The organism is Streptomyces sp. NPDC051020 (assembly GCF_040683105.1).
Classification (GTDB): Bacteria; Actinomycetota; Actinomycetes; order Streptomycetales; family Streptomycetaceae; genus Streptomyces.
Genome location: NZ_JBFBCG010000002.1, coordinates 168,816 through 226,486, shown reverse-complemented (window position 1 = coordinate 226,486; position 57,671 = coordinate 168,816). Strand labels below are relative to the sequence as shown.

Sequence of the window (57,671 nt, the reverse complement as noted above, 5' to 3'; positions counted from 1 at the left end):
GGGGCCTTGAGTGTGCGGGGGCGGCTGTGCGTACCGTTCCCGCATGGGGATGCGGTCCGTCAGCCGCCGGCCACCGGTCGGGCCGGGCTTGTGCCGCCTCGCGGCGTTCGGTCCGCGTGCGGTGGGCGCCGGCTGCCGGCCGGGGTGACCGGCGTCCGCTCCGAGCGCACCGTGTGTGGCGTGTGGGCCCGCTGCCGGGTCCCCGCCGCCAGAGCGGCAGGAGCCGAGGCGGCCGGGCGACCGCCTGTGGCGACCGGTTCGAGCACCGGGCTCTCGCCCGCGCTGCCACCGCTGTCCGGTTGCGGTAGTGGCACGCCCTGGGACGCACCGGCCGCGACGGGCACCGGGGGAGCGGTCCGGCGACGCGCACGCACCTGCTCGCGCACCGCGAAGATCCATTCCTCGGTACGGGTGATCAACGGCTCGACCCACGGCAGGCCCAGCAGGATCAGCAGCCCCGCGGCCCAGCCGAGCAGCACATCGCTCAGCCAGTGCGTACCGAGATAGACGGTCGTGAGCCCGACCCCGAGCGAGACCACGGCCGATACGGCCGACAGGTAGCGTCTGGCCCGCGGCGTAGTGGCCAGGTAGGCGAGGATTCCCCAGGTCACCACGGCGTTGGCGGTGTGGCCGGACGGAAATATATCGCCGCCGGCGAAGAGCTCCGCGGAGCCGATCTGGGTCGCGTAGTGCGGGCCGAGCCGGCCCAGGCCGAGCTTGACGGCGCCCACGGTCAGATTGAGCAGCAGCAGCGAGGCGCCCAGGGTCAGCAGGGGCCGCAGGGTGTGCTGCCGCCAGGAGCGCCAGCCGAGCCAGCAGGCGACCATCACGGCTGTCGGGCCTCGCTGGCCGAGGACGACGTAGTAGTCGAGGAACGCATGGATTCCGGGCCACTGCTGGTAGGGCCGGAAGAGCATGACCTTCCAGTCCAGGGTCACCAGCCAGGAGCCCATCAGCACGGCAACGACGATGGCGAGATAGAACGCCAACGTTCCGCCGAAGAGAGCGATGCGGTGACGGCTCATCCGCGGTGGCTCTATCTTCGGCGGTTCCGGCTCCCGGTCCAGCCGGGCAAAGATGTCGGTACGCACCCAATCGACGTTACAGCGAGTGAGTGCGTGATCCGGCCGTCCCGGCCGCTTTGTGATGACGATGTGATGTGGACTATGTCTCAGTCGGGTCAATATTCCTGACCCATCAGTGAACCCCGGTGACCTCGCGCTTTATTTATTCTGCGCTTATTTCGGAAGAGTGTTTGAGTATCTCTCAATAAACGGGGAGCGGTGCAGGTATCCATTTCTCCGGCCGCGATGGGCGGGTGGACGGACGGTGCCCGGCCGGTCACGGAACGGTCACGCGCCGTCGGCGGGGCCGGTCCGGCGTGGCGTACGCCACACCTCGTGACCTGTCGGGGTATGAGATCGACCACGTGTGGCCACGCCGATCTCGCGTACGCTGACGGATCACTCGCCCGTCGATGCCGGGCCTGGAGGGGCAGTGCACACTGCCTCCCCGGTTGGCCTGCCGAGCGCGAGGGACCTTTGGGAGGTACATGCATGTCCGGGACGACCACAGCCCGATTCCGGCTGCGCGCAGCCGCCGGCGGCGCCAATCGATGGGTCGTCCTGGTCGTCCTCTGCTTCAGTCTGCTGCTTGTGGCGCTCGACGCGACGGTGCTCCACGTCGCCATACCCGCCGTCACCGAGGATCTGCGGCCCAGCGCCGCCGGTCTGCTGTGGATCGTGGATGCCTATCCACTGGTCTGCGCCTCGCTGCTGATTCTCTTCGGCACCCTCGGTGACCGGGTCGGCCGCCGCCGCGTCCTGCTGATCGGCTACGCGCTCTTCGGTGCCGCCTCCGCGATCGCCGCGATGGCGGACAGTCCCGGCGTGCTCATAGCGGCGCGCGCCCTGCTGGGCGTCGGCGGCGCGATGATCATGCCCGCGACGCTGTCCATCCTCCGCCAGGTTTTCCCCGACCGGCGAGAGCGGGCCGTCGCGATCGGGGTATGGACCGCGGTCGCCGCCGTCGGTGCGGCCACCGGACCGGTCATCGGCGGCTTCCTCGTGGAGCACTTCTGGTGGGGCTCGGTCTTTCTGATCAACATCCCGCTGATGGCGCTGATGCTGCCGGTCGGCCGGCTGCTGCTCCCCGAATCGCGGGGCAGCGACGACGGCCCCTGGGACGTGCTCGGCGCACTGATGGCCGCGGCCGGAGTGCTCGGTGTGGTCCTCGGCGTGAAGCACGCGGGCACCGGCGAGGGCGCCTTCGGCCCCGCCACCCTCGTGCCGCTGCTGCTCGGGGCGGCGCTGCTCGTCGCGTTCGTCCGTCGGCAGAAACGGCGTACGCATCCACTGATCGACATCGCGATGTTCGCGCGGCCCGCGTTCTCCACCGCGGTCGGCTGCATCGTCCTCGCCATGCTGGCCCTGGTCGGTCTGGAACTGATCGCCGTCCAGTACCTGCAGCTGGTCCTGGACCTCAGCCCGCTGGAGACCGGCCTGCGGCTGCTGCCGCTCACCTTCGCCGCGATGGCCGCGGGTGCGACCGGCTCGTACACCCTGCGCCGGATCGGACCGCGCCGGATGGTCGGCTGGGGCTTCGTGCTCACCGCCGCCTCGGTGCTGATCCTGACCCTGATGGGGCAGCACGACCGGCCCGCCCTGCTGACCGTGGCGTTCGTCGTGCTCGGCTTCGGGCTCCAGTCCACGCTCTTCGGGGCGTACGAATCGATGCTCAGCGAGGCCCCGGCGGACCGGGCGGGTGGTGCGGCGGCCATCGGTGAGACCTCGTACCAGCTGGGTGCGGGCATGGGGATCGCTCTGCTGGGCAGTGTCATGAACGCCGCCTACGCGCCCGGACTGGCCAAGCTCTCCGGAGCGGGAGTCCCCGCTGAGGCCTCCGCCGCCGCCTCCCACTCCCTGGGCGAGGCGTATCAGGTCGCCTCACAGCTGGGCGGCCCGCTGGGCGGGGTGCTGCGGAGCACGGCCCGGCATGCCTTCATCGACGGGCTGCATGTCACGCTGCTGGTCAGTGCCGGTCTGCTGCTGCTGGGCGCGCTCGCCGCGCTGCGACTGCCGCGGGTGATGGAGTGCACGCCGGTGGAGATCTGCGAGCCCCGCGAGGCCGCCGAGGCGACCGCCGCCGTGGAGACGCGAGGGCCCCGTGCGTTCCCTGCTCCCCAGGGCGTGCCGGTCCAGGGCCTGCCGAAAGGGACCCGTTCGGTGCCTGCCCAACGGCAACCCGCCGAGGCCACCGGCTCTGGACGCGCGGCACACTGAGCCGTAACGTCAGCACGACGCCGTAACTAACACTGCTAGTTTTAGCACCGTGCGAGCCGACGGAGGCACCCTCATGTCCACCCCATCTCCCGCGAAGCCGTCGAAGCTCCCGCCCTTCGACCCCGGCGACCCGATCGGCATCGACGATCTGCTCGGCCCCGAGGACCTCGCGATCCGGTCCACCGTCCGCGCCTGGGCGGCCGACCGGATCCTGCCGCATATTGCCGAGTGGTACGAGAACGGCGAGCTGCCCGGCATCCGCGAGCTCGCCCGCGAGCTCGGTTCGATCGGCGCCCTCGGCATGTCCCTGCAGGGATACGGCTGCGCGGGCGCCACCGCCGTCCAGTACGGACTGGCCTGCCTGGAGCTCGAAGCAGCGGACTCCGGGATCCGCTCCCTCGTCTCCGTGCAGGGCTCTCTCGCGATGTACGCCATCCATCGCTTCGGCTCCGAGGAGCAGAAGCAGCAGTGGCTGCCGGGCATGGCAGCCGGCGAGATCATCGGCTGCTTCGGGCTCACCGAGCCGGACCACGGCTCCGACCCGGCCGGGATGCGGACGCATGCCAAGCGCGACGGCCGGGGAGACTGGGTGCTCAGCGGCCGCAAGATGTGGATCACCAACGGCTCGGTGGCCGGGGTCGCCGTCGTCTGGGCGCAGACGGACGAGGGCAGCAACGGCAGCGGCATCCGCGGATTCGTCGTGCCGACGGACACCCCCGGCTTCTCCGCGCCCGAGATCAAGCACAAGTGGTCGCTGCGTGCCTCGGTCACCAGCGAGCTGGTCCTCGACGAGGTACGGCTGCCTGCCGACGCCGTACTCCCCGGAGTCACCGGCCTGCGCGGACCGCTCAGCTGTCTCAGCCATGCCCGCTACGGCATCGTCTGGGGAGCCATGGGCGCGGCGCGGGCCAGTTTCGAGGCAGCGGTCGACTACGCGAAGACCCGGGAACAGTTCGGCAAGCCGATCGGTGGTTTCCAGCTCACTCAGGCCAAGCTCGCGGACATGGCTGTCGAACTGCACAAGGGCATCCTGCTCGCCCACCATCTGGGCCGCCGGCTGGACGCGGGCAGGCTCCGCCCGGAACAGGTCAGTTTCGGAAAGCTCAACAATGTGCGGGAGGCCATCGAGATCTGCCGCACCTCGCGCACGATCCTCGGCGCCAACGGGATCTCGCTCGAATACCCGGTGATGCGGCATGCCACGAATCTGGAGTCGGTGCTCACGTACGAGGGCACCGTGGAAATGCACCAGCTGGTGCTGGGCAAGGCACTCACCGGTCTGGACGCATTCCGGTAGAACGGGACGCCGGCCGGACCGATCCGGCGAGCGCCCTGCTCAGCTCTGGTTGAAGAAGCCGTCGGCCGGCCGGCCGACGGCTTCGCCGTTGAGCACCCGGGTGTCGGCCGGGGTCAGCAGGAAGACCCGGGTGGCCACGCGGTCGATCGAACCGCGCAGACCGAAGATCAGCCCCGCGGCGAAGTCCACGACACGCTTTGCGTCGGCAGGGTCCATGGCCGTGAGGTTGATGATCACCGGGACGCCGTCCCGGAAGAGCTCGCCGATGGCGCGCGCGTCCCGGAAGCTGTCCGGGGTGACGGTGGCGATCCGGCGGCCCGTCTCCTCGGTCGCCTCGGAGACCACCTGTACCCGTGGGTCGGTCACCCAGGCATTGCCGGTCCCGGTCCGTGCACCCTCGGCGTACTCGTCGTCGTAATAACGCTCGTCGTTGTCCTCTACGAGGCCCAGCCAGGCACTCGCCTTGCGCACCGATCCCATGGACGCCTCCTCTCACCGCGGTTCCTTGGTGTTCCGCATCTCTTTCGTATCCCTATGGTCGACCATGATGCGGATCGTGCGCCAAGTGGATAGTCGGCATGCAGACGATTCGTGACGCTACTGGTGCAAAAGATGTGGCGATTCGTCACGGTTCCTCCCGCATGGGGCCCCTGGGAAAAGAAAATATGATGCGCCGCTCCGTACGGGTGACATGGGGGACGTACGGGTGAACGGGGCACTCGATACGATGCCTGTCGCGCACCCGCACGAGCGCTGCGCATGGCTGAACGGCTCTCGGGGGATTGTCGTGTTCGGAATAGTCAGGCCCTGCACCCACCGGTTGTCGGAGGGGCTCAAGACCGCGTGGATGGCCCATCTCTGCGGGCTCTGTCTCGCACTTCGCTCGGACCACGGCCAGTTCGCCCGGGTCGTCACGAACTACGACGGCCTGATCGTCTCGGTCCTGACGGAGGCTCAGGCGGAGCGCACCACGGGCCGGTGGCGCACCGCGGGTCCCTGCCCGCTGCGCGCCATGCGGACCGCGCCGGTCGCCCGCGGCGAAGGGGCCAGGCTCGCCGCCGCCGTCTCGCTGGTGCTGGCCTCGGCGAAGGTGCGGGACCACGTCGCCGACCGGGACGGGCTGTTGAAGCGCCGCCCGGTCGCCGCGGCCGCCCGCCGGGTCGCCGCGGGCTGGGACAGGGCCGGGGCGCGCACCGGTGCTCAGCTGGGCTTCGACACCGCGGTCCTCGTCGACGCCGTCGACCGGCAGACCGGCATCGAGCGACTCGCGGGGCTCGGCACCCCGCTGCTGACGGTCACCGAGCCCACCGAGACGGCCACCGCGGCGGCCTTCGCCCACACCGCCGTACTCGCGGGCAAGCCGCAGAACGCCGAGCCGCTCGCCGAGGCCGGCCGGCTCTTCGGGCGGCTGGCCCATCTGCTGGATGCCGTGGAGGACCAGGAAGCTGACGCGGCGTCGGGCGCCTGGAACCCGCTCACCGCCACTGGTACCTCGCGCGCCGAGGCCCGGCGGCTGTGCGACGACGCGCTGCGCGGCGTGCGGTTGGCGCTGCGCGACGCCGAATTCACCGACGACAAGCTGGCGCATGTGCTGCTCGTGCATGAACTGCGCCGATCGGTGGACCGCGCGTTCGCCACGGAGACGTGCTCCCACCAGGCGGATGCGCACCGGGCCGGTGGACACGGCGTCACCGGGTCCTTCGGGGCGCCGCCCGGCAATCCGTACGCACCGAACACCCCCGGCAGTCCGTTCGGCCCGCCGTCGCCCCCGCCGGAACCGCCGCGCGACCGGCGCGGGCTGATCATGGGCTGCCTGGTGTGGGCAGGACTCGCCTGCACCTGCCAGATGTGCTGCGGGACCTTCGAGGACCCGTGGAGCCGTCAGCGCCGCGAGGGGCTGTGTAGCCAGTGCGACTGCTGCGATGCCTGCGACTGCTGCAGCAACTGCGGTGACTGCTGCAGCAACTGCGACTGCTGCGACTGCGACTGCGGGTGCGACTGCTGAGCCGTGCTTCGGACGCGGCTCAGCAGCCCCGGGGTCATGTGAACGCACCGCACTGACCAGCCGGTTCGACCTCATCCGTGGCCCAGCACCCCGATGAGCTGCGGAACCCGGGAGTGACGGTCTGTTCCTCCGCACGGAGGGGGCCCCGATGCGAACTTGATCTGCAAGCGGCGGGTTCAGTCGGTGCCCACCGGCAGCGGTTCACCCAGGAGGAAGGCTCGCAGCAACGCGGTGTAGAGGCGTGGCTGCCCGCGTGAGATGGAGTGACCGGCTCCCTTGACGGTCACGAACGTGGAGTCCGGGAGGGTGCGCCGGTACTCAGCGGTCACGACGGGTTTGATGAAGTCGCATTCCCCTCGCATGATCAGAGAGGGGACGTGCGCGGTGCGCAGACCAGGCCGAGGGTCGGGGAGCTGCTCGAAGTCCTTGCGGGTCATCTGGTTGCTGTAGAAGCCCTGGGGATTGTTGTGCGCCTCGGTGGGCGGCGCGCCCGTGCACGAGGTGCTGTCCTTTCCCTGCAGGGCGACTTCGTGCAGCCAGTGGTCGACCTCGCGGTCGCCGACCAGCGCATGCGCGGCGCCGGGGTTGACCTGAAGCAGCAGGCTCGCCGCGAGCAGCCGGGGTGTGCTGTTCAGCCGGTCGAGCCGTGCCTTTTGAGCGGGGGCGAGCCGGTTCCAGGGTTCCCCGGCGGTGGAGCCGGGGTATTCGCGACCCCACAGCGCGCCTGGCGAGGTGAACACTGCTTTGGCCACGTGCTTGCTGTGGGCCGCCAGGTACTGGGCGGCAAGTGACCCTCCCCATGACTGGCCGACGAGGATGATCCGGTCAGCGCCGAGCGTGCGCCGGATTGCTTCGAGATCGGCAATCTGGCGGGCGACGGTGTACCCGGTGATGTCCCGCAGTCTGGTGGACCGGCCGGCGCCGAGCTGGTCGTAGGAGTAGACGTCGAAGCCGTCCGCCGCGAGTTCACGGCCGCCGGTGGGGATGCCCTCGCCGGGCGTGCCCGGCCCGCCGTGCAGGAAGATCACCGGTGTCGGCCTGGCCTTACCGGCGGCGGAGGCGTGGACATAGGCGATGCGCGATCCAGTCGGCAGATTCCAGAATGTGACGCCAGGTGGGGCGGGGGCTGTCGTGGTGGTGGGCATCGGACGGAAAATGGTGACACTGGCGAGGACAGCGACGGCCACGGTCAGGCCGATCGCGAGGAACGCGGCTGCCCGCCGGCCAGGGCGGCGTTCGAGGCCGAGCAGGGCGAACGCCGCGCGGCCCAGCAGCCCGCCGGCCAGAGCGCCGGAGGCGAGAGCGGCGAGGGCCAGGGCCGGCACGCTCGCGGTGACGAACGCTGTGGCGAGGAAACCGGCCGTGGCGACGACAGGGGCCAGTGGTATCGCCAGGAGCAGAAGGGCACCGCCGGTGATACGGCGGGGAAGGGTGTGTGACATGCCTTCGAGGCTAGGGAGACGGCGCGGGCAATCCGTCCAGCTCCGGGACGGTCTGGCAGCATGCGCCGACCGCCCTACGGCGGGGTGACACCCCCGCCCCGCGGCGGGGGTGTCAGACGGCTGCCGGGGCGGATCAGACCCGTCTCATATGCGGCGATCGTCGCCTGCACCCGGTCGCGCACACCGAGCTTGCCGAGGAGGACGGAGACGTGGTCCTTCACGGTGGGCGGGCTCACCCCCAGCACTGCCGCGATTTCCGAATTGGACAGCCCACGCGCGACCTGCCGGAGTACCTCGGTCTCGCGCGGAGTGAGCCGGTCGAGCCGTGCCGTGTCGAGTGGGCCGGGCGCGTCGGTGAACCGGTCGATCAGTCTGCGGGTCACCGCCGGATCCAGCAGCGCGGCGCCCCCGTAGATCACCCGCACCGCGTCGATGACCCGCTCCGGTTCGGCGTCCTTGAGCAGGAAACCGGCGGCTCCGGCGCGCAGTGCGGCGAACAGATACTCGTCGAGATCGAAGGTGGTGAGCACCAGTACACGGGTTGCAGGGTTCCGTTCGGTGATCCTTGCGGTCGCCGCGAGGCCCCCGATTCCCGGCATCCGGATGTCCATCAACGCGACGTCCGGCCGCGACGACAGAGCGAGTTCGACCGCCGTGTCGCCGTCTGTGGCCTGCCCGACAACGCATAGGTCGGGTTCTGCGTCGAGAATCGCCGCGATCCCGGCCCGTACGACGGCCTGGTCGTCCGCGACGGTCACTCTGATCACCATGGGAAGACCTCCGGCAGCGTCCGCAATGGCGCGCAGCTGCCGCTCCACCCCCGGAACGGCGGGTGCTGGACCGGAGACCTCTACCCCGTCGTGGACTCTGCGCACGGTGAGAGTCACGCCCACGGCCATGAGCGTGGAGGCGATCCGGTATGCGAAGACCTCCACGACAGCGGGCAGCGGACGGCGCGGGCCGATGTATTGGACAGCGCCGCCGTACCGCCTGGCCAGTGCGGCGATCCCGGAAGTAGTAGGGGGCGGGGCGTCTTCCCCGTCCCTCCCGTCACTCACGTCGTTGCTGTCCCGTCCGCGTAGCCCGGACAGCAGCCCCCGCAGAGCGCTGAGACCAGCACGGGCTTCCTCCTGTACAGTCCGCAGGTTCCCCGCCTCGGCTGCAGCGACCACCGCCTGCGCGTGCCGAGAACCTGGCCCCGCTGCCGGCCTCGGGTGCCGCGCCGACGGCCACGCAGTGCGCCGAGAGCGTCCGGACCAACGGCACCTACACCACGGAGGTCAAGCCAGGCGACCGGTTCTGCCTGCTGACAGGCAAGGGTCGTACGGCCTATCTCCGCGTCCTCACTGCGCCGGTCCAGGGCACGGGACGTCTGGAGATCACCGTCTGGGACACGCCTGCCGCCTGACCCCCGGGGTACTGCGGCAGCATGGACACCATGCCGAACCGACTGGCCCAATCCCCTCGTCGACGCTGAGAGATCAGGCCGCGGTCGGCCAGGGCCTGGGCAAGGCTCGCCTTCCTGGAGCCGGTGATCCCGAAGAGGAGGATGGCGGTCGGCTCCCCCACCAGGACGAGAAGGGCCCGGTCGGACTCGACCACTACCAGGTCAGGCACCCGACCTTGGCACCGGCACATTACGCTGGCCGTGCTCGCCCTGACCTTCCTGAGCACCCTCGGCCCCGACGCGGCCTCAGAACGGCCCGCCGATGCACACCACCTCGCCCGCAGCCGCGAACCGATCACGCTGATTCTCCGGGTCGTCGACCGTTAACGGGGGCATGAGGTTCTCCGGGTCGTCGACCGTGAACAGGCAGTCGGGCAGCGCGAAAGCACACGTCACGGCAGCGCGGCCAGGTCGGGGCGAAGGACGAGCGGATGGCGTTCGGAACATCGAGGGCGAGTTCACCGTCCCGCGCTCCCCGCAGGGCCACCCCGCATCTCACGCCGGGCGGCCTCGACGACTTCGTCGACCGGGTGGTCCCGCTCCTCCAAGAACTCGGAGCTTTCCGCTCCGAATGCACCGGTTCCACTCTGCGGTCGCATGTCGGGCCGGCCGAGCCGGTGTGGAAAGGTAGGCCGGCCCTTCCTCCGAGATCAGGCCAAAGGGCGCTCTTGCGCGAGGAGTTGACACCTTGAATACTCCCGAGCAGCGCTTGTCAGGAGCACGTCGCATCCCGAACGGACACGCGGCCGCGCCCCCGACTGCGCCTCACGGGTCCGACCACCCCACTGGCGGACCCCCGTTTCCCCTCGGGAGGAATGACAAGTGAGGAACAAGCGCACCACCCCCCTCAGTGCCACAGCAAGACGCAGCCGGATCGTCGCGGTCGCCGCGGGCCTGGTGGCCGTCGCCGCAATCGCCGTCCCCAGCGCCCACGCCAACTCCACCACGACATTCAGCGCCGACCAGCTCTCCGCCGCCAGTGATGCGGTGCTCGGCGCCGACATCGGCGGTACCGCCTGGAACATAGATCCGGCGACCAAGACCCTCGTCGTCACTGCCGACAGCACGGTCACCCAGGCCGAGATCAAGCAGATCAAGAAGTCCGCCGGCGCCAACGCGGGCGCTCTGCGCATCGAGCGCACATCCGGCACCTTCAGCAAGCTGCTCTCCGGCGGCGACGCCATCTACGCCCCCGGCTGGCGCTGCTCCCTCGGCTTCAACGTCCGCAGCGGCAGCACCTACTACTTCCTGACCGCCGGTCACTGCACCGACGGCAACCCACCCTGGTACACGAACTCGTCGAACTCGACGTACATCGGCCCGACGGTCGGATCCAGCTTCCCGACCAATGACTACGGCCTGGTGCGGTACGACAACGCCTCCGTCGCCCACGCGGGCACCGTCGGCAGCCAGGACATCACCAGCGCGGCCAACGCGACGGTAGGCATGTCAGTCACCCGTCGCGGCTCCACCACCGGCATCCACAGCGGATCCGTCACCGGTCTCAACGCCACGGTCAACTACGGCGGTGGAGACATCGTCTACGGCATGATCAAGACGAATGTCTGTGCGGAGCCAGGCGATTCCGGCGGTCCGCTCTACTCCGGCACCAAGGCGATCGGGCTCACGTCGGGCGGCAGCGGCAACTGCAGCTCCGGCGGTACGACGTACTTCCAGCCGGTCACCGAGGCGCTCAGCGCATACGGCGTCAGCGTCTACTGACGCACCGGCGCCCGATCGCACACATGACGGAGCCCTCGCCCGAATTCCGGGCGGGGGCTCCCGCACACCCCGCGGCTTTTGAGAGGATGTGGGACAGGTCGGTCGCGCAGGAACAACGGGGGCGGATGCTGTGCCTCCCGGAGGGATGTCCTCCGGGAACCCCCGGAGACACTCCAGGGGGTTCAGTCCGTGAAACGCATCGGAGTGACCGGCCATCGCAGCATTCCCGAGGAGGCGCACGTCCATGTGCTGGCCGGGATCCGGGCGGCGCTCTGCGAGCTCGACGGCTCCCTGGAAGCCCTCTCCAGCCTGGCCGTGGGAGCGGATCAGCTCTTCGCCGATCTGGCACTCGCCCACGGGGCCGAACTGACCGTCGTCATCCCCAGCGGGGACTACGAGACATCGTTCGCCGCCGGCGCCGAACTGGCCCGCTACCGGAGACTCAAGGACCGGGCGGCCCGGGAGGTGCTGCTGGACTTCCCGCACTCCACCGACGAGGCGTACTACGCGGCGGGTGCCTATATCGCCGATCACTGCGACCGGCTGCTCGCGGTGTGGGACGGCCGGCCGGCCCGCGGCTTCGGCGGCACGGGCGACATCGTGACGTACGCGCGGACGCTCGGCCGCCCGGTCACGGTGATCTGGCGCGACGGGGTCGAGCGCACCTGATCCGACGTCACCTCACCGGCCTCGTCTCACATGCGGTGCCGGGCCAGCCAGTCGGTGTGTTCGGGGGAGACGATCCGCTCGGTCTCGAAGACCGCGACCGGCCACTGCCGTTCGGTCAGGCTGGTCTCCATGGCGGCCTGCATCGACTCCAGGTCCTTCTCGACCAGCGAGTGCGCGGATATCAGCGGGTGATGGCGGCGCATCTCGTTCCAGGCGAGGCAGGCGGCCGCTGCCGCCGAGAGCGCCCCCGTCAGGGCGAAGGACCGGGCGGCTCCGAACGTCTGGAGCAGGCTGAGCGTCAGCGCCGGCGTGGTCAGTGCGGCGATGGCGCTCGACCAGACGAGCGCGCCGCGCCGCGAAACCTGCTGGCGCCTGCGGTACCAGCGCCGCTGTTCGATCAGCCGGTCCCGTACGTAGGTTTCCTTGCGCACCGTGAACGCCCTGCTCCGTAGCTCCCGCATGGAGTCCGTGATGAGCCCGCTGCCGGCATCGTTCATCTCGTCCCGGGGGTCCACCCAGCCGACCTTTCTGAGCTCCTGCAGACCCTCTTCGAGCCGGTTGGCGAACACCGCTTCCGGGTGCTGGGTACCGGTGTCGAACGGGGAGCCGTGGACGGCGTAGCGCCAGCACATCGACTTGATGAACTCGGCGGCGGAGCGGTTCAGTTGCCAATGCGACTTTGCCTTGCGCCGGGAAGCGGCATACGTCGTGACCAGAACCCCGAGGTAGGCCAACGCACCGACCGCGTCAAGGAGTTGAAATGAGCCACTGATCCCGCCGTGCCAGGGCAGGGCCGCCGGTACGGCACCCGCCACCAGCAGGATCAGCTGGCCACGGGTCGTATTGACCGCCTCCCGCTGGCGTGCGATGGCGATGGCGTCCGTGTGGTGGAAGAGCGCCGGGAGGTCCTCGCTCCTGAAGACCATGGACTGAAGCGGTCCGGGAATCGCCGTCATGTTCACCCCGTCTGCAGTTTTGGACATGCTCGTTCAGCCAGGCAGATGGCCCGTCCGGTCCGGCCGAAGGTCTGGAAGGCCCCTGCGCGGTGCCCGGGGCGCACGCGTGCGTGGGCGGAGGCCGACCGGGTGCACGAGAGTAAGGTCGCCCGCCCGGACACTGCAATGGTGCCCTGGATGCGGGCTGCTTCCGCGGATCCGGATCCGGTCGCTCTCGTGCTATCCGAAAAGCTGTGGCATGGTTGGTCAACTTACTTTTGTTTGCAGGCGAGTTACCGCATCGGGTGAGTCGGGGCTCGCCTCTCGCCGGGGGAGCGAACGTGCGGGAAACGAACGAGGACGACGTTGAGTCGCCGGCCGGTGCCCAACGAAGGATCCGGCGGAGCCCACTGCTGTTCACCACACCCCTCGTACTGCTCGCACTGCTCACCGCGATCCTTCTCTGGGAAGTGATCCGGTCCAACATCGCAGCTGAGGCGCAGACCGAATGGCCGTGGCGCCTGCACCTGCTCGACATGGACGCCCTGGGCAGTCTGCTGGCCGTTGCCGGTGGCGCGGTTTTGGCCAGGGCGCAGTACGCCCGCACGGTGCGTCCGTACCTGGGCTGGCGCGGATCCTGGCAGAAGGGGCATCTGAGGGAGGACGCGTCCGCGTGGCGCGTCGGTGTGCTCAACGGTGGGCAGCACCTTGCCGTGATCGAGTCCTGGGACTGCCGCCTGGTCCTGACCGGGCAGGTCGACTCCGGCGGCGCGCGGTGGGTCGATCTCGACGAGGCTGTGACCGAACTGGCAGCTGCCGGGCTCGTCGTCGCGCAGGACTTCCAGATCATCCGCTTCGGGGCGGGCTTCCCCCTGGCGGGCACCGGGGGATACGAGACGATGCTGGTGGGCGCTTTCTCGAAGCGATTCGTCCGTGACGTCGAGGCGCTGTACCTGCGGTTCAGGGTCACCGATGTCGTCGGTGACACCCACGAGCGCGTCCTGAACTGCATGAAGGGGGCGAGGACGGATCTCAACGCCCCGCTCGAATGAGAGGCTCGGCAGGACCCGCCCGTCCTCTCGACGGAGGCAGCCGAGGGGAGGCGTTCGCGGACGGAACCGGCAGAACATGGCGCCGGGCGGGTGAACGGAGTGGAAGTGAACACGCGGCATCGCGCATCTGTCCTGAAGTCAAATCCACGTACCTTTCGCCGAAATCGGGGTGGCGCATCACCCGGCCTTGGTGCAGGGGCACCCCGCCGGCCCGCGCACAGGCCGGCGGAGGGGAGAGTCCGACCTTCCGGAACTGGCTCGTGTCATCCGCTCCTGCCTGCGCTTTCTCTCCTCACTCCGACGGAGGAATGTCGAGTCGCGTGCCGTCTGGCGTAATGCTGTGCGGCAGCTGCGTTTCGTGCGACGTCAGCATTTGCCAAGCGCTGTCAGCGGAGTAAAGTCGTGCCGCCGGATACTGCATTTGTGCAGTAGCCGGAAGCGTTTCAGTGTCCGGAACAATCCCATCAAGGACGGCCGTGAAGACCAACGAATCCACCTCATCCTTCGCCAATGCGAAGAGCCGTGTGCCGCTCGCTGAGATCGACATCCGTGGCGCCGAAGCCACCAGGAAGCTCGATCGGGTATTCAGCACGTCGACCGGCCGTTCCACCAAGGCGTCAACCTTCAGCTCGGCTCTCTGAGTCGCGCCGTAAGGTGGCTAGACTGACGGAATGACAGGACCCCTGGTCCCCTTCCGTGAAATTGTGCTCAAAGTGCACAGCAGGTGTGACCTTGCCTGCGACCACTGTTACGTCTATGAACATGCTGATCAGAGCTGGCGTACCCGCCCTAAGGCAATCTCTGATGAGGCTATTTCCTGGACCGCTCAACGCTTGGCCGAGCATGCCCTGACGCATGCGCTGCCCTCCGTGTCAGTGATCCTGCACGGAGGGGAGCCTCTCCTGGCGGGCCCCGCGCGTCTGCGCCGCGTCTGCGAGGAACTCACCTCGGCGCTGAACGGCATCGCCGATCTCGATCTACGGATCCATACCAACGGCCTGCAGCTCAGCCCGCGCTATCTCGACCTCTTCGACGAGTTCGGCGTCAAGGTCGGCATCTCGCTCGACGGCGACCGGGCCGCCAACGACCGGCACCGCCGTTTCGCCGACGGACGCACCAGCCACCCCCTGGTCCTGCGAGCCGTCGAACTCCTCCGTCAGGAGCGCTACCGGCATCTCAATCTCGGCCTGCTGTGCACCGTCGACATCCGGAACGATCCGCACGCGGTGTTCGACGCCCTGGCCGAACTCGATCCGCCGCTCATCGACTTCCTCCTTCCGCACGCCACCTGGGACCAGCCGCCGCCGCGTCCGGACGGATCGCCCACGGCCTATGCCGACTGGCTCCTCGCGATCTTCGACCGGTGGAGGGAACAGGGCAGGCCGGTGCCGGTGCGGTTCTTCTCCTCGGTCCTGTCCAGCCTCAGCGGCGGACCCAGTCTCACCGAGTCCCTGGGCCTGGCCCCCACCGACCTCGTCGTCGTCGAGACCGACGGGCAGCTGGAACAGGTGGACTCGCTCAAGAGCGCCTATGAAGGCGCGGCCTCCACCGGGTTCGACGTCTTCACCCACGCCTTCGACGAGGTCGCGGCGCACCCCGGGGTCCGGGCGCGGCAGCTCGGACTGGCCGGGGTCAGCGAGACCTGTCGCCGTTGCCCTGTCGTACGTTCGTGCGGCGGGGGGCTCTACACGCACCGCTACCGTTCGGACAGCGGATTCGACAACCCCTCGGTGTACTGCGCGGATCTAGAAGCGCTGGTGCGTGGCATCGAGGTGCGGACGGCCGCGGAAACCGAGTCGGCCGCGGTCGCGGAGCCGCGCGAGCTGATCGCCGCGCACCAGGACCTGACGCGGACTCTGCTCGCCCGGCTCCACGCGGACCTCGACGGCCGGGGCGGAGAGCGCTGGGACGAGGCCTGGGAGCTGGTGCAGGCCTTGGACCGGACGGAAGCGGGCGCCGGCGGCCTGGACGGTGTACTGGCCCATCCCTACACCCGCACCTGGCTGCTCGACGCGCTGGACACCGTGTACGACGACCGGCCGGGTGCCGACCGGACGGCGGCGCTGCGGCTGTCGTCGTCCGTGGCAGCCGCCGCCGTACGCGCCGGACTCGAACGGGATGTCCCCGTCGCCTACCGGGACGGCAGCATCTTCCTCCCCGCCCTCGGGGAGGTGCGGATCGGTGGGCCGGGGGAGCACGGCACCGCCCTCGTGCGCGCCACCGACGACGGATTCCTGATCCGGCGGGACGGGCGCGCCGCCGAACGGCGGATCGTGCGGACGTCGACGGAAGACCCCGGCTGGCTTCCGGTGCGCCACGTGGGTGTCGGCGGGGCGGTCGGCTTCGTACTCGACGACCTCGACCCGTACCGGGACTGCTTCGACACGCCCGTCGCTCCCCGGCTCGGGCAGTCCGAGGCCGATGCGTGGAGCGCGGCACTCGCCGGGGCCTGGGAACGGCTGACGGCGGTCGTACCGGGGCAGGCGGCCGAAGCGGCGGGCAGCCTGATCGCGCTGACGCCGCTCACCACCGGACGCCCCGCTGTGGGACGGCACGGCTACGGGGCGTTGGGGATCGGCGTGTACACGGATACCGAGGAACTGGCGCTCGGCCTGCTCCGCGGATTCCGGCGGGCCAAGCTGAGGGCCCTCGTGGATGTCACGGATCTGTACGCATCGGACGGAGCCTGGGACCATCGGACGCCCTGGCAGGAAAAGTCCGTTCCCTTCTCCCGCCTGCTGTCCATGACCTATGAGCGGGTGGGGCTGGGTCTCTTCGACCCCCGGTTCCTGGACGGGGTGCCGCAGGCACTCGACACGCTCGAAGCGGCGGCCGAACTGACCATCGACGGAAAGCAGCTGCTGACCGCAGTCCGGAAGGAGATCAGCGGTACACACGGGACATCCGGGAAGAACAGTTGCAAGACTGCTTTTGATCAAGAATCTGATTGACCGGGCGTGAGGATGGATGACTGAAAAGCAGCGTTGAATGACCGAACGCCATGGGGGTGGAGCAAGTCCGCTCCGGAATGATGAATTCGCTCGCATTCTTCCTACACTCCTCGGATGCGAGTGCTCACACAGGACGGGGGTCGTGTGCACGCATCAACGCAACCGCGAGCGGCGGACCATCGGCCGTACTTCTTCTTGAGCTATGCGCATACACCGGGGTACGGCGGTGGAACGGACCCGGATATGTGGGTCGAGCGGCTGTTTCAGGATCTCTGCGGCCATGTGATGGCCATGACCGACCTCCCGGCGGGTGCCTCCGCCGGGTTCATGGACCGGGAGATACGGTCCGGCGAGGGGTGGTCGGAACGGCTCGGCAGCGTGCTGGCCACCTGCCGGGTGTTCGTTCCGCTCTTCTCGCCGCGCTACTTCGCCAGCGAGATGTGCGGAAAGGAGTGGCACGCTTTCGAACAGCGCGCCATCGCCCACCGGGCCCGCAGCAATCAGCCCGCCGAAGCGATCGTGCCCGCGCTCTGGGTGCCGGTTCCACCGAACCAGCTGCCCGGGCCGGCGGAGCGACTGCAGTTCAATCACCGTGATTTCGGGGACCGTTACGTCAGTGACGGGCTCTACGGACTGATCAAACTCAGACTCTTCGCCCAGGAGTACGAACGGGCTGTCTACGAACTCGCCAAACGCATCGTCAGCGTCGCGGCCACCGCCCGGATCGAAGTGGGTCGCCCCGTCGACTACCGGCTGGCCCCCAGCGCCTTCGGCTCGCAGAGCAGCGGTGCCGGTGCGCCCCGCCCGATGAAGGTGACCATCGCGGCTCCCACCCGGCACGACCTGCCCGAGGGACGCAACGCCGACTACTACGGCGACAACCCGCACGACTGGAACCCCTACCACCCGGCCTCCGCGCGGCCCCTGGCCTATGTCGCCGAGGACCTGGTGCGCTCCCTCAACTACCAAGCCACCATTACCTCCTTCGACGAGGAATCCGGCCACGCGGAGAGCAAGGGGCCACCGAACAGACCGGAAATCCTGGTCGTCGACCGCTGGGCGCTGATGGACGAGGACCGACGTCGCAGGCTCGCGGCCTTCGACGCCGAGAACCGCCCGTGGGTGACCATGGTGGTGCCCTGGAACCGCGAGGACCCCCAGAGCAGAGCCGTCGAGGCGGAGCTGACCGAGAAGCTCGAACAGACCATGCCGTCCAAGATTCGACAGGGGCGCGCATATTGCCGCGCCGCGGCAAGGGGAGTGCCCAGCATGGATGCCTTCGGACAGGTGCTGCCCCAGGTGGTGGAGGCGGCGGCCCAGCAGTATCTGCGCCACGCGGCGGTCTATCCGCCGGCGACGGGCGGCGGTCACACTGAACGAACACGACTGATGGGGCCCATGGGCAACACACAGTTCATACCGGACATGCACGACCCTGCGACGGATGCGGAGGACGTATGACGGCCGGGCGTGACGGACGCATCGTCACTTTCTACTCGTACAAAGGCGGTACCGGGCGCACGATGGCCCTGGCCAACACCGCCTGGATCCTGGCTGCCAACGGCAAACGGGTACTGGCCGTCGACTGGGACCTGGAGGCGCCCGGACTCCACCGGTTCTTCCATCCCTTCCTCGACCCGTCGACACTCGGCGCCACCACCGGCGTCATCGATCTGATCACCGAGTACGCCTGGGCCGCCACCAGCCCGGTCCCGCGCGCCGACGACTGGCACCGCGACTACGCCCGCATCCAGCCGCACGCCGTCTCACTCGCCCCGGAGACGCTCGGCTGGGAGTTCCCGCAGGGGGGCACCCTCGACTTCGTTTCCGCCGGGCGTCAGAACCGCGAATACTCCGCGACCGTCTCCACCTTCGACTGGGACAACTTCTACGACCGGCTCGGTGGCGGGCACTTCTTCGACGCCCTGCGCGACGACATGAAGGCCAACTACGACTACGTCCTCATCGACAGCCGGACCGGTCTCAGCGACATCGCCGACATCTGCACCGTCCACCTTCCGGACCTGCTCGTCGACTGCTTCACCCTCAGCGACCAGTCCATCGACGGCGCGGCATCCGTCGCCCGGCAGATCTCCGAGCGCTACACCGGCCGCCCCATCTCGATCTTCCCCGTCCCGATGCGCATCGACGAGGGCGAGAAGGAGAAGGCCGACGCGGGCCGCGCCCTGGCCCGGCTGAAGTTCGACCGGCTGCCCCGGGACCTGTCCGGTGACGAACTCACCGCCTACTGGGGAGCGGTGGAGATTCCGTACCGCCCCTACTACGCGTACGAGGAGACGCTGGCCACCTTCGGCGACGAGGCAGGTCTGACCAACTCGCTGCTCTCCGCATTCGAGCGGCTCACCGCCGTCATCACCGACCGGCAGATCACCTCGATGCCCCCCGTGGGGGAAGAGGTACGGCTCCGCATCCGCGACGCCTTCACCCGGCGCAGGCCCGCGCTGCCCGCCGATCTCTTCCTCAACTATGTGGCGGAGAACCGGATGTGGGCCGACTGGATCGAATCGGTCCTCACCCGGGCCGGATTCCGCGTCGTCCCGCGCGATGTCTCCGCCGAGCCCGGCGAGGCCGACCCGGCGCAACTCGCGGCCGAGACCGCCGCCCGTACCGTCGTCCTGCTCTCCAGCGCCTATCTCAAGTCCCAGCGGGCCGTGAGCCTGTGGGAAAGGGCAGTCGCCGAGGACCCGGGCGGCGGCAGGCGTCAGCTGCTGCCTGTCAGGGTCGGGGACGTACGCCTCTCCGCGCCCTACATCGACCGCAACCCCGTCGACCTCTTCCGGCTCGACGAGGTACACGCCACCGCGGCGCTGATGCGTGCCCTGGACCGCCCGGTGCAGCTCGTCGACGGGGTCGCGCCCGGGCCCCGCTTCCCCGGCACCGTGCCGAAGATCTGGAACGCACCACCCCGCAACCCCGGCTTCACCGGGCGCTCCCTGGTCCTGGAACGGATGCGTGACCAGCTCGGCGGCGGCATGGCCGTCGTGCTTCCCCAGCCGCAGACCCTGTACGGGCTCGGCGGCGTCGGCAAGACCCAGGTCGCTCTCGAGTACGTGCACCGCTTCATGGCCGACTACGACCTGGTGTGGTGGATATCGTCCGAGCAGACCGACGACGTGGTGGCCAGCCTCGCCGAACTCGGCGTCCGGCTCGGCGCCCAGGGCGGCGACGACATGGCCGCGGCCTCACAGGAGGCCATCGACCTGCTGCGTCGCGGAGTTCCGTCGGATCGCTGGCTGCTGGTCTTCGACAATGCCGACGACCCCGAACGGCTCCGGCGCTACTTCCCGCAGGGCGGCTCCGGTCACATCCTGGTCACCTCCAGGAACCAGACCTGGTCCCAGCACGGCGACGCGCTGCCCGTCGACGTCTTCCTGCGGGAGGAGTCCATCGAGCACCTCCAGCGCCGCGCCCCGGGGCTGAGCGTCGAGGACGCCGCACAGGTGGCCACCGCTGTCGGTGACCTGCCGCTCGCGGTGGAACAGGCGGCGGCCTGGATCGCGGAGACCGCCACGCCCATCGACGCCTATCTGGAACAGCTCGCCCAGCAGGCCCCTCAGGTCCTGGCCCTCAACCAGCCCGCGGGCTACCCGGAACCCGTCGCCGCCACCTGGAACATCTCCATCCAGCGCCTCAAGGAGCGCTCGCCCGCCGCCGTGCGGCTGCTGCAGCTCTGCGCCTTCTTCGCCCCCGAGCCGATCAACGCCAACCTCCTGTACAGCAAGGAGATGATCGAGGCGCTGAAGCCGTACGACCCCTCGCTCCAGGAGAAGCTGGTGCTCGGCCGGGTCATCCGGGAGATCGGCCGGTTCGCCCTCGCCAAGGTCGACCAGGTCTCCAACTCCATCCAGGTGCACCGCCTCGTCCAGGCCGTCATCCGGGCACAGCTCAGCGAGGAGGAGCAGCGTGACGCCCGGCATGTCGTCCACCGCATTCTGGCGGGTGCCCGGCCCGATGACGACGAGCCGATCGACAACCCGGCGACCTGGCCGCGGTTCGCGACCATATGGCCGCACCTCGGCCCGTCCGACGCGCGCAACTGCAGGGAACCCGAGACCCGCAGGCTCCTGATCGACCGGGTGCGCTACCTGTGGAAGCGTGGTGACTTCAGAACGGCCGGCACCCTCGGCGCCGAATTGCGCGAGACATGGGAGGAGATGCTCGGCGAGCGGGATCTCCAGTACCTCTACCTCTGCTTCCACCTCTCCAACATCTACCGCTCGCGCGGTCGTTATGTGGAGGCGAAGGAACTCGACGAGATCACCCTCGCCCGGCAGCGGGAGGTACTGGGTTCGGAGCACCCGCACACGTACATGACCACCAGTAGCCTCGCGACGGACCTCGGCACCCTCGGCGACTACACCCGGGCGATCGAGCTGGCGACCGAAGCCACCGAAGGGTTCAGCCAGATCTTCCACGACTCACACCCCAGGACCCTTGCGGCGGCCAACAACCTGGCTCTGAACCTGCGCCTCGTCGGGCAGTACGCCAGGGCCAGGGAGATCGATCAGGACGTCTACGACCGGCGCACCGAGGTGCTCGGCGCGAACCACCCGTACAGCCTGTCGTCCGCCATGAACCTGGCCCGCGATCTGCGGGACGTGGGACGGTACGAGGACTCCGTCGGTCTGCTCAGCCGCACCTACGACAGCTACAAGTCACACCTCGGGCCAACCTTCCCCGGCACGCTGAGTGCGGCGAAGAGCCTCGCGGTCTCGCTGCGCAGGGCGGGCCGGCTGGAGGACGCCCGCAGACTGACGGTGGCCACCCGTGCCAGGTACCGGGCCAAGTACACCTCGGCCAACCCCGAGTCGCTGGCCTGTGATCTCAACATGGCGGCCGACCTGTTCGCGGCCGGTGAGGCGGTCGAGGCGAGGGACACCGCACAGGAGGTCGTCGACGAGTACATGAAGGTCCCGGGGGAGAAACACCCGTACACCCTGGCCGCCCAGAACAACCTCGGCGTCTATCTCTCGGGGGCCGGTGCGGCGGAGGAGGCGGAGAAACTGCTGAAACGGGTGGTCGCCTCGATGCGCGAGGTGTTCGGACGCGAGCATCCGCACACCCTGTTCTGCGTCATGAACCTGGCCAACGCAACCGTGGGCCTCGGCGACCTCGACATCGTGCTGTCGACGGAGCGGCAGGTGTCCGCGCAGCTTCGGGAGGCCATCGGGGCGCACCATCCGGAGACGTTGGCCATGACGTCGAACATGGCTGTCACGCTCGATGCGATGGGGCGCAAGGACGAGGCGTTGCAGGTGCGGGCGGAAGTGGTCGAAGAGCTGACCCGACAGCTCGGCGACGAGCATCCGCTGACCCGGATCGCCCGGGAGGACAGCCGGTTCCAGCGCGAACTGGAACCGATCACGATCTGAGCCGACCGGGCCCGCCGATGGCGGGCCCGGCCTGGGTCAGCCCTTCGAGGGGGCGGCGGTGGCCTGCTCCTCCAGCAGCCAGTTGAGGATGCCAGGGAGCACGGAAAACGCATCGAAGTGCGCCGCCGCCGGCTCCAGCACTGCGGTGGCGCCCGGGATCTGCCCGGCCAGCCAGCGGGAGTGCCCGACCGGTGAGAAGACGTCCTTCTCGCCGTGCCACAGCATCACGGGTCCGGTGATGTCCGCCGGGTCGAAGCCCCATGGGGTGCAGAGCGCGATCGCGTCGTCGATCCACCCGTACGCCGAAGTGCGCAGCCCCTCACTGTAGTTGCGCAGCAGCATGGAACGGATTCCGGCGTCGTTGACGACGACCCGGTCGGAGTCGGTCAGCTCCCGGCGGAGATCGTCGAGGAGCTTGACCGGATCCTGCCTGATCACTGCCGACCGGGAGATGAAAGACTCCGCGAGCCCGTCCGGGTCGGCCACCGCCGTGGTGTACGCCAGCACATTGGAGGCGGCCATCCCGTCGAACCAGTCCAGTCCGTCCGCGCCCCAGGGGGCGAGCCCGACCAGAGCGGCGGTACGGGTGACCCGGTCCGGCATCAGTGCGGCGCAGGCCAGGGCATGCGGGGCGCCGCCGGAGCGGCCCACCACGGCGAACCGTTCCAGCCCGAGCGAGTCCGCGATGGCCCGCACATCCTCCACGACGTCCGCCACGCAGCGGCCCGCCAGCCGGTCGGAGTCGCCGTAGCCCGGCCGGTCATAGGTGATGAGCTGTGTCTTGCGCTGGTACAGCACCATGCCGCGTGGCGCCGGACCGAGCCGACTGCCGGGCATTCCGTGGAGCAGGAAGACCGGTCTCCCCCGCGGGTCGCCCAGACGCTCCACCATCAGATGCCGCCCGTCCCTTGCGCGCACCCGATTGCGCATTCCGCGCCTCCTCCACTCCGTGCGGGCACCGAGTGCCCGACTTTCTCCACCAATTCGATGATGACCCATCAAAGTCCCTGGAGGGAATGGCAATTGAGGTAAATCAACAGTGAATACCGGACAGGCCCAGCCCTGGTCCATTGCCGGACGCCCGGTCGCACGGTGTGTTCGCAGGCGGAACCGGCGCGATGCGGTTCCAGGCAGGTGTGCAGGGGTGAGGACGAAACGGTGCGCTCGTGTGTGCATCCTGAAGTCGACCTTGTGTGCTGTCTGCCCGGTCGGAATAGTGGCTGGCTCCATCCTCCGCACTCAGGCACTTCACTTGCCTGTGCGCGGCCCCGCAGGAGGTCGGCGTTGAAGCATCGGCGCATATCCAGGAAGTGCGCGGTGATGGCCGGTTCGGCCGTTGTCGCCCTGGACGCAGCGGGAATCACATTCCAGAATGCGAACGCCATTGACGACGTACCGCAGTGCACCGTACGGACGCTGATGGCGAACGCGGCCGGAAGGCTCGCCACCGCCCTCGGCGACAACCTCGGCGGTGACGCCGCCCCCCTTGCCGGTCGGTCTGAGTCGGCCCGTCCGGCGGGTCCGTCAGTTGTGCGCCCGGGCCGACGCCGACGACCCGCCGCGGGCAGCTGCGAGACCGCCGGCAGCGAGCCCGTTGTTCCGTTCAGGAGTCCGGCTCGGCGCTATCCCGCCATGAGCGCCACGAATGCCGACCACTCGCGCCGCCCGACCCGCAGCACGGGACCGTCGCCCGCCACCTTCGAGTCGCGTACGTACACGGCCTCGTTACCGGCAGCCACCTCCACGCAGTCGCCGCCGTCCGATCCGCTGTAGCTGCTCTTGAACCAGCGCAGCTCGTCCACGTTCTCGGTTACCTGCTCCACGCTCATGTCTCTCCCATCAGCCGTTCGATGAGCCGCGCAGACTCCTCGACATTCAGGGCCTGCGATCGCAGCTTGCCATATCGCAGGCCGAAGGCGCTGACGTCGGCGGGATTGTGAACCACACACCCGACGCCCTGTGACTCGAAGTACCCGAGGTGCCGCAGTTCACTGGATTCCGCGACCACGAACGGCCCGTTCTTTCCCGGGTGGAACCCTTGCCCGGCGGGCATGACCTGGATCTCCACGTTTCTCATCGCGCCCACTTCCAGCAGCCGTTGCCACTGTTCCCGCATGACTTCTGGCCCGTCCACAGGATCACGCAACGCCTCCTCGCTCACGATGAGCGACAGCTCCGCCAGCGGTACCCGCGTAAGCAACTTCTGCCTGCCCAGCCGCCCCTCCGTGTGCTGGTCGACGACCTCCTCGCTGAACGGCGGGCAGTGCCCGGCGAACACCGCCCGCGCGTACGCCTCCGTCTGCAACAGCCCCGGCATCAGCAGCGGATCGTACGAGAAGCGGCTCACCACCTCCGCCTCGATGAGGGCGAAGTGGCGGAAGAACTGCGGCAGCTTCGCCCGGTCCACGTCGTCCTGCAACACCTCCAGCACGCCCCCCGCACCCAGCACGCGTTCCGCCGCCTCGGTGAACGTGGACTTCGCCGGCCGTCGTCCCTGCTCGACCGACGCAACCTGCTCCAGCGAGTAGCCGATGGCCTCAGCCAATGCCTGCTGGGTCAACTTCGCCCGCAAACGCAGGTGCTGGAGGAGTCTGCCGTACGCGACCCATACGCCCGGCAGATCGTTCTCCTCTTTCGGCTTCACCTTCACCGCGCGCCCGTTCCGCGTATCCCGCACTGCACTCACGCCCTTCCGGCCACCCCACTGCGACTGGACCTGGTTCAACAGGAAGGCGCATTTCCGGGACACGGCTCCGGACCCGTACAACGCCCGTACAAGCCCCGTACAACCAAGGCCGGCACCCATACCCAACCTCGTACGACCACCACCGCGTACAGTCATCACACCTGGTCAGCACCACATGCACCCACCCACGATGGCACGGTGAAGCACCAGGCAATCACTCCCGAACCCCGCCCGACCGTGCCAGAGTTCAGCCTCCGCCTCAGCAGCACAAGACGAGGCGCCCGACTGGCCCGCACTCTCGCCGTGCAGCAGCTCACCGATTGGTGCGACATCCCGTACGACTCCGACTCGGCCCGGACCGTCGCCCTGGTCACGGCCGAGCTGGCCTCCAACGCGATCACCCACGGCCACCTACCCGGCCGTGACTTCCGGCTGACGCTGCTGCTCCTGTCCCATGCCCTGCGTATCGAGGTGACGGACACCCGCCCCGACCGAATTCTGCCGAACCCGTCCCCCCACCCCCACCGGTGCCACTTCTGGCCGCGGCCTACTGCTCATTGACGCTACGCGAACCGCTGGGGCCACGTGGGGCGAGGCATAGGCTGCCACCGCGTCCGTCTTCCTGGATGACATCTCCACAGTTCCCGCCGTTCAGTCGGTCTCCTCGGGGAAGTACTGGAAGATGCACCTGACGGCTGGGGACGTCGGCACCGAGGGCCTGGCAGAGGAGCAGACCTCGCTGGTGCTGGTCGTCGCCCCGGGACCACCACCAGCCGGCCGCGTACCGGCCGCAGGCCTACGCCCGGCCGGGAGTGAACTGCCCGCGGTGATGGTGGTCAGATCACGGTTACCGGGTGACGCACCACTGCGTCGAACAGAAAGCCCTGCGTGTTGGCCACGGCGGTGTCCGGCTGGGTGCGGCCGGCCGTGTCGGTGGCGCGGGCCAGGAGGTGAGTGTCGCCGGCCGTGTCGGGCTTCCAGGTCAGGGACCAGCGGGTCCAGGTGCCGGCACGGGGCCGGTCGTGGAGGCGGGCGGGCCGCCAGCTCGCCCCGCCGTCAGTGCTGACATCGACCCGCGCGATGGCCCCCGCGCCCGACCAGGACCGGCCGTGCAGCACCTGCCCCTTCCCCCTGGCGAACCTCGCCCCGCTCGCGAGCTCGAAGGCGCTCCTGACCACCTGCCGGGTCAGCGGCGCGCTGCCCTCCTCCGGGTATGCGGAGCCGAACAGACGGTAGAAGATGGTGTTCCAGGGCGAGTAGAGCGGCTGCGTGGACACCTCGATGTCGCCGACCCACTTGATCGACGAGATCCCCACCCACCCCGGCACCAGCACCCGCACCGGATACCCGTGGTCGTACGGAAGCGACTCGCCGTTCATCTCGTACGCCAGCAGCACATCGTCCAGCGCCTTGGCCAGCGGCAGCGGACGGCGTACCCGCCCGAGGTTCTCGCCGCCGCTGAAGAACTCGGCGTCCAGACCGCGCGGCTGCACATCCACGGCGTACGAGGACAGCCCGGCCTTGCGCAGGACGTCGGCCAGGCGCACCCCGCGCCAGTGCGCGACGCCGATCGCCCCCAGCGTCCACGGAGTGCCGGTGACCGTCTCGCCCTGCTGCGTCCTGAAGTAGCTGCGGCCGTTTCCGGCGCACTCGACGAACGCTGTACGGGTCACGGCGGGCAGGGCGCGCAGATCGTCGTACCCGAACTCCACCGGCCTGTCCTCACCGGGCGAGCCGCGTAACCCGCTGCCCCACAGCCTCAGCCGCCAGTCGGCGGCATCCAGGACAGGGGTGGCGGTGTGGTTGCGTACGAAGAACAGTTCGTTGGGGGTGCGGTGGCCGGTTCCGCGCAGCGCTTCCCAGCGGGTCTCGGCGTTGGTGTCGCGCCGGATGAACCACTCCGGCGGCAGCGGCTTGACAATCGTGGGATCGGCGGCGTGGGCGAGGTGCGGCACGGGGAGCGCGGCCCCGGCGGCGGTCGCGGCGAGCAGGGTCAGCAGCCGGCGGCGGGTGACCCCGTCCGCCCTGGCGTCCCCGGAGAGCCACTGGCTCAGCCTGTGGCGGTCGTACGCGGATTCGTCGTGGCGGGCGGCGGAGACGGGTGAAGGCATGACAGTTCCTCATCGTTGAGACGACAGGCCGACATGGGAGAGGACAGCGCGAGCCGGCGCACAGGGCGGCGCGCCGCGAAGGCGGCCGCGGTCCACAGCGCGGCGGCGCGTCAGAGGCTCCAGCGGCGGCATGACGGGATGCAAGCATGCGGCGCCAAAAGGCGTCAACGGGGCGATCTTGCCACTGGGTTGGGCCTTCTGCGCCAGACCGCGGCTGGAGGGGCGTCCACGTGCCCGGCCGGCAACTGGCCGAGTACGCCGGCTGGGGGCGCCCCGGCGGGCAGCAGCACCTGCTGGACCGGGCGAAGTGGGACGTCGATGAGCTGCGTGACCGCGCAGGGCACGCGAACGCGAGCCCTGTTCGTGATCAAAGGCTTCGACAACCTTGATCATCAAGGGTCGCATCTCTCGTTGGTGAACCGGACAAACCCTCCATGGCAGCGCGTAGTGGGCGATCAGCTCATCTCGCCGACTGAGAACGCATCAGCATCGCGAGCTCTCCCTCACCGCGATCGGGCTTGACGCGCACATCCAGTCGCTGCTCGCCGGAGCCAAGATCGGCATCAGGTTGCTTGCCGACCGCTTCCCGGGGGAGCGAGGTCCGTATCGCCGCGGCTCTGCGCGAACTTGAGGCCCACGGATACTTGGAGCGAACCCGGGAACGGGACCAGCCCAGCACCTCGCAGAGATCTCCTCGCCGTGCTCGGCGAAGAGCCGAGTCGGGAACCGACGGCCGCAGCCCCGACTTGGCCCGTGCTCACCGCTGACTCAGCCTCGGTCAGTGCTTCCGCAGTTGACTACGGAAGCGCTCGGCCGCCTCGGGGCCCCGCCGTCCGGCAGCGGCTCCGGCCGGACGGCGTGATCCGACCGGGTCAGTCGGCCCAGACCTCGGCTTCGTCGGCCGGGACGGTGGTGGCGAGCTTCAGCTCCTTGCGGGCGGCGACCGTCTTGCCCGGGTTGATGCCGGCGAAGGCCTGGTCGTAGGCGAGGTAGAAGGCGTCCGTGTCACCGGCCGAAGCGGCCTTCTCCCACGCACCGGCGGTCTCCTCCAGCCGTGCGCGGAGCTTGACGGTCTCCGGCTGCTGAATGCTCTTCAGCGCCGTGAGATGAGTGCTGAGCGCGGCGGCAACGGCTTTGGCCTGCTTCTTGTAGCCGGCCAAGTCGTCCTCGACCTGATCTGCTTCGGGCTGGTTCGTCCACAGGGCCTCGTAGACGGCGTTCGAGCCCTTCAGGTACGCGAGCTGGTCGGCGTTCAGGGACTTGCTCTTCAACGAACCAGAGAACTTGCCCGCTGCCTTGGTGTACGTGCAGCTCACGGCCCGATCGCCGGTCGCCCAGCTCTCCTTGGTGGGGGAGTAGTGGTAGACGTCGACGCCCTTGGGCAGGGCCCAGGCGTCGGGGGTGAACTTCTGAGCCTCGGCCGGGCACCGTTCGTCGGCGATCTGTGTGGTTTTGTCCTCACCGGGGTACGCCGACTGCCCGTCGATCTTGAAGTCGCCGATGACCTGGCCCTCGTGCGGTTCCTTGCACGGCACGACCTCGACGCTGAACTCCTCGCCCTCGGGTGCCCCGCTGTTCGGGTTGTAGCAGTCGCCGGTCGAGAGCGAGAAGACCGATCGCTGGCGAACCGCTTTCTCGGCACCGGCCTTTGCGCTGTCGAGGGCTTCGGAGCATCCCACTGCTCCGATCGAGATCAGGGCTACGACAGCGGATATACCGCGCAGGGACCGGGACGTGACACCGAGAGACATGACGTAAGCATCCTCAAGCGGAAGAGGTGTGAACAGGTGCGCGCATCGTATGGCATGTCAGTGACAGTGCCGTGTGCAGGCGCTTCGCTGCACCGGCAGTGGTTGTGTAAGTGATATCCGGACGAGTTGTCGTCCGGCGCTTACTGGATGTCCGAGAAGTGCCGGAACGTCTTGTGAAGTCGAGGACTACTTCGACGACATCGCCTCGGCGGCTCCGGCAGCCGAAGTCCGACTCCTCGGTCGCCGACGTCGAGTGCGTGACGGAGGACGGTCACCTACTGTACGAAGTGCTCGGTGCCGGTCTTGCCACGTACGCCGACCTCCGCGCGGGAGCGGTCCGCCTCATCGAGATCAACCACACGCTGCCCAAGCCTGCCGACCGCCTTTGCCTCGTTCTGGCCGGCCCTCCGGCCGAGGACTGGTCGGCGGCCACCGTCCACGACGTCTTCGGCATCCAGGTCCTGTGGCGCACCCAGCAGGGCTGGGAGGGCGAGGACGTCGAAATCGCCCTGACCGAAGGGGTGTCGGCCCGGACGGAGGAATTGGCCGGGGAGTGAGGCAGGCGCTCAACCGGGGCGGCGAGATGGGGATGAAGGAGGTGCCGAGTTGCCGGGGACCGTCTCCGTGCGCGTCGCGTCCGCATCGTCCTGCCTGCGGCGCAGGGCGAGCAGCAGGGTGAGCGCTGTGCCGATGACCGCCCACGCGGACAGCACCAGCAGTGGTCCGGCCACCGCGTTGCCCTTGAAGTACGCGATCGAGCGCGCCACCCAGGTCCCCGCACCCGGTGGCAGCGCGGGGCCGATCGCCCGCCAGAAGTCCGGCAGCATCGGCAGCGGGAAGGCGCCGCCCGCGCTCGGGTTGCCCGCGATCACGATGATCAGGACGGCCAGGCCGATGCCGATGATGCCGGTGAGCGCCTGCAGGGCGAGTGTGATCATGCCGACCGCGAAGACGACCAGGGCGCCCAGCCCGGACAGGGCCCAGAAGCTTCCGGGCAGGGCGCCGAGGATCGGTCCGACGATGATCGCGCCGCCGATCCCGCCCGCGATCGAGTACAGCGCCATGGCGCCGGTCCGGATCAGTGCCCGTTCGAGGTTGGCCGGCCGGGAGCCCGCGCTGATCGCGAGGATCGAGGCACAGAGATAGCCGCCAACGCACCAGCCGACGACCAGATAGAAGGACGAGAGCCCGTCGAAGTCCTGGTCGGAAGCCGGTGCCACGTCGATGGATCTGACCGTGCGCTGTTGGGTCAGACCGACCTTCTTCATGATCGAGGTCAGTGAGCTTGCCAGCGCTGTTCCGCCGCCGGAGGCGACCAGGACGGTATCGGTCGAGCCGGCCGGGTTGACGATCAGGGCCCCGTCGATGTCGCGGTTCAGGATCTGCTCGCGGGCCGTGGCCGCGTCGGTGATCGCGCGCGGGTCCAGCGGGCCGCCGGGGAGGTTTTTCAGCTCGGTGACGAGTCGCGCGGACATCTGCCGGGGTGCGACCACCCCGAAGGGGACGTCCGTCGGCTTCGGGGCGTGCAGTGCCCCGATGTAGGACGCGATGAACAGCAGTTGCAGCGCGAGCACGCCGATGACGAGCAGTGCGGCCCGTGGAGTGACGGCCTTCTTCACCTCGTCGGCGAAAGTCATGCGCCCATGGTCCGGAGTGTCCCCTGTCTGCGCAGGTGGGGCTGGGCCGAATGGCTGCCCGGCCCGCCCGCCGGATGACCCGTGCCTGGCGCGCGTCGCTGCGCAGCGCGCTGCTGGGTTTCCTGCCGGCCCCTTGCGTGCGAAGAGTTCCTTCGTGGTGACGGTGAGTCCCGGCGGAGTTGTGGTGAGTCGCTGTGTGGAATGCCACGGAATAGGTCACACGTTCGAACCGCATCATCGTCCGAAGTTGATGGGGGTTAGAGTAATCGAACGAGCGTACGATGAATGTATCGGGTGAAAGGCTCAAATGGGGTGAAGTGATGGAGGTGCGGCATGGCGGGTTACGCCCATCTGCACGTCGCGTCCGGATACTCCGCCCGCTACGGTGCCGCCCATCCCGAACACCTCGTCCGGCGAGCGGCTGAGCGCGGCACGACGGCGCTCGCGCTCACCGACCGGGACACGGTCACCGGTGCCGTACGGTTCGCGAAGGCCTGCGCCGGAGCCGGGATCCGGCCGATCTTCGGCATCGATCTGGCTGTGGAGGCCATCGCACCCCCTCCTCCGGTGCAGCGCCGCCGCACCCCGGCGCGCGGTGGCGCCCACGTCGTCGAGCCGCCCCTGCGCGTGGTGCTGCTCGCGCAGAACCGGACGGGATGGGCACGGCTGTGCCGCATCACGTCGGCAGCGCACGCGGGCACGGCAGGCGGCGCGGCCCCGGTGGTGGTGCCGTGGGAGGCGCTGCGCGAGTACGGCGGTCCCGGCCTGATCGTGCTGCTCGGACCGCTCTCGGAGCCGGTACGGGCACTGACGGCAGGCCGGGAGGACGTCGCGGCGAAGCTGCTGGTGCCGTGGCGGGAGATCTTCGGCAGTGGCGTACGGCTGGAGGCTGTCCTGCACAGGCGAGCCGGTACGGGCCCGGGATCGCTCCGGCTGGCCGCCCGCACCCTGGCGCTGGGGGACCGTACCGACACCACCGTCGTGCTCTCCAATGCCGTCCGCTATGCCGACCCGGAACAGCACCGGCTCGCCGACGTCCTTGATGCCGCGCGGCTGCTGCGCCCCATCGACCGGCGCCGCCTGGACAGCGGGCAGCGCTGGCTCAAGGACGAAGGAGCGATGGCACGCATCGCGCAGTTGATCGCCGAGTGTGCCGGAGCGGACGCCCGGCGGGCAGACCGTTTGCTGGCGGACACCGCTGCCACGGCGGCCGAGTGCTCCGTCGATCCCAAGGCAGACCTGGGGCTGGGCACACCGCACTTCCCGGAACCGGCAGTGCTCGGAGTCGAGCCGGGAACGGGCGGCGCGGCACAGTTTCTGCGTCGCCAGTGCGAGGCCGGCATGGTCCGGCGCGGCCTGGACCATGACCGGGCGGCGCTCGACCGGCTGGACGAAGAGCTCGGCGTGATCTCCGAGCTGAACTACGACTCGTACTTCCTCGCCGTCGGTCAGGTCGTGGCCGACATCCGGGAACTGGGCATCCGGGTCGCTGCCCGAGGCTCGGGCGCCGGTTCGATGGTCTGCCACGCGCTGGGCATCGCCGCGGCCAATCCGCTCGATCACCACCTGCTGTTCGAACGCTTCCTGAGCGTGCGACGGGCGTCGCTGCCCGACATCGACATCGACGTGGAGTCCGCCAGAAGGCTGGAATGCTACGACGCGATCTTCGCCCGGTTCGGCACCGAGCGGGTGGCGGTCACTGCGATGCCCGAGACCTACCGGGCCCGCCGGGCGCTGAGGGACACCGGCCTCGCGCTGGGGATCGCACCGGCGGACGTCGACCGGATCGCCAAGAGCTTCCCGCACCTGCGGGCGTCGGACATCACCAGCGCACTCGCCGAACTGCCCGAACTGCGTCAACTGGCGGCCGAAGCGAAGCGGTACGGGCCGTTGTGGGAGCTCGCCGAGGGTCTCGACTCCCTGGTTCACGGCATGGCCATGCACCCCTGCGGGGTGATCATCAGCGACGCGACGCTCCTGGACCGGCTGCCCGTGCAGCCCACCCCCCAGGGCAACTATCCGATGGCGATGGCGGCCAAGGAGGAGATCGAGGCGCTGGGCAACATCAAACTGGACGTTCTGGGCGTGCGGATGCAGTCCGCGATGGCCCACGCCGTCGCCGATATCGAACGGGCGACCGGCAAGCGTATCGATCTGGACGATCCACGGCAGGTGCCGCTCGACGACGTCTTCGCGTTCAAACTCATTCAGGAGAGCCAGACCATAGGGCTGTTCCAGCTCGAATCGCCCGGCCAGCAGGATCTGCTCTCGCGCTTGCAGCCCCGTGACCCGCAGGACGTCATCGCCGACATCAGTCTCTTCCGCCCCGGACCGGTTGCCGGGGGGATGCCCGAGCGGTACATCGCCGCACGTCATGGCGGTGCACCGGCCTACGCCCACCCGGACCTCGAACCCGTGCTCGCCGACACCTACGGCGTGACCATCTGGCACGAGCAGATCATTGAGACGCTGTCGGTGCTGACCGGCTGCGATCGCGCTCTGGCCGAGGTCGCCCGGCGGGCTCTCGGTGACAAGACGCGACTGCCCAGAATCAAGGACTGGTTCCACCGCCGGGCGGCCGCCCGCGGTTACAGCCCTGCGGTCCGGGACGAGGTGTGGAAGACCGTCGAGGCCTTCGGTGCCTACGGCTTCTGCCGGGCGCACGCGGTCGCCTTCGCCGTACCCGCCCTGCAGAGCGCCTGGCTCAAGGCGCACTATCCGGCGTTCCTGCTGGCCGGCCTCCTCGAACACGACCCCGGTATGTGGCCCAAGCGCGTCATCGTCGCCGACGCCCGCCGACGCGGCGTCCCGGTCCTGCCCGTCGACGTCAACCACTCCAGGACGAAGCACACCGTGGAGCGGGCCGACGGGGAGCAGTGGGGCGTGCGGCTCGCGCTGTCCGCGGTGCGCGGTATCAGCGAGGAGGAGTGCGCGCGGATCGAGGAGGCCCAGCCGTACGGATCGCTGTCGGACTTCTGGCAGCGGGCCCGGCCCAGCAGGCCGGTCGCCGAACGCCTCGCGGAGATCGGCGCCCTGGACTCCCTGCACGACGGGCGCCTCACGCGGCGGGATCTGCTGCTGCAGATCGCCGAACTCCACCGGCAGTCCCGCGCCCGGTCCGCGAGCAAGGGCCAGTTGCCCATCGACGTGGAGGCGGTCGGCGGAGCGGAGCCGAGCGGTCTGCCGGAGATGACCGGACGCGAAGCCCTCAGCGCGGAGCTGAACACGCTCGGCATCGACGTCTCCAGGCATCTGATGGAGCACCATCACCGGCTGCTGCGGGAGATCGGTGCCACCGACGCGGCGCATCTGGCCGGAGCCCGTCCAGGCGGGCAGGTTCTCGTCGCCGGGGTACGGGCTTCGACGCAGACCCCGCCGATCGCCAGCGGCAAGCGCGTCATCTTCGTCACCCTGGAGGACGGCTCCGGCCTGGTCGACCTGGCCTTCTTCGAAGACTCCCATCCCGCCTGCGCGTACACCGTCTTCCACAGCGGGCTGCTGCTGGTCCGCGGCACGGTCCAGGTGCGCGGCACCCGCCGCACCGTCGTCGGCACCATGGCCTGGGACCTGGACCGGATCGCCGTGGCCCGTCGTGACAATGGCCCCGAGGCCGCTCTCGCCCTCCTTGGAGCCGATCGCCCGCACCCGACCCCCGCTCAGCCGCAGCGCACCCTGGCCAACGGCACCACCGGTGCCCGCCTGCACCCGTATGCCGACCTGCAGCCCGCCGGCAGCCGTTCGGCTGACCTGAAGAAGTTCGGTTACACCAGTCCGGGGAGTGCAGGATGACCACGCGCCAGCGGCATATCGCCCACCTCTACCTGCATGCCGCACTGACCGAGGATCAGTACACCGATGCAATCGAACTGATGTATGGCGTCACGCCCCACGTCCAGGCCGTCCCGCCCAACGCCGTTCACATGGACCTGACTTCGGCGCTCCGGTACTTCGACCTGTCCCCCTACGACGTAGTCCAGCTGGCGAAGATCAGGCTGAAGGCCCTCTACGGCATCGACAGCAGCGCCGGGCTCGCGGGCAACCGCATGCTGGCGGCCATGGCGGCCGACGCGTCCGCGCCGGGAGACACCACCTGGGTCCCCGCCGAGCGGGCCGCCGAATGGCTGTACCCCCGCCCGGTCACCGCACTGCCCGGTATCGGCCGCACCACGGCGTCAACGCTCAGCAGATATGGCCTGCACACCATCGGCCAGGTCGTCGACATACCTCCGGCGACCCTGCAGCGTCTCCTCGGCGCCGGCCAGGCACGGCTGCTGACCGAACGGGCCCGCGGCCACGACCCCCGCCCGGTCGTCCCGCTGGAACCGGCGGCACATCTGATGGCCGATCTCGTGCTCGACCAGGACTGTCTCGACCCGGTGCGGCATCACCGTGCCGTCCTGGGACTCGCCGACCGGATCGGCCAACGCCTGCGCGGTGAAAGCCAGGTCACCGGCCGCCTCACGCTCACGGTGCGGTACGCCGACCGCAGCTCCACGACGCGTACGTGCACGCTGGCGGCACCCACCGACCACTCGCCCGCCCTCGTCACGGCTGCTCTGGGCCTGCTGACCGCTCTCGGGCTGCAACGCGCAAGAGTTCGTGCCTTCGTGATCCGCGCCGACGACCTGCGGCCGGCCGACGGGGCTCACCGCCAACTCTCCCTGGACCCCGGCGATGACCGTGCCCGTGCTGCCGAAGCCGCCGCGGACCGGGCCAGGCGGCGTTTCGGGTCCGAGGTCGTACGTCCCGCCGCTCTGGCCGGCGGATGACCGGACCTCGGGAGGCGACGTAACACGCCCGTCCTGACTTCGTCGACCGGGTGCTCGCCGCCACCGGAGCGCCCAGGACCGACATCGTCGGTCACGGTCCAGGGCGGCGACGCGACCCTCTCCGTGCGTGCACGAGGGGCCCCACCCGTATGGCATGGGCGGGGCCCTCGTACCGTGCTTCCATGACCGCCCACACGTCCGACGAGATCCGCCCTGCCGCCCCGGCCGACGTGCCCGCCGTACGGGCCGTCACCGATGCCGCGTACCAGCACTACATCGCGCGCATCGGCGTCGTCCCCGCACCCATGCGTGCGGACCATGCGGCAGATGTGACGGTCGGCCGGGTGTACGTGACGGGAGACCCGGACATCACCGGCGTCCTGGTTCTCGTCCCGCACGAGGACCACCTCTTCCTGGAGTCCGTCGCCGTCCACCCGGACGCGGCCGGCCGGGGAGTCGGCCGGCGGCTGCTCGCGTTCGTGGACGCGCATGCCCGCGGCCTCGGCCTTCCCGAGATCCGCCTCTACACCAACGCGCTGATGTGGGAGAACCAGAAGATCTACCCGCGCTACGGGTACGAACTGGTGGAGCGGCGCGTGGACGGCGTCTACGACAGGTTCCACTACCGCAAGCGGCTGACCCGCTGACCCGCTGACCCGCTGGCCGGCCGACCGGCTGATCGACTGTGTCAGTGGTGGCTGGGACGATCGACGCATGACGACGATCGACTGGGACTCCGCCGCCGACTCCTTCGACGAGGAGCCCGACCACGGGCTGCTCGATCCGGTGGTCCGGCACGCATGGGCGCAGCGCCTGGAGAACTGGCTGCCCGGGGGCCGCTCCGAGGTGCTCGACCTGGGGTGCGGCACCGGAAGTCTGGCGCTGGTCGTCGCCGGGCAGGGCCACCGGGTCACCGCGGTCGACCGGTCGCCGCGCATGGTCGAGCAGGCACGGGCCAAGCTCGCCGGGACGGGCACCGAGGTGCTCGTCGGGGACGCGGCCCGACCACCGGTCGGGAAGCAGCAGTTCGACGTGATCATGGCCCGTCATGTGGTGTGGCTGCTACCCGATCCCGAGGCCGCTCTGCGCCACTGGTTCGGTCTGCTGCGGCCCGGTGGACGGCTGCTGCTGATCGAGGGGGTGTGGGGCGGTGTGGGCTTCTCCGCCGAGCGATTGACGGCGCTGCTCACCCCGTTCACCGAGCGCATCCACCACGAGCGGCTCTCCGGCGACCCGAACCTGTGGGGCAAACAGGTCGACGACGACCGGTACGCGCTGGTGGTGCGCGCCGAGCCGCCGCACCGGCACACCGAGATCGTCGATGTGCATCTGATCCTGCGCCGCGGCCCCGACGTCCTGCTCGCCCGCCGCGCCGGCACGGGATACGCGGACGGGCTGTTCAACGGTCCTTCCGGACATGTGGAGGACGGCGAGGACGTCCGCGAGGCGATGATCCGCGAGGCCGCCGAGGAGATCGGTCTCGCACTGGACCCGGACGAGCTGCGGGTCGCCCTGGTCATGCAGCACCGTGGTCCCGGCGGCAGTCCCCGGACCGGCTGGTTCTTCGAGGCGGAATACGATCCCGCCCGTCCGCCGTTCAACCGCGAACCGGAGAAGTGCTCGGAGCTCGCCTGGTTCCCGCTGGACGCCCTGCCCGACGACATGGTCGCGTACTGCCGTGCGGGGCTGGACGGCTACCGGGCGGGGGAGCACTTCCTGATCCACTGGCACGAGGACGGCGACACCGTGGCGTACCAGCCGCACGGCACCCGCCGCGCGGTCCCGCTGCAGTCCGGCGGCTCCGGCACCGGCGGGGTGCACCACATCGAGCTGTGGGTGCCCGACCTGGCGGTGGCCGAGGCGGGGTGGGGCTGGCTCCTCGGTGAGCTGGGCCATGTCCCGTACCAGAGATGGGAGCACGGCCGCAGCTGGCGCCGCGGTGACACCTATCTGGTGATCGAGCAGTCACCCGCCCTGGCCCCGGGACCGCACGACCGGCTCCTCCCCGGCCTCAACCACCTGGCGTTCCACGTCCGGGACCGGGCCACGCTGGACGCGCTGGTGGCGCGGGCCCCGGAGCACGGCTGGCGGCTGCTGTTCGCGGACCGCCATCCGTTCGCGGGCGGCGACGGGCACTGCGCCGCCTACTTGGAGGACGCGGCGGGGTACGAGGTGGAACTCGTGGTGCGTTAGAGGCCGCGCCCATCGGCATGCGACGCCACCCCACCCATGTGCGCGGCCTCTTGGCGTCCGGCGACGGACGGGCGCGACGGTGCCAGCAGCCCCGCGAGCCCACCCGCGAGAGCGAGGCCCTCCAGCTCGTCCAGCGCCCGGCGGGCGGCATCCGCCGCGACGGGATCGTGTGCGGCCAGTCCGTTCTCCTCGAACTCGTCCTCGTCCAGCCGCAGTACGGAGGAACCGTCCGCGGACACCCACAGATCGAGATCCAGGTCCTCGACCACCAGCTCCCCGTCGTGCAGCACCGCGGGCCGGGTGACGTCGCAGTACCAGCCCTTCAGCGTCCCCTCGCCGGTGCGGACCTCCTTCACCGCGAACCACCGGTCGCGCCAGTAGTGCTCGGTGAAGACATCGCCCGGCTCGAACCGTACGAAGCCGAAGTCGCGCACGCCCGGCGCGGCCCATGGCGCGGTCACCGTCACCCGGGTGCCGTCGTCGCTCAGGAGCTCCGCCGGGTAACGGATCTTCGTCCGCCCTGCCTTGACGAGGGCGACCTCAACCGATGTTGTGGACATGCCGCACCTCCGTGGCGCAGATCCGGTAGCCGAACCACTTGTTGATCGCCAGCATCGGACCGTTGTCCGCGTCATTGCCGGTGTACGCGTCCGTGTAGCCGGCCGCGCGTGCGCGGTGCAGCGAGTCGGTCTTGACGAGCTTCGCCAGACCCCGGTTGCGATACGCCCTGCGGGTGCCGGTCATCGCCGACGAGTAGCGGGTCAGGCCGTCGGTGTTCGCCGCGCTGAAGGCCGCCACCTCGCCGTCCACCACAGCGACCGAGGTGAGCTCCCGGTCCAGACCGGGGTTGTTCCAGGTGTTCCGCAGCCAGTCCTCGTAGTCCGAGAGTTCGGCCGGGGTGTCGCTCGGTTCGTCCGCCGTGGTCTCCGCGTCCGCCTCGAACAGGGGCCGCGGGTTGTCCGCGAAGTCCGCGGCGGACCGCAGCTCCACACTGGACGGAGGATTCTGACGGGGTGGCAGCATGCCATGTGCGAGGTCGAGATGGAGGAAGTGCGCCGGGCGGCTCGGCGTGTACCCGCGCTTCTCGGCGAAGACCCGGTTCGCCGGCTCGTCGAGCACCCAGGTGTAGACGGCGACAGCCCCTGCACCGGCCAGATACTCCTCGGCGGTGCGCACCAGGAGCGAGCCTGCCCCGCGACCCACCCGGTGGGGGTGCGTGTACGGATTGCAGAAGCCCTGGCCGGGCTCCGGGCTGTCATGGGCGATGCCGACCTGAGCGGTGCCGATGATCTCTCCGTCCTCCTCGGCGACCAGCAGCCTGTACCGCTTGTCGGGATGGGCGTTGGCCTGTTCGAAGGCAACCTGCTCAGGAGTCGTCACCATGTACGGAAGTGCGGCGCGCCGCACCCGTACCCACGCCTCGGCGTCGGTGGGCATGAAGTCGCGAACGATCAGAGTCATACGGCGGACGTTAAGGGGAGGGCCGGCCCGGCCGCCTCCGAATTTCCGGCGGTGGGGGAGAATCGGGCCGTGACTTTGAAGATCGCTCTCGATCCCGACTCCGGCACCGCCCCGTACGAGCAACTGCGCACGCAGATCTCCGAACTGGCGCGGTCCGGGGCGCTGCCCGTCGGCTACAGACTCCCGACCGTACGCGGCTTCGCCGAGGAGCTCGGCCTCGCCGCGAACACGGTGGCCAAGGCGTACCGGGCCCTGGAGGCGGACGGGGTGATCGAGACCCGCGGACGGAACGGTACGTTCGTCGCCGCCGCGGGGGATGCGGCGGAGCGGAAGGCCGCGGAGGCGGCGCGGGAGTACGCGGACGAGGTGAGGCGGCTCGGTTTGTCGCGCGCGGCGGCGGCGTCGCTGGCGCACGACGCGGTGCGGGCGGCGTACGAGGAGTGACTGCGTCCGTCCGGTGGCCGTTCGTGTCCTCAACGGTCTGACGACCAACCCCGTCCGGCGATTCAGGACGGACATGGTTACCGGGCCGAATCCTCAGAGGTACAGTCCCGCGTCCGCCCCCGCGTCCTGCTTCGGCACCGAGGCAGGACCGGTGCCGCGGCGCAGCGCGTACAGCTCGGCCAGCGTCGCTCCCTCCCGGCCGAGCCCCTCCTCCGTGCCCAGCCAGGCCGCCGCCTCCCGGCGCGTCAGTGAGCCCACCTCGATGCGGGCCAGGCAGCGGCCGGGCCTGACGACCGCCGGGTGGAGCCGTTCCAGGTCCTCATTGGTCGTCACGCCCACCAGCACATTGCGGCCCTGGCCCAGCAGCCCGTCGGTGAGGTTCAGCAGCCGGGACAGCGCCTGGCCCGCCGTGTGCTTGGCCTCGCCGCGGATCAGTTCGTCGCAGTCCTCCAGGAGCAGCAGCCGCCACCTGCCCTTCGCGGTGCCGTCGTCCTCGCCGATCGCGATGTCCATCAGATAGCCGACGTCGTTGAAGAGCCGCTCCGGGTCGAGTACGCAGTCGACCTGGCACCAGTCCCGCCAGGACCGGGCCAGCGTGCGCAGCGCGGACGTCTTGCCGGTGCCGGGCGGGCCGTGCAGCAGGAGCAGCCGGCCCGCGATGTCGTCCGGTGTCACCTTCATCAGGCGGTCCATGGCCTCGGCCACCGGCGCCGTGTAGTTGCCGCGCACCTCGTCCCAGGTACCGGCGGTGATCTGCCGGGTGGTGCGGTGCGGGCCGCGGCGCGGCGAGACGTACCAGAAGCCCATCGTCACGTTCTCGGGCTGTGGTTCCGGTTCGTCCTGGGCGCCGTCCGTCGCCTGGGCGAGGATCTTCTGCGCCAGTTCGGCGGTGGTCGCGGTGACGGTGACGTCGGCGCCGCGGTTCCACCGCGAGATGAGCAGCGTCCAGCCCTCTCCCTCGGCGAGGGTCGCGCTGCGGTCTTCGTCGCGGGCGGCGCGCAGCACCTTGGCGGCAGGCGGCAGCAGCGTCGCCCCGGACTTCACCCGGTCGAGGGAGGAACTGTGGGAGTACGGCTGCTCGCCCGTCGCGAAGCGGCCGAGGAACAGCGCGTCGACGACATCGGCCGGGGAATCGCTGTCGTCGACGGTGAGCCGGATCGGCAGAGCGGACTCGGGGTTGGCAGACATGGCGCCCATGATCCGGTACCGGGGCACCCGGCGCACCCAGGTTTTGCCACCTTCTGCCAGCCGTTGGGACGGTGCGCATCGCTCACCTTCCCGAGCCGGTGAATCTGCGTCGGACCTGCCGCGTCCGCCGCACGACGGCGTACCCCTTGGTCAGGATCCGGTCGGCGGTGAAGTTGCCGTCCCTGTCTCGCTGTTGACTGCAGGCTCGATTTCGCCCCCTGGTGCGTCGGATGCCGGAATTCATGTGACGCACGTTCAGGAGACCGTCAAGAAGACTCCACGGGATCGACTTGGCATGAACACTTCCGACGCGGTGCCCGTACTGCTACCACTGAGTAGGGCAGAGATCCTGCCGGCCGGTCCAAGGGAGATTCCGTGAAAATATCCAGACTTGTGGCGCTGTCGTCCTCGCTTCTGCTCGGTGCCGTACTCGCCCTGACCGGGGCGACCACCGCGAACGCCGCGACGTCCGTCGATTACGTCGCAGTCGGCGACTCGTATTCCTCGGGGGTCGGCTCCGGCAGCTACGACAGCGCCAGCGGCGACTGCAAGCGCAGCACCAAGGCCTACCCCGCGCTCTGGGCCGCCGCCAACTCGCCCGCGTCGTTCGCCTTCACGGCCTGTTCGGGTGCAGTTACCGGCGATGTGACGGCCGGACAGCTCGGCCCGCTCTCCGCCTCGACCGACCTCGTCTCGATCTCCATCGGCGGCAATGACGCGGGCTTCGCCGATGTCATGACCACCTGTGTCCTCCAGTCGGAATCCACCTGCCTCAGCCGGATCGCGACCGCCCGCAGCTATGTCGACTCCACCCTGCCCGGCAAGCTCGACTCGGTGTACACGGCGATCAGGTCCAAGGCGCCGTCCGCCCACGTCGTCGTCCTCGGATACCCCCGCTTCTACAAGATCGGCGGCAGCTGCCTCGCCGGCCTGAGCGAGACCGAACGCTCCGCCATCAACAGCGCCTCCGACTACCTCAACGCGGCAACCGCCAAGCGTGCGGCCGACCACGGCTTCACCTTCAGCGATGTCGCATCCAGGTTCACCGGGCACGAGATCTGCTCCGGCAGTGCCTGGCTGCACAGTGTCAACTGGCTCAACATCGGTGAGTCCTACCACCCCACCGCCGCCGGCCAGTCGGGCGGCTACCTGCCCGCCTTCAACTCGGCGGTCTGACAGGGCGGCGGAAGGGGCACGGGCTGCCCCGGTCAGTCGCCCGCCGGGGCGGAAGCCCCTTCCGTCGGGGCGGAGGCCCCGTCCGTCGGGGGCTCCGCCCGGCAGGTCACCGAGAACGCCACTCCGTTCGACGTGACCGCGACCGGACTCCTCACCTCCAGGGTGATCGTTCCGTGGTACGTGGTGTCCTGTCGGTGCGTCAGCTCCGTGTGCGACACCTGCTTCGACCGCCTGTCGCCGGCGCCGAAGGACAGCGAATGCCAGCCGGGATCCGAGCTCGTACCGTCCTTCAGCGCCCACCGGTACTCGACCTGCACCGGCGTACGCCCCACTGTGATCGTCGCCTCGACCGCCGGTGCCCCGGTGTGCGGCGGTGGGCAACTGCCCTCGTAGCTGTCGCGTACGGGGGTGAGATACACCGTCACGGTCTGGGGTGGCGGCTTGCTCGTACTGCTGTGGCCGTTGTTGCCGGTGCTTCCGGCGCCGCCTCCGCCCGGTGATCCGTCGGCGCCGGGCGTTCCCCGGGTGGCGGGCGTCGAGCGCGGGGCGCTGCTGGTCGGGCCCGGGCCGGGGGCGCCGGTGCTGGTGCCCGTGTTCCGGTCGTCGCTCTTGTGTGACAGTGTCCAGACGATCCCGCCGACGGCCAGCAGCAGGATCGCCAGCCCTGCGGCGAGAAGGGCGACCGCGCGACGCGACCGCTCCTCGGGGGCGTACGCGGACGTCGGAGACGAAGCGGGGGAGGGGAAGGGGACCGCGGGAAACGGCGTTGCCGGCGCGTTCGTGCGGGCCGTCGCCGTGGCACCGTACGGATCCGCCGCACCGGCCCCCGCGGTCCGCGGCGTACCCCCGGCGGCGACGATCCGCAGCCGATGCTCGGCCTCCGCGGCCGAGAGCCGCTCGGCCGGGTCCTTGCGCAGCAGCGCCTCGACGACCGGGCCGAGCGGGCCGGCCCGCCGGAGCGGCGGCAGCTCCTCGTCCACCACCGCCCGGAGCGTGTTCAACGGGGTGTTCTGACGGAACGGTGAATTGCCCTCGGTCGCGGCGTACAGAAGCACACCCAGCGACCACAGATCCGATTCGGGCCCCGGCGTGCGCCCCAGTGCGCGCTCCGGTGCCAGGAACTCCGGCGATCCGATCAGTTCACCCGTCATGGTGAGTGCGGACGTCCCCTCGACCATGGCGATACCGAAGTCCGTCAGCACCACCCGCCCGTCGTTGGCGAGCAGCACATTGCCGGGTTTCACATCGCGGTGCAGCACCCCGGACCCATGGGCGCTGCGCAGTGCGGCGAGCACCTCCGCGCCGATGTGCGCCGCCCGCTGCGGGGGCATGGGGCCCTCGGCGTCCAGTACGTCGGAGAGCGTGAGCCCGCGGATCAGCTCCATCACGATCCACGGGCGGGAGTCCTCGGTCGCCACGTCGTAGACGGTGACCACGCTGCGGTGGGAGACCCTCGCGGCCGCCCATGCCTCCCGCTCCAGGCGCGCGTAGAGCCGCTGTACGTCGGAGGCGGGCAGCCCCGACGGGGCGCGGACCTCCTTGACGGCGACCTCGCGCCCCAGCACCTCGTCGCGCGCCCGCCATACGGTCCCCATCCCGCCCTGGCCCAAAGGGCCCAGCAGTCGGTAGCGGCCCGCGATCAGTCGGTCCTCGCCCGGCACTTCGCTCACGGTGATCCCCCATCCGCAGGAGTGGCGGCAGCACGGCGGAAACCTCTCCATACGGACCGTTCCCGCCCTCCTTGCGCAGCAATCCGCCGCTGCGGGCGAACCGCTCCCGTTCTGTCCAACTCGCCCTGGAATCGAGCGAATTATGAGTACGGCCGTCAACATCCGTATGTGTGTGCTCAATCCGGCGCCCGGGATACACGCGTGTCATCGCGGGGGGATAGGGTTAACCTGCCCGGGCCGGGTGCCCTCGTACGGGTGGGGAGTGACATGGAACAGATAGCGATGCGCAGCAGGCCGCGTGTGCCTGCCATCACGTGTGGGAGCAGTGCGACCAGTTCGCGCCTCGACCGCCATCTCGCAGTGCTCGGCGGCCCCGCCGTCCCGCAGCGCGAGACCGCGGAGGCGACGTTGCTGATGCTGGAGCTCACCTCTCGCGACGCCGCGCACAGCCGCCGGAGCAGGAGCGCGCGTGTCTCGCTCTTCGCACCGCTGCGGCGACTGCGGCGCTCGCTCTTCGGTAGCCGCCACTGACCCGACGGCCTGTCACCATCGATCCGGCCCCGACCGATCGCCCGCCCCTGACCGAACCGGCCCACCGCTCGGGCCGCGCTCAGGCGATCACACCGTCCCGGCGCAGCTCCGCTGTCTGCTCGTCCGTCATCCCCGCGGCCCGCAGCAGTGCTTCGGTGTGCTCACCGAGCGCCGGTACGGCTCCCATCCGCGGCTCCGCCCCGCCCGGCAACGTGATCGGCGGCAGCATGGCCCGCAACGCCCCGACCGGTGATTCCACTTCCCGCCACCGGTCCCGCGTCGCCAGCTGAGGGTGTGCCGCCACATCCGCCACGGTGTTCAGCCGGGCGCAGGCGATGCCTGCGGCGTCCAGCCCGGCCAGCGCCTCCTTCGCGGTCAGCGTGGCGAGCGCCTCGGCCACCACCGCATCGGTCCGCTCCCGGTGAGCGGTCCGTGCGGTGTTCGTCGCGAAGTCCGGATCGTCCGCCAGTGCCGGCCGCCCCAGAACCTGCTCCGTGAGCCGGCGCCACTCCCGGTCGTTCTGCACGGAGAGCAGCAGGTGTTCCCCGTCCGCCGTCTCGAATGCGTCGTAGGGGGCGATGACGGGATGTGCGAGCCCCGTGCGCGCCGGGGTTTCGCCTCCATGCATCCGAAGGTGCAGGGGATGCCCCATCCATTCGGTCAGCGCCTCCAGCATCGAGATCTCCACCGGCCCGCCGAGCCCGGTGGTCGCGCGCCGCAGCAGCGCCGCGAGCACCCCCGAGAAGGCGTACATCGCCGCCGCGATGTCGGCGGCGGGCACACCCGCCTTCACCGGCTGCCCGGGCGTGCCGGTGACGGAGACCAGTCCCGCCTCGCACTGCACGAGCATGTCGTAGGCCCGCTTGTGTGCGTACGGGCCGTCGGCGCCGTACCCCGAGATGTCGACGGCGACCAGCCGCGGGTGCGCGGCGCAGAGCGTCGCGGCGTCCAGACCCAGCCGGGCGGCCGCGCCCTGGGCGAGGTTCTGTACGAACACATCGGCGCCGGCGACCAGCCGGCGCACCACGGCGAGGCCGCGCGGGTCCTTGAGGTCGATCGCGAGGGACTCCTTGCCGCGGTTGCACCAGACGAAATGCGAGGCCAGGCCGCGGGCAGCGGTGTCGTAACCGCGGGCGAAGTCACCGCCGTCCGGGCGCTCGATCTTGATGACGCGGGCGCCGAGGTCGGCGAGCTGCCTGGTGGCGAACGGGGCGGCGACAGCCTGTTCGACGGCGACGACGGTGATGCCGTCCAGGGGGAGAGGGTGAGGACTCATGGGCACCGTACCTATCGTGTACGTAACAACTTTGTCATCCCGAGATGTTGACGTCGGAAAGTTCCGGGGCCAAGGCGCTGATCGTTTGGCGCGTACACAGCACCTCACCCCCGGAGGCGTACATGTGTGACCTGCACGACCAGCACGAGCACGCGCACGAAAGGGCGTGGTGCCGGGTGCATCCGTCGCGCCGGTGCGGTGGCCCCTCGGTGAGTCCGTGTCACTCGCCGCCGCGCGCATGGCGCCGGACGGCCAGCGGTACGAACACCACGAGGAGCGCTGCCGACCAGGCGAGCGTGCCCGCCACCGGGTGGGCTGCCGGCCAGGCGGCGTCCGCGGACGGCGCCGCATTGCCGAACAGGTCGCGGGTGGCGGCGGCCATGGCGCTGATCGGGTTCCACTCCGCGACTGTCCGCAGCCAGCCCGGCAGGTTGTCGGTCGGGATGTACGCGCTGGACAGCAGCGGCAGGATGAAGGTGGCACTGCCCAGCTGGCCTGCCGCCTCCTCGTTCCGGATGAGCAGGCCCAGCCAGCAGCCCATCCACGACGTGGCGAACCGGAGGAGCAGCAGCAGCCCGAACGCGCCCAGGGCGGCGAGCGGGCCGCCCTCGATCCGCCAGCCGACCGCGAGTCCGACCAGGATCAGCGGGACCATGCCGATGGCCGTGGTCAGCAGATCGGCGGCGGTCTGGCCCAACGGCACGGCGGGTCGGCTCATCGGCAGCGTGCGGAACCGGTCCATCACTCCGCGGTGGCAGTCCTGCGCGGACTGGAACATCCCGGTCATGATGCCGTTGGCCGCCGTCGACGCCAGCAGACCCGGCACCAGGAACGCGCGGTACTCCTGGCCGGGCATGGCCAGGGCGCTGCCGAACACGTAGCCGAAGAACAGCAGCATCGTGATCGGCATGGTCTGGGTCAGGATCACTACGCCCGGGGCTGCTTTGATCCGCTGCAGATGGCGGCCCAGTACGGCCAGGCTGTCGGCGACCGGGGTGCTCGTGGCGGGCACGGTGCGCTGCTCGTGAGCCAGTACGGTGCTGCTCATGCTGCTGTCTCCTTCACGGGCTGGGAGGTGCGGCCGTCACCGCGGCCGGTCAGGCGGAGGAAGACCTCGTCGAGCGTCGGCGGGCGCAGGCTCGCATCGATCAGCGGTACGCCGGCCGCGTCGAGCTCGCGGACGATACGGGGGAGGGTGAGCGTGGCGTCGGTCGCGACGGCGCCCACCGTGCGGCGCTCGTGGTCGAGCACCGGTTCGGCGCCGGTGAGCTGGTCGAGGACGGCCGCTGCCGGGATCAGCGCCGATGCCTGCGGGACGACCACCTCGGCGTACGAACCGATGAGGGCCTTCAACTCGGCGGGGGTCCCGCGGTGGGCGGTCCGGCCCCGGTCGATCAGCACGATGTCGTCGGCCAGCTGATCGGCCTCCTCCAGATACTGCGTGGTGAGCAGGACGGTCGTGCCCCGGCCCGCCAGTTCGCGTACCGCCGCCCAGATCTGGTTGCGGCTGTGTGGGTCGAGTCCGGTGGTCGGCTCGTCCAGGAAGAGCACCCTCGGCCGGGTCAGCAGGCTGGCGGCGAGGTCGAGGCGGCGGTGCATGCCGCCCGAGTAGGTGCGGGCCGGGCGGTCGGCGGCTTCGGTCAGCTCGAAGCGTTCCAGGAGTTCGTCGGCGCGGATGCGCGCGGCCTCACCGCGGAACCGCAGGAGCTTGGCGAAGAGCCGCAGGTTCTGTCGGCCGGTGAGCTCGCCGTCGACCGAGGCGTTCTGCCCGGTGACGCCGATCGCCGCGCGCACCGAGGCCGCCTCGCGCACCACGTCGTGCCCGGCGACCCTGGCGCTGCCGCTGTCCGGGGCGGTCAATGTCGTGAGCACCCGGACGGCGGTGGTCTTGCCCGCGCCGTTCGGCCCCAACACTCCGCAGACGGAGCCCTCGGCGACAGCGAGATCGAGTCCGCGCAGCGCATGGACATCTCCGTAGCGCTTCTCCAGACCTTCACTAAGTACAGCGTACGTAGTTGTCATGCGGCCCACCGTATCGCACTACGTACGGTGTACGTAACTAGGATGGTGAACGAGGTGATGATCGATGGTGGGTCGACCCGCTGTACCCGAAGTGATCTGGGCACGCCCCGAGCGTGCGGGCCGCGGCCCCAGGCCCGCGTTCAGCCGCGCCGACATCGCGGCAGCCGCCGTCCGCATCGCCGACGCGGACGGCTTCGACGCGGTGTCCATGCGGAAGGTCGCGGCGGAGCTCGGCTGCGGCACGATGTCGCTCTACAACTACGTGCCCCGCAAGGAGGACCTGTACGAGCTGATGCTCGACGCGGTCAGCGGCGGGTACGAGTACCCGGAGCCGTCCGGCGGCTGGCGCGCCGATCTCGTCGCACTGGCCCATCAGGCCCGCGAGATGATGCACCGCCACACCTGGGTGCCGCGGCTCATGTCACCCGTGTACGGCTTCAGCCCGAACGCGCTGCGGTATCTGGAGTACGCGCTCAGCTGCCTGGACGGGGTCGACGCACGGTTCGGCGAGAAGATGGAACTCATCGCCATGGTCAACGGTGTGGTGACCACCTACGTGGCCAACGAGATCGCCACGGCGGAGCGCAGTCGGTCGTTGCCCTGGTCCGAGGAGCAGGAGCACGCCGCGCGCACCGGCTATCTGATCAGCCAGATCGCGACCGGGAAGTATCCGCGGATGGCGGCGGGATTCGCCGAGGACCCCGGGCCGATCGATCTGGACGGCGTCTTCGACCGGGCGCTGCACCGGGTACTGGACTCGTTCGACCGGTAAGCGCGCACGCGCCCCGATGCCGTCACAGCAGCGCGAACTGCCCATCCGGTCCCTCCTCGTGGTGGTCGAGCACGGAAGCCGGCCGCCTGGCCGTCGCCGCGACCGGCAGGACTCCGGCCGCCCGCAGGTCACCGGCGGTGAGCTGCCGGCCGGCGGCCGGCTCCTCCTGCCGGGGCCGGAGTTCGGCGAGCAGTGCCAGCAGAGTGATCAGTTCCAGCAGTTCCGAGGTCCACTCCTGGGGCCAGCCCCGGGGCCGTATCGCCTCCAGGCCGTCCGCCCCGTCCGCCGCCGCCCGTCGCTCGAACCACAGCTCCAGCATCCGGACCCCGCCCACCCGGAAATCCCAGGCTCCCGCCGGCACGGGCGAGATGCGGCCCGTGCCCAGCAGGAGCGTCTCGTCGCCGGGGTCGTACTCCAGCGTGCCCGGCGCGGCCGGTACCGCGGCCCGCACATAGGGGCGCCGCCCGCCGGGCAGCCGCGGGCGCTCCCCGCCGCGCGCGCCGCGCAGCTGCAGCCGCAACAGCTCCCGGCCCAGCTCCACCCCGGCCCACCAGCGTCCGCTGTCGGCGGGCAGCGGTACGACGGACCCGGCGGGGGAATGACGGGCCGCCGTGACGATCCACGCCAGCACGGACTCCGCGGTGACCGCGTCCCCGTGCCGGGCGCGCAGCAGCCCGAGCAGACCGGGCGCCAGATTGGGTTCCCGTCCGCCGGGCCTTCGGTAGAGCGGCCGGATCCGGCCGGGGCGGCCGGCCGGGGAGTGGCCGTCGGGCAGCAGTGCCGTCACGGACAGGGCGGGACCGGTGTCCTGCGGTACGTACCCGTGCTCGACGGCGAAGAGCTGGTGTCCGTCGGAGACCCTCCACAGCTCCGGGCGGGCTGCGTCGATCAGCCGGTGGTCGGGGATCAGCCACTGCTCGTCGAACGGTCCGTGCAGGATCCGCACCGGCTCGGGGCACGGACCGGACTCCCGCGCGAACCGGGCGGTGGAGGTGGTCTGGCCGGGCAGCGCCGCGACCGGAGTCTGCGGATCACGGGAACGGGTGGGCCGGAAAAGCTGTTCGCGCTCGGCTCCTTCGGCGCTGATCAGACGTCCCCAACGGGCCTTGAGGGAACCGGCGTCCGGGGCCGTCACCCAGGGGCGCCCGGTGCGCAGGGGCTGTACGGACCATGGCATGAGGTCGTCGAGGAGCGGGGTGTCGTCGTCCCCGCCGGCTCCGGTGCCCGCCCGTGCTGCCACCGTGTCGTCCTCCCCGTCGCCACGTCCGCCGCCCCAGGCATCGTAACGGCGCGTCGTGTGCGGTCAGTGCGCTTCGACCGTCACCGAGAACGAGAACCTGTCCCCCCGGTACCGGATCCGTGCCACATCCACCACCCGGCCGCTCTCGTCGTACGTCACCCCTGTGTAGAAGAGGATCGGGCTGAGCAGCGGGACCTGGAGGAGCTCGGCGGTGGCCGGGTCGGCGAGCCGCGCCTCGACCGCGTCCGTGATCCGCGCGATCCGGACACCGACGCGGTCGCGCAACACCTTCGTCATCGGCCAGCGTTCGAGATCGGCGGCATCGAGCCGGGCCGCGACCTCGGGATGCACCGTGTTCTCCGCCCAGTTGGTGGGCTCGCCGGTGTCGTCGTCGCAGCGCAGCCGCCGGTAGCCGACCACGTCCGTACAGCCCGGGAAGTACTCGGCGAGGTCGCCGGGCAGGGCGAGCGGGCCATGGCCGAGGACCGTGGTGCGCTCGCCCGACTGCTGGGCGACGATCGCATCGATCGAACCGAGCAGCCGGACCGGCGAGGCTCGGCGGGCCCGCGGCTCGATGAAGGTGCCGCGCCGCCGGTGCCTGCTGATCAGCCCCTCCGTCTCCAGCTCCTTGAGCGCCTGCCGCATCGTGAGGACGCTGACGCCGTAGTGTGCGGCGAGCTGCTCCTCGGTCGGCAGCCGCAGCGAGGCGTCCTGGGCGCGGCCGAGTATGGACGCGCGCAGCGACTGTGAGACCTGGTACCACAGCGGCAGTTTGCGGTTCAGGACCAGCGAGTCGGGGGCGAAGGCCGTCACCTGGGGCATCTGGGGCAATTGAGGCACCTGGGTCACCTGGACTCTCCGTACTGCGACACTGCGGACGCGACGAGCGGGGGCCGGGAAGCGGCGGCTTCGCCTATGGCCGGAAGTTGCCTTCGAGACCCTGCCACACGTCGTCGTACCCGCGCTGCAGGTGGTCGGCGGTCGCCGCCTGTCCGGTCGCCGTGACCGGCCAGCGGGTCTCGAACATGAAGGCAAGACCGTCGTCGATCTTCTGCGGCTTCAGCTCCGCCGCGCTCGCCCGGTCGAAGGTCTCCCGGTCCGGGCCGTGCGCCGACATCATGTTGTGGAGCGAGCCGCCGCCCGGCACGAAGCCGCCCTTGCCGGCCGTCTTCGCGTCGTACGCTCCCTCGATCAGCCCCATGTACTCGCTCATCACATTGCGGTGGAAGTACGGCGGCCGGAACGTGTCCTCGCCGACCAGCCAGCGCGGCGCGAAGACGACGAAATCCACACCGGCGAGACCGGGGGTGTCCGACGGCGAGGTCAGCACCGTGAAGATCGACGGGTCGGGGTGGTCGTAGCTGATGGAGCCGATCACATTGAAACGGTGCAGGTCGTAGACGTACGGGGTGTAGTTGCCGTGCCAGGCGACGACGTCGAGCGGCGAGTGGTCGTACGTCGCGGACCAGAGGTTGCCGCAGAATTTGTTGATCACCTGGACCGGGCGGTCCGCGTCTTCGTACGCGGCGACGGGAGCGAGGAAGTCCCGGGCGTTGGCAAGGCCGTTGGCGCCGATCGGGCCGAGGTCGGGGAGTGTGAACGGCTGCCCGTAGTTCTCGCAGACATAGCCGCGGGCGGAGTCGTCGAGGAGTTCCACACGGAAGCGGACGCCCCGGGGGATCAGCGCGATGTGACCGGGTTCGGCGCGCAGCAGGCCCAGTTCGGTACGGAGCAGCAGGCCGCCCTGCTCGGGGACGATCAGCAGTTCGCCGTCGGAGTCGCTGAACACGCGGTCGGTCATGGCCGTGTTGGCGTGGTAGAGGTGCACGGCCATACCGGTGCGCTGGGTGGCGTCGCCGTTGCCGCCGAGGGTCCACAGCCCTGCCAGGAAGTCCGTGCCGGGCGCGGGATCGGGGAGCGGGTCCCAGCGCAGCCGGTTCGGATCGGGGACGGACTCGGTGAAGGGGGCGGTGCGCACCGCGCCGTTGTCGATCCGGACGAACGGCGGGTGGGCGGCCGAGGGGCGGATCCGGTAGAGCCAGGAACGGCGGTTGTGGGCGCGCGGTTCGGTGAACGCCGAGCCGCTCAGCTGCTCGGCGTACAGGCCGAGTGGTGCTCGCTGCGGCGAGTTGCGGCCGTGCGGCAGTGCCCCCTGGACCGCCTCGGAGCTGTGCTCATTGCCGAAACCGGCGGAGTGTGCAAGCGCTTCCGCCGTCTTCCTCGCCTGCTCGATGCCGCTGGTGCCGCTCATGTCGCGCTCCCGGTGCCGAAGAATTCCTATGGGACACCGTAGGAATCAGATCGGGGCACGTCAACGGGGCAGGGCGGTGGCGCGTCGCGGATCCGGTGCGGGTCCGTGACGGAAATCTTTTGAACCGTCGCGCAGAAGGGGGTTCCAAAAGTTGAACAATGCTCTACTCTCCGGCACATGTTGTGGACACGAAGACTTCTGGTGGTCCTGGTGGCACTGGCCGCCGCACTCCTCGCGGCCCCGGCCGCCCAGGCGCACGAGGAACGGCCGGTCACCCTGCCCGACGGTTCCGGCAGCGTCCCGGTCTACCGCGCCGGCGAACCGGATCTGCTGGTCTGCAAGAGCGACCGCGCCGACTTCGAACGCCGGATATCCGGCTTCCCGGCGAAGCTCCGGACACGCAACCTCGAACTTTTCGAGCGGTGCCGGAAGTCCGGGTACCGCCATCTGCAGCAGGCCGTCGACGAGGTCGGCAGACCCGGCATGACCATCGCGATCCTGCCCGGCCTGTACGAGGAGGAGCCCTCGCTGCCCAGGCCGACGGGGGAGTGCGCGAGACTCAAGGCGCCCAACTCGCAGCTCGGCTACCAGATCCTGTCGTACGCGCAGCAGAAGAAGTGTCCGCACAACCAGAACCTGGTGGCGATCCTCGGCAAGAAGCAGCTCCAGATCGAGGGGACCGGGGCGGAGCGCACCGACGTCGTCATCGACGCCAAGTACCAGAAACTCAACGCGATCCGCTCGGACGGCTCCGACGGCATCTACTTCAAGAACTTCACCGCCCAGCGCACGACGTTCAACTCGCTGTATGTGCTGGCCCAGGACGGCTTCGTCATCGACGACGTCCTCACCCGGTGGAACGACGAGTACGGCTTCCTCACCTTCGCCAGTGACCACGGGCTCTACAAGAACTGCGAGTCGTACGGCAACGGCGACTCCGGCATCTACCCCGGCAGCGCGTCGAACATCAACGACGCGTACGGCTACGACGTGCCGCGCTACTCGATCGAGATCACCGGCTGCCGCAGCCACCACAACATGGTCGGCTACTCCGGCACCGCGGGCGACTCGGTCCACGTCCACGACAACGAGTTCGACCACAACATGGGCGGCGCCTCGATGGACAGCGCCTTCCCTGGCCACCCCGGACTCCCGCAGAACCACGCACGCTTCGAACGCAACCTCATCCACGACAACAACGCCGACTACTACCCGTACGTCGCCGATGGAACCTGCGCCAAACCGCCCGTCGAACGCGGCTACGAGGACGGCGTCGTCTGCCCGCAGATCTCCATGCCGCCAGGCACCGGCATCATCACCGCAGGCGGCAACTGGAACATCTACGAGAACAACTGGATCTACGGACAGCGGCGTGCCGCCTTCTTCCTGAGCGCCGTCCCCGCCTTCATCCGCGGCGAGAACGCCCTCGCGAAGCAGGCCGACACCTCGCACCACAACCGGTACGCGGGCAATCACCTCGGCACGGACAAGGCGGGCCGCTCCCGGCCCAACCGCACCGATGTGTGGTGGGACGGCCAGGGCGACAGCAACTGCTGGCAGTCGGACACCGGACCGTCCACACCGCGCTCGCTGCCCGCGTGCGGGGCGGCGCGCGGCGCGGTCTCCGTCCGCACCGACCGGCTGGTGGGCGAACCGGTCAAACTAGCCCAACTGCTGGTCTGTGCCGACTACAACGTGCAGGCGCGGCGGCTGCCGGCCGGCTGCGACTGGTACGGCGCGCGCGGCATCGAGCGCATCGAGGTGCAGATCGCGCTGGGTGTCGCTCTGGTGCTCGCGCTGGTCGGCGGGGTGCTCTGGTGGCGCCGCCTGCGGCACAGCCGGCTCGCCACAGCGGCCACCCTGCTCGGCGCGATCGGCCTCGGGCTGGATGTGGCCGGTGCGACGATGGGCCTCGCGTCCTCCTATCTGCCTGCGGTGGCGCTGCTGCTGACCGGGGCGTGGTGGGTCGGCATCGGGCTCGTCCTGCGCGGCGAGCGGCCCGGACTGGGCTGGACCACGATGGTGCTGGGCGCCCTGACCCTGCTCGACGCCTTCGACAAGGCCGTCCTGATGATCCCATGGATCCCGATCGGCCCGGCCTGGGTACGGGGTCTCCTCGGTGTCATCTGGGTGGTGTGGGCGATGGCGGCCTCCGCGCGGCACGGGGAACGGGCGGTACGGAAGAAGGCGGCCCCGGGGCCTGACGCTCAGGGCGACGACCGGGCGGGGGCCCCTGCCGGTGCGGGCGTAGGAAGGAATTCGAGCCACGGCGCGGGTTCCGGACACGGTGCGGATTCAGCGTCAGGATCGGTGGATTCCGGGCCGGACACGGATTCCGGGTCCCACCGGGGCTCCGGACCGGACGGGGACTGATCATGAGGCGATCTCCCCGCACGCTGCGACTCGACACGCTCACGGCGCTCACGGCGCTCACGTCGCGCACGGCGTTCCCCCGGCTCGCCGCCGCCCTTCTCACCGCAGGCGCTCTCGTGTGCGGTGCGAGTGCCTGCGGTGGGCGGCCCACCACCCACCACAGGCCCGGCACCAGCCATGAACAGGCCGGCGGCAGCGTCGGCCGGCTCCTCACCGCGGACGACGGATCCGGGCACCGGCTCCGCCAGGTCGAGGCCGAGGGCGCCCCCGCGGTGACCGTCGCCGTACGGCCGGACTCCGAGGACGGGTGGAACGTCCATCTCTCCGTACGGAACTTCAGATTCAGCCCGGACAGTGTCGGCGGCGCGGCGCTCCTCGGGCGCGGCCACGCCCGGCTCTTCCTCGACGGCCACCCCCTGGCCCGGCTCTACGGCCCCTGGTACCACCTCCCCGACTCCCTCGTCCGCGAAGCGGGCGGCGGGCGCACCCTCACGGCCCGGCTGTACGCCGACGACCACACCGCCTGGGCCGTGCACTCCACACCGATCCAGGCCGCCACCCCTCTCACCACCACTCCTTCCGCCGGCACCCCCGCCGAGCCCCGCCCCGACCGGACTCTGGAGATCGTCATCTCTCACGGCAAGGTCAGCCCCGCCCCCGGTCGCACCGAGCTCAGGAAGGGGCAGCGCATCGAGCTGCGCGTCCGCGCCGACCGCGCCGACACCCTCCATGTCCACGGCTACGACAAGGAAGCGCGCCTGCCCGCCGGACGGACCACCACCCTCACTCTCACCGCCGACCGCACCGGGCTGTTCGAGGTCGAGACCCACGAGTCCGGTCTGCTCCTGACCCAGCTCGTCGTACGGTGAGCGTCCTCGCCCATGGCGTCGGCTCCCGGCACGACCTGCCGCTGTCCCCCTTTTACGCGTTCGCCGGTGCCTTCGCCGCGCTCTTCGTCTCCTTCCTCGCGCTCGGCCTGCTCTGGCCCGCCTCCCGATTCCGGGGCGACCGGGCAGGCCGCCCGCTGCCGGTCCCTCTGCAGCGACTCGCCGACGCCCGCCCCACCCGTATCGCCGCGCGTGCCCTCGGCCTGGCCGCCGCCCTGTTCGTCCTCCTCCATCTCCTCCTCGGCCCGGATGGTCCGGAGCGCAACCCGGCCGCGGGCGCCGTCTACGTGCTCCTCTGGGTCGGGCTCGTCCCCGCCTCGCTCCTCCTCGGTCCCGTCTGGCGACTCCTCAACCCCCTGCGCACGCTCCACCTCCTCGTCTGCCGCGCGCTGGCCCGCGACCCGGCTGCGGGCCGCCCCCTTCCCGCACAGCTCGGTCTGTGGCCCGCCGCGGCCGGACTCCTCGCCTTCACCTGGCTCGAACTCGTCGCCCCCGACCCCGCGTCGTCCACCGCCCTCCTTCTCTTCCTCGTGCTGTACGGCGCTGTCCACCTCGCGGGCGCCGTCCGTCACGGCGCCCGCTGGTTCGACCACGCCGACGCCTTTGAGGTCTACTCGGGCCTGCTCGCCCGGCTCTCCTTCCTCGGCCGCCGGCCCGCCGACCGCCGTCTCGTCCTGCGCTCCCCGTTCAACGGACTCGACGCCACCCCGCAGACTCCCGGTCTCGTCGCCACCGTCTGCGTCATGCTCGGCTCCACCGCCTACGACGGCTTCTCCGACGCCCCCTCCTGGATCACCGCCGTCCAGACCTCACCCCTGGGCCGCACCACCGCGGCCACGCTCGGGCTGCTCGCCGCCGTCGCCCTCGTCGCCGCCTTCTATGCCCTCTGCGCCGGTGCCACCCGGCTGATCTCCGGTCAACTCCGCCACCCCCTCACCGTCTTCGCGCACTCGCTCGTCCCGATCGCCCTCGGCTATCTCATCGCCCACTACTTCACACTCTTCGTCACCGAAGGTCCACGCACAGTCATGGTGGCACTCGGCACTGACAATCCGGTCCCGCCCGAACCGCCCCTGCGTCCAGGCGGCATCGCCACGCTCCAGGTCGCCGCGATCGTTGTCGGGCACATCCTCGGCGTCATCGCCGCCCACGACCGGTCCGTGCGCCTCTTCCCGCCCGCCCGCGCCGTCGCGGGGCAGCTTCCCCTGCTGGCCCTGATGATCGCGTACACCGTCGGCGGGCTGACCCTGCTTCTCGCCTGACCGCAGGTGCGCACCCTCCCGTCCCGCAGAGGAGAGTCACGGCATCATGGAGCCCGTGCCCCATGCGAATACGAACCTCCGCCGCGCCCCCGTGCAGCAGCGCAGCGCCGAGCGTCTCGCCCGGATACTCGACGCCTGCGCCGAACTCCTCGACGAGACCGGTTACGAGCAGCTGTCCACCCGGGCCGTCGCCGCCCGCGCGGAAGTCCCGATCGGCTCCGTCTACCGGTTCTTCTCCAACAAGCGCGCCCTCGCCGACGCCCTGGCCCGGCGCAACCTGGACAGTTACGCGGAGCGCATCACCGGTCGCCTGACCGTCATCCCGGCCGCCGACTGGCGCAGCGCCATCGACGCCGTGCTCGACGAATACCTGGCGATGAAGCGCTCCGTCCCCGGTTTCGCCCTCGTCGACTTCGGCGCCCCGGCCCCTGTGGACGACCCGGCCTCCGACGCCAATCGCCGTGTCGCGGAGCGCCTCGCCCAACTGCTCTCCGGCCGACTGGGGCGCACCGCCGACGAGGATCTGCACCGGACGATCCTGGTCTGCGTCGAAGCCGCCGACGCGCTCCTCCAACTCGCCTTCCGCACCGACCCGTCGGGCGATCCGGCGATCGTCGCGGAGACCCGCGTCCTGATCCAGGCGTATCTGGCCCGGATCCTGGACTGAACCCGGCACCGCATCCCACCGCGCGGGACGACACGGGTCCGCGCCGCAGGGAACCGGACACCCGCCGCGCCGTCCCAGATCGACGGTGTGGGCAACCTCGCGCACCTGTACGTCTTCGACCACCACGGCCGCCGGATCCGCTCCCTGCCGAAGGAGATCCCGGGGCTCGACGTCTGAGCCGTACCGCTCCAGGTCCTTGCTTTCCGGCAGGGCCCTGGAGCGGACGTTGACCTCAAGCCGGGTCGAGGTCGTACGTTCTTTCCATGAGCATGGAAGCCACCGCGTGGACGCAGCTCCACAACGTCATGAACGCGCAGCAGGACCGACGCCCCTTCGACCGAGCCACACTGCGGCGCATCGCCGCGTTCGCCCGACCGCACCGGCGGCGGGTCGCGCTGTTCCTGCTGCTGAGTGTCGCCACGGCACTGCTCGCGGTCGCCACCCCGATCCTCGCCGGCCGCGTCGTGAACGCGATCGTGACCGGCAAGGAGGAGGGGACCGTCACGCGGCTGGCCGTGCTCATCGCCGTGATCGCCGTCGCGGAGGCGGGACTCGGGCTGGTCAGCCGCTGGCTCTCGGCCACCCTCGGCGAGGGACTGATCCTCGACCTGCGCACCGCCGTCTTCGACCACGTCCAGCGCATGCCGATCGCGTTCTTCACCCGCACCCGCACCGGCGCACTCGTCAGCCGCCTCAACAACGACGTCATCGGCGCACAGCGCGCCTTCAGCAACACCCTGTCCGGCGTCGTCAGCAATGTCGTGACGCTGCTGCTCACCCTCGGCGTCATGCTCAGCATCTCCTGGCAGATCACCGCACTCGCGCTGGTGCTGCTGCCGGTGTTCGTGCTGCCCGCACGCCGGATGGGGACGCGGATGGCGAGGCTTCAGCGCGAGGCCGCCGCCCACAACGCGGCGATGGGCACCCGGATGACCGAGCGCTTCTCCGCACCCGGCGCCACGCTCATCAAGCTCTTCGGGCGGCCCGCCGACGAGTCCACCGAATTCGCCGTCAGGGCGAGCAGAGTGCGCGACATCGGTGTCCGTACGGCCATGGCCCAGTCCGCGTTCATCACGGCTCTCACCCTCGTATCGGCGCTGGCACTTGCCC

The 57,671-nt window shown here is 70.0% G+C and carries 46 protein-coding genes and 4 pseudogenes (1 of these 50 only partly in view); 29 read left to right on the top strand and 21 right to left on the bottom strand.

The genetic code is table 11. From position 1 onward, the window contains the following. Positions 1-59: 59 nt before the first annotated feature. Entirely contained in the window at positions 60-1,091 is a 1,032-nt protein-coding gene (locus tag AB0N06_RS02210; protein WP_366132871.1) for a phosphatase PAP2 family protein, read from the bottom strand. A 465-nt stretch (positions 1,092-1,556) separates the two neighbouring features. On the opposite strand from AB0N06_RS02210, the gene AB0N06_RS02205 reads away from it, so the two are divergent. Both AB0N06_RS02205 and AB0N06_RS02200 read left to right on the top strand, forming a co-directional pair. Next, positions 1,557-3,281: an MFS transporter gene (locus AB0N06_RS02205; RefSeq protein WP_366132870.1), complete on the top strand. Its 1,725-nt coding sequence runs from the start codon at positions 1,557-1,559 to the stop codon at positions 3,279-3,281. Between the two features lie 73 nt (positions 3,282-3,354). Next, on the top strand, positions 3,355-4,578 hold the full coding sequence (locus tag AB0N06_RS02200) for an acyl-CoA dehydrogenase family protein (RefSeq protein WP_366132868.1): 1,224 nt from the start codon (positions 3,355-3,357) through the stop codon (positions 4,576-4,578). Positions 4,579-4,617: 39 nt separating this feature from the next. Here the strand turns inward: AB0N06_RS02200 and sepF are convergent, their stop codons facing one another. Then, positions 4,618-5,058: a cell division protein SepF gene (sepF, locus tag AB0N06_RS02195; RefSeq protein ID WP_366132867.1), complete on the bottom strand. Its 441-nt coding sequence runs from the start codon at positions 5,056-5,058 to the stop codon at positions 4,618-4,620. 307 nt (positions 5,059-5,365) lie between these two features. Between sepF and AB0N06_RS02190 the strand changes: the two genes are divergently transcribed. Continuing rightward, complete coding sequence (locus AB0N06_RS02190) at positions 5,366-6,583, top strand: DUF5685 family protein (protein ID WP_366132866.1); 1,218 nt, start codon at positions 5,366-5,368, stop codon at positions 6,581-6,583. A gap of 176 nt (positions 6,584-6,759) precedes the next feature. Here the strand turns inward: AB0N06_RS02190 and AB0N06_RS02185 are convergent, their stop codons facing one another. Next, positions 6,760-8,025 (bottom strand): alpha/beta hydrolase, encoded by a 1,266-nt coding sequence (locus AB0N06_RS02185; protein ID WP_366132865.1) that lies wholly within the window; start codon positions 8,023-8,025, stop codon positions 6,760-6,762. Between the two features lie 74 nt (positions 8,026-8,099). Next, the gene (locus AB0N06_RS02180) at positions 8,100-8,795 is read right to left on the bottom strand and encodes a response regulator transcription factor (RefSeq protein ID WP_366132915.1); all 696 of its coding nucleotides are present in this window, start codon (positions 8,793-8,795) and stop codon (positions 8,100-8,102) included. Between the two features lie 878 nt (positions 8,796-9,673). Here AB0N06_RS02180 and AB0N06_RS02175 point away from each other — a divergent pair. The 4 genes and pseudogenes from AB0N06_RS02175 (at position 9,674) to AB0N06_RS02160 (ending at position 11,863) form a co-directional block, all read left to right on the top strand. Beyond that, positions 9,674-9,799, top strand: a complete 126-nt coding sequence (locus AB0N06_RS02175) for a hypothetical protein (RefSeq protein WP_366132864.1) — start codon at positions 9,674-9,676, stop codon at positions 9,797-9,799. 161 nt (positions 9,800-9,960) lie between these two features. Beyond that, positions 9,961-10,164, top strand: a pseudogene (locus AB0N06_RS02170) (hypothetical protein); the annotation flags it as partial. 130 nt (positions 10,165-10,294) lie between these two features. Further along, positions 10,295-11,194 (top strand): S1 family peptidase, encoded by a 900-nt coding sequence (locus AB0N06_RS02165; protein ID WP_366132863.1) that lies wholly within the window; start codon positions 10,295-10,297, stop codon positions 11,192-11,194. Between the two features lie 189 nt (positions 11,195-11,383). Beyond that, entirely contained in the window at positions 11,384-11,863 is a 480-nt protein-coding gene (locus AB0N06_RS02160) for a hypothetical protein (RefSeq protein ID WP_366132862.1), read from the top strand. 26 nt (positions 11,864-11,889) lie between these two features. On the opposite strand, the gene AB0N06_RS02155 is transcribed toward AB0N06_RS02160, so the two are convergent. Further along, positions 11,890-12,789: a DUF4231 domain-containing protein gene (locus tag AB0N06_RS02155; RefSeq protein ID WP_366132914.1), complete on the bottom strand. Its 900-nt coding sequence runs from the start codon at positions 12,787-12,789 to the stop codon at positions 11,890-11,892. 350 nt (positions 12,790-13,139) lie between these two features. On the opposite strand from AB0N06_RS02155, the gene AB0N06_RS02150 reads away from it, so the two are divergent. The 5 genes from AB0N06_RS02150 to fxsT all read left to right on the top strand — a co-directional run bounded on the left by AB0N06_RS02150 (position 13,140) and on the right by fxsT (position 22,194). After that, positions 13,140-13,850, top strand: coding sequence for a hypothetical protein (locus AB0N06_RS02150; RefSeq protein WP_366132861.1), 711 nt, complete (start codon positions 13,140-13,142; stop codon positions 13,848-13,850). 476 nt (positions 13,851-14,326) lie between these two features. Then, on the top strand, positions 14,327-14,491 hold the full coding sequence (gene fxsA, locus AB0N06_RS02145; protein WP_366132860.1) for an FxSxx-COOH cyclophane-containing RiPP peptide: 165 nt from the start codon (positions 14,327-14,329) through the stop codon (positions 14,489-14,491). 30 nt (positions 14,492-14,521) lie between these two features. Next, positions 14,522-16,801: a radical SAM/SPASM protein FxsB, inactivated metallohydrolase extension form gene (fxsB, locus tag AB0N06_RS02140; protein WP_366132859.1), complete on the top strand. Its 2,280-nt coding sequence runs from the start codon at positions 14,522-14,524 to the stop codon at positions 16,799-16,801. Between the two features lie 114 nt (positions 16,802-16,915). Next, a complete protein-coding gene (gene fsxC / locus AB0N06_RS02135) occupies positions 16,916-18,262 on the top strand; it encodes an FxsC protein (protein ID WP_366132858.1) in 1,347 nt (448 codons plus the stop codon). After that, positions 18,259-22,194 (top strand): FxSxx-COOH system tetratricopeptide repeat protein, encoded by a 3,936-nt coding sequence (fxsT, locus tag AB0N06_RS02130; RefSeq protein WP_366132857.1) that lies wholly within the window; start codon positions 18,259-18,261, stop codon positions 22,192-22,194. The genes fsxC and fxsT overlap by 4 nt, the downstream gene beginning before the upstream one ends. Before the next feature lie 36 nt (positions 22,195-22,230). Here fxsT and AB0N06_RS02125 read toward each other — a convergent pair whose 3' ends face one another. Further along, entirely contained in the window at positions 22,231-23,124 is an 894-nt protein-coding gene (locus AB0N06_RS02125) for an alpha/beta fold hydrolase (protein WP_366132856.1), read from the bottom strand. Positions 23,125-23,478: 354 nt separating this feature from the next. Between AB0N06_RS02125 and AB0N06_RS02120 the strand changes: the two are divergent. Then, a pseudogene (locus AB0N06_RS02120) lies at positions 23,479-23,676 on the top strand (S1 family peptidase); the annotation flags it as partial. Positions 23,677-23,816: 140 nt separating this feature from the next. Here AB0N06_RS02120 and AB0N06_RS02115 read toward each other — a convergent pair. Both AB0N06_RS02115 and AB0N06_RS02110 read right to left on the bottom strand, forming a co-directional pair. After that, entirely contained in the window at positions 23,817-24,023 is a 207-nt protein-coding gene (locus tag AB0N06_RS02115) for a DUF397 domain-containing protein (protein ID WP_366132855.1), read from the bottom strand. Continuing rightward, positions 24,020-24,871 (bottom strand): helix-turn-helix transcriptional regulator, encoded by an 852-nt coding sequence (locus AB0N06_RS02110; RefSeq protein WP_366132913.1) that lies wholly within the window; start codon positions 24,869-24,871, stop codon positions 24,020-24,022. The genes AB0N06_RS02115 and AB0N06_RS02110 overlap by 4 nt, the downstream gene beginning before the upstream one ends. Positions 24,872-25,078: 207 nt before the next feature. Here AB0N06_RS02110 and AB0N06_RS02105 point away from each other — a divergent pair, with 207 nt between their 5' ends. Next, positions 25,079-25,441 carry an ATP-binding protein gene (locus tag AB0N06_RS02105; RefSeq protein ID WP_366132854.1) on the top strand — a complete coding sequence of 121 codons (363 nt, stop codon included), beginning with the start codon at positions 25,079-25,081 and terminating at the stop codon, positions 25,439-25,441. Between the two features lie 275 nt (positions 25,442-25,716). On the opposite strand, the gene AB0N06_RS02100 is transcribed toward AB0N06_RS02105, so the two are convergent. Further along, the gene (locus AB0N06_RS02100) at positions 25,717-26,991 is read right to left on the bottom strand and encodes a sulfite oxidase (protein WP_366132853.1); all 1,275 of its coding nucleotides are present in this window, start codon (positions 26,989-26,991) and stop codon (positions 25,717-25,719) included. Positions 26,992-27,445: 454 nt separating this feature from the next. On the opposite strand from AB0N06_RS02100, the pseudogene AB0N06_RS02095 reads away from it, so the two are divergent. After that, positions 27,446-27,656, top strand: a pseudogene (locus AB0N06_RS02095) (hypothetical protein); the annotation flags it as partial. Between the two features lie 207 nt (positions 27,657-27,863). Here the strand turns inward: AB0N06_RS02095 and AB0N06_RS02090 are convergent. Continuing rightward, complete coding sequence (locus AB0N06_RS02090; RefSeq protein WP_366132852.1) at positions 27,864-28,742, bottom strand: septum formation family protein; 879 nt, start codon at positions 28,740-28,742, stop codon at positions 27,864-27,866. Positions 28,743-28,960: 218 nt separating this feature from the next. On the opposite strand from AB0N06_RS02090, the pseudogene AB0N06_RS02085 reads away from it, so the two are divergent. Next, positions 28,961-29,299: pseudogene (locus AB0N06_RS02085) on the top strand (hypothetical protein); the annotation flags it as partial. A 9-nt stretch (positions 29,300-29,308) separates the two neighbouring features. On the opposite strand, the gene AB0N06_RS02080 reads toward AB0N06_RS02085, so the two are convergent. Further along, entirely contained in the window at positions 29,309-30,379 is a 1,071-nt protein-coding gene (locus AB0N06_RS02080; protein ID WP_366132851.1) for a DUF3533 domain-containing protein, read from the bottom strand. Between the two features lie 333 nt (positions 30,380-30,712). Between AB0N06_RS02080 and dnaE the strand changes: the two genes are divergently transcribed. From dnaE to AB0N06_RS02060, 4 genes are all read left to right on the top strand, one after another. Next, the gene (dnaE, locus tag AB0N06_RS02075) at positions 30,713-34,168 is read left to right on the top strand and encodes a DNA polymerase III subunit alpha (RefSeq protein ID WP_366132850.1); all 3,456 of its coding nucleotides are present in this window, start codon (positions 30,713-30,715) and stop codon (positions 34,166-34,168) included. Continuing rightward, complete coding sequence (locus AB0N06_RS02070; protein WP_366132849.1) at positions 34,165-35,148, top strand: ImpB/MucB/SamB family protein; 984 nt, start codon at positions 34,165-34,167, stop codon at positions 35,146-35,148. The genes dnaE and AB0N06_RS02070 overlap by 4 nt, the downstream gene beginning before the upstream one ends. Positions 35,149-35,330: 182 nt before the next feature. Then, complete coding sequence (locus AB0N06_RS02065; protein WP_366132848.1) at positions 35,331-35,795, top strand: GNAT family N-acetyltransferase; 465 nt, start codon at positions 35,331-35,333, stop codon at positions 35,793-35,795. Positions 35,796-35,862: 67 nt separating this feature from the next. Further along, entirely contained in the window at positions 35,863-37,341 is a 1,479-nt protein-coding gene (locus AB0N06_RS02060) for a trifunctional class I SAM-dependent methyltransferase/NUDIX hydrolase/VOC family protein (RefSeq protein ID WP_366132847.1), read from the top strand. Here the strand turns inward: AB0N06_RS02060 and AB0N06_RS02055 are convergent. Then, entirely contained in the window at positions 37,338-37,901 is a 564-nt protein-coding gene (locus tag AB0N06_RS02055) for a DUF402 domain-containing protein (protein ID WP_366132846.1), read from the bottom strand. The genes AB0N06_RS02060 and AB0N06_RS02055 overlap by 4 nt on opposite strands. Continuing rightward, the gene (locus tag AB0N06_RS02050) at positions 37,882-38,802 is read right to left on the bottom strand and encodes a GNAT family N-acetyltransferase (protein WP_366132845.1); all 921 of its coding nucleotides are present in this window, start codon (positions 38,800-38,802) and stop codon (positions 37,882-37,884) included. Before AB0N06_RS02050 ends, AB0N06_RS02055 begins: the two co-directional genes overlap by 20 nt. Before the next feature lie 69 nt (positions 38,803-38,871). Between AB0N06_RS02050 and AB0N06_RS02045 the strand changes: the two genes are divergently transcribed. Next, positions 38,872-39,246 (top strand): GntR family transcriptional regulator, encoded by a 375-nt coding sequence (locus tag AB0N06_RS02045; protein WP_366132844.1) that lies wholly within the window; start codon positions 38,872-38,874, stop codon positions 39,244-39,246. 93 nt (positions 39,247-39,339) lie between these two features. Here the strand turns inward: AB0N06_RS02045 and AB0N06_RS02040 are convergent, their stop codons facing one another. Then, positions 39,340-40,443: a DUF5925 domain-containing protein gene (locus tag AB0N06_RS02040; RefSeq protein ID WP_366132842.1), complete on the bottom strand. Its 1,104-nt coding sequence runs from the start codon at positions 40,441-40,443 to the stop codon at positions 39,340-39,342. Between the two features lie 384 nt (positions 40,444-40,827). Here AB0N06_RS02040 and AB0N06_RS02035 point away from each other — a divergent pair, with 384 nt between their 5' ends. Further along, positions 40,828-41,610 carry an SGNH/GDSL hydrolase family protein gene (locus AB0N06_RS02035; RefSeq protein WP_366132912.1) on the top strand — a complete coding sequence of 261 codons (783 nt, stop codon included), beginning with the start codon at positions 40,828-40,830 and terminating at the stop codon, positions 41,608-41,610. 32 nt (positions 41,611-41,642) lie between these two features. On the opposite strand, the gene AB0N06_RS02030 is transcribed toward AB0N06_RS02035, so the two are convergent. Further along, positions 41,643-43,280: a protein kinase gene (locus tag AB0N06_RS02030; RefSeq protein ID WP_366132841.1), complete on the bottom strand. Its 1,638-nt coding sequence runs from the start codon at positions 43,278-43,280 to the stop codon at positions 41,643-41,645. Positions 43,281-43,547: 267 nt separating this feature from the next. Between AB0N06_RS02030 and AB0N06_RS02025 the strand changes: the two genes are divergently transcribed. Next, complete coding sequence (locus AB0N06_RS02025; protein WP_078840391.1) at positions 43,548-43,811, top strand: hypothetical protein; 264 nt, start codon at positions 43,548-43,550, stop codon at positions 43,809-43,811. Positions 43,812-43,890: 79 nt separating this feature from the next. Here the strand turns inward: AB0N06_RS02025 and AB0N06_RS02020 are convergent, their stop codons facing one another. The 3 genes from AB0N06_RS02020 to AB0N06_RS02010 all read right to left on the bottom strand — a co-directional run bounded on the left by AB0N06_RS02020 (position 43,891) and on the right by AB0N06_RS02010 (position 47,109). Next, entirely contained in the window at positions 43,891-45,087 is a 1,197-nt protein-coding gene (locus AB0N06_RS02020) for a CaiB/BaiF CoA-transferase family protein (protein WP_366132840.1), read from the bottom strand. Positions 45,088-45,307: 220 nt separating this feature from the next. Then, positions 45,308-46,135, bottom strand: a complete 828-nt coding sequence (locus tag AB0N06_RS02015) for an ABC transporter permease (RefSeq protein ID WP_366132838.1) — start codon at positions 46,133-46,135, stop codon at positions 45,308-45,310. Beyond that, positions 46,132-47,109: an ATP-binding cassette domain-containing protein gene (locus AB0N06_RS02010; protein ID WP_366132837.1), complete on the bottom strand. Its 978-nt coding sequence runs from the start codon at positions 47,107-47,109 to the stop codon at positions 46,132-46,134. The genes AB0N06_RS02015 and AB0N06_RS02010 overlap by 4 nt, the downstream gene beginning before the upstream one ends. Positions 47,110-47,173: 64 nt before the next feature. On the opposite strand from AB0N06_RS02010, the gene AB0N06_RS02005 reads away from it, so the two are divergent. Beyond that, positions 47,174-47,881: a TetR/AcrR family transcriptional regulator gene (locus AB0N06_RS02005; protein ID WP_366132836.1), complete on the top strand. Its 708-nt coding sequence runs from the start codon at positions 47,174-47,176 to the stop codon at positions 47,879-47,881. Positions 47,882-47,903: 22 nt separating this feature from the next. Here the strand turns inward: AB0N06_RS02005 and AB0N06_RS02000 are convergent, their stop codons facing one another. The 3 genes from AB0N06_RS02000 to hmgA all read right to left on the bottom strand — a co-directional run bounded on the left by AB0N06_RS02000 (position 47,904) and on the right by hmgA (position 51,372). Further along, positions 47,904-49,121 carry a type ISP restriction/modification enzyme gene (locus AB0N06_RS02000; RefSeq protein WP_366132835.1) on the bottom strand — a complete coding sequence of 406 codons (1,218 nt, stop codon included), beginning with the start codon at positions 49,119-49,121 and terminating at the stop codon, positions 47,904-47,906. A 63-nt stretch (positions 49,122-49,184) separates the two neighbouring features. Beyond that, positions 49,185-49,943 carry a GntR family transcriptional regulator gene (locus AB0N06_RS01995; RefSeq protein ID WP_366132911.1) on the bottom strand — a complete coding sequence of 253 codons (759 nt, stop codon included), beginning with the start codon at positions 49,941-49,943 and terminating at the stop codon, positions 49,185-49,187. 91 nt (positions 49,944-50,034) lie between these two features. Beyond that, a complete protein-coding gene (gene hmgA, locus AB0N06_RS01990; protein ID WP_366132834.1) occupies positions 50,035-51,372 on the bottom strand; it encodes a homogentisate 1,2-dioxygenase in 1,338 nt (445 codons plus the stop codon). Positions 51,373-51,549: 177 nt separating this feature from the next. Between hmgA and AB0N06_RS01985 the strand changes: the two genes are divergently transcribed. From AB0N06_RS01985 to AB0N06_RS01965, 5 genes are all read left to right on the top strand, one after another. Next, complete coding sequence (locus AB0N06_RS01985; protein ID WP_366132833.1) at positions 51,550-53,745, top strand: right-handed parallel beta-helix repeat-containing protein; 2,196 nt, start codon at positions 51,550-51,552, stop codon at positions 53,743-53,745. 2 nt (positions 53,746-53,747) lie between these two features. Beyond that, positions 53,748-54,614: a hypothetical protein gene (locus AB0N06_RS01980; protein WP_366132832.1), complete on the top strand. Its 867-nt coding sequence runs from the start codon at positions 53,748-53,750 to the stop codon at positions 54,612-54,614. Further along, the gene (locus AB0N06_RS01975; RefSeq protein WP_366132831.1) at positions 54,611-55,894 is read left to right on the top strand and encodes a hypothetical protein; all 1,284 of its coding nucleotides are present in this window, start codon (positions 54,611-54,613) and stop codon (positions 55,892-55,894) included. The genes AB0N06_RS01980 and AB0N06_RS01975 overlap by 4 nt, the downstream gene beginning before the upstream one ends. 46 nt (positions 55,895-55,940) lie before the next feature. Beyond that, positions 55,941-56,561 carry a TetR/AcrR family transcriptional regulator gene (locus tag AB0N06_RS01970; protein ID WP_366132830.1) on the top strand — a complete coding sequence of 207 codons (621 nt, stop codon included), beginning with the start codon at positions 55,941-55,943 and terminating at the stop codon, positions 56,559-56,561. Positions 56,562-56,824: 263 nt separating this feature from the next. Next, positions 56,825-57,671, top strand: the 5' end (the start) of a protein-coding gene (locus tag AB0N06_RS01965; protein WP_366132829.1) for an ABC transporter ATP-binding protein. The gene runs 1,040 nt beyond the window's last position; 847 of the gene's 1,887 nt are visible here — the first part of the coding sequence; the start codon lies at positions 56,825-56,827; its stop codon lies beyond the right edge, outside the window.

Coding starts and splice junctions, on each gene's coding strand:
- AB0N06_RS02205 (WP_366132870.1), top strand. CDS start 1,557: ATGTCCGGGACGACCACAGCCCGATTCCGGCTGCGCGCAGCCGCCGGC.
- AB0N06_RS02200 (WP_366132868.1), top strand. CDS start 3,355: ATGTCCACCCCATCTCCCGCGAAGCCGTCGAAGCTCCCGCCCTTCGAC.
- sepF (WP_366132867.1), bottom strand. CDS start 5,058: ATGGGATCGGTGCGCAAGGCGAGTGCCTGGCTGGGCCTCGTAGAGGAC.
- AB0N06_RS02185 (WP_366132865.1), bottom strand. CDS start 8,025: ATGTCACACACCCTTCCCCGCCGTATCACCGGCGGTGCCCTTCTGCTC.
- AB0N06_RS02180 (WP_366132915.1), bottom strand. CDS start 8,795: ATGGTGATCAGAGTGACCGTCGCGGACGACCAGGCCGTCGTACGGGCC.
- AB0N06_RS02155 (WP_366132914.1), bottom strand. CDS start 12,789: ATGGTCTTCAGGAGCGAGGACCTCCCGGCGCTCTTCCACCACACGGAC.
- fxsB (WP_366132859.1), top strand. CDS start 14,522: ATGACAGGACCCCTGGTCCCCTTCCGTGAAATTGTGCTCAAAGTGCAC.
- fsxC (WP_366132858.1), top strand. CDS start 16,916: ATGCGAGTGCTCACACAGGACGGGGGTCGTGTGCACGCATCAACGCAA.
- fxsT (WP_366132857.1), top strand. CDS start 18,259: ATGACGGCCGGGCGTGACGGACGCATCGTCACTTTCTACTCGTACAAA.
- AB0N06_RS02125 (WP_366132856.1), bottom strand. CDS start 23,124: ATGCGCAATCGGGTGCGCGCAAGGGACGGGCGGCATCTGATGGTGGAG.
- AB0N06_RS02115 (WP_366132855.1), bottom strand. CDS start 24,023: ATGAGCGTGGAGCAGGTAACCGAGAACGTGGACGAGCTGCGCTGGTTC.
- AB0N06_RS02100 (WP_366132853.1), bottom strand. CDS start 26,991: ATGCCTTCACCCGTCTCCGCCGCCCGCCACGACGAATCCGCGTACGAC.
- AB0N06_RS02090 (WP_366132852.1), bottom strand. CDS start 28,742: ATGTCTCTCGGTGTCACGTCCCGGTCCCTGCGCGGTATATCCGCTGTC.
- AB0N06_RS02080 (WP_366132851.1), bottom strand. CDS start 30,379: ATGACTTTCGCCGACGAGGTGAAGAAGGCCGTCACTCCACGGGCCGCA.
- dnaE (WP_366132850.1), top strand. CDS start 30,713: ATGGCGGGTTACGCCCATCTGCACGTCGCGTCCGGATACTCCGCCCGC.
- AB0N06_RS02070 (WP_366132849.1), top strand. CDS start 34,165: ATGACCACGCGCCAGCGGCATATCGCCCACCTCTACCTGCATGCCGCA.
- AB0N06_RS02065 (WP_366132848.1), top strand. CDS start 35,331: ATGACCGCCCACACGTCCGACGAGATCCGCCCTGCCGCCCCGGCCGAC.
- AB0N06_RS02060 (WP_366132847.1), top strand. CDS start 35,863: ATGACGACGATCGACTGGGACTCCGCCGCCGACTCCTTCGACGAGGAG.
- AB0N06_RS02055 (WP_366132846.1), bottom strand. CDS start 37,901: ATGTCCACAACATCGGTTGAGGTCGCCCTCGTCAAGGCAGGGCGGACG.
- AB0N06_RS02050 (WP_366132845.1), bottom strand. CDS start 38,802: ATGACTCTGATCGTTCGCGACTTCATGCCCACCGACGCCGAGGCGTGG.
- AB0N06_RS02040 (WP_366132842.1), bottom strand. CDS start 40,443: ATGGGCGCCATGTCTGCCAACCCCGAGTCCGCTCTGCCGATCCGGCTC.
- AB0N06_RS02025 (WP_078840391.1), top strand. CDS start 43,548: ATGGAACAGATAGCGATGCGCAGCAGGCCGCGTGTGCCTGCCATCACG.
- AB0N06_RS02020 (WP_366132840.1), bottom strand. CDS start 45,087: ATGAGTCCTCACCCTCTCCCCCTGGACGGCATCACCGTCGTCGCCGTC.
- AB0N06_RS02015 (WP_366132838.1), bottom strand. CDS start 46,135: ATGAGCAGCACCGTACTGGCTCACGAGCAGCGCACCGTGCCCGCCACG.
- AB0N06_RS02010 (WP_366132837.1), bottom strand. CDS start 47,109: ATGACAACTACGTACGCTGTACTTAGTGAAGGTCTGGAGAAGCGCTAC.
- AB0N06_RS02005 (WP_366132836.1), top strand. CDS start 47,174: ATGGTGGGTCGACCCGCTGTACCCGAAGTGATCTGGGCACGCCCCGAG.
- AB0N06_RS01995 (WP_366132911.1), bottom strand. CDS start 49,943: ATGCCCCAGGTGACGGCCTTCGCCCCCGACTCGCTGGTCCTGAACCGC.
- hmgA (WP_366132834.1), bottom strand. CDS start 51,372: ATGAGCGGCACCAGCGGCATCGAGCAGGCGAGGAAGACGGCGGAAGCG.
- AB0N06_RS01985 (WP_366132833.1), top strand. CDS start 51,550: ATGTTGTGGACACGAAGACTTCTGGTGGTCCTGGTGGCACTGGCCGCC.
- AB0N06_RS01980 (WP_366132832.1), top strand. CDS start 53,748: ATGAGGCGATCTCCCCGCACGCTGCGACTCGACACGCTCACGGCGCTC.
- AB0N06_RS01970 (WP_366132830.1), top strand. CDS start 55,941: ATGGAGCCCGTGCCCCATGCGAATACGAACCTCCGCCGCGCCCCCGTG.